This is a genomic window from Agarivorans albus, assembly GCF_019670105.1.
GTDB classification, from domain to species: domain Bacteria; phylum Pseudomonadota; class Gammaproteobacteria; order Enterobacterales; family Celerinatantimonadaceae; genus Agarivorans; species Agarivorans albus.
This window is the reverse complement of the sequence record NZ_AP023032.1, coordinates 4,722,426-4,780,096: the sequence shown is the minus strand read 5'-3', so window position 1 is coordinate 4,780,096 and position 57,671 is coordinate 4,722,426. Positions and strand designations below refer to the sequence as shown.

The 57,671-nt window shown below is 43.8% G+C and carries 53 protein-coding genes (1 of these 53 only partly in view); 39 read left to right on the top strand and 14 right to left on the bottom strand.

Annotated elements, in window-relative coordinates; genetic code table 11:
* Positions 1-244 precede the first annotated feature (244 nt).
* The 17 genes from mnmG (at position 245) to trpB (ending at position 17,742) form a co-directional block, all read left to right on the top strand.
* The gene (gene mnmG, locus K5620_RS21615; RefSeq protein WP_016400265.1) at positions 245-2,134 is read left to right on the top strand and encodes a tRNA uridine-5-carboxymethylaminomethyl(34) synthesis enzyme MnmG; all 1,890 of its coding nucleotides are present in this window, start codon (positions 245-247) and stop codon (positions 2,132-2,134) included.
* 9 nt (positions 2,135-2,143) lie between these two features.
* The gene (gene rsmG / locus K5620_RS21610) at positions 2,144-2,770 is read left to right on the top strand and encodes a 16S rRNA (guanine(527)-N(7))-methyltransferase RsmG (protein ID WP_016400264.1); all 627 of its coding nucleotides are present in this window, start codon (positions 2,144-2,146) and stop codon (positions 2,768-2,770) included.
* Positions 2,771-2,781: 11 nt separating this feature from the next.
* Positions 2,782-3,573, top strand: a complete 792-nt coding sequence (locus K5620_RS21605; protein WP_016400263.1) for a ParA family protein — start codon at positions 2,782-2,784, stop codon at positions 3,571-3,573.
* 17 nt (positions 3,574-3,590) lie between these two features.
* Positions 3,591-4,511 carry a ParB/RepB/Spo0J family partition protein gene (locus K5620_RS21600; RefSeq protein ID WP_016400262.1) on the top strand — a complete coding sequence of 307 codons (921 nt, stop codon included), beginning with the start codon at positions 3,591-3,593 and terminating at the stop codon, positions 4,509-4,511.
* 262 nt (positions 4,512-4,773) lie between these two features.
* Positions 4,774-5,178, top strand: a complete 405-nt coding sequence (locus tag K5620_RS21595) for an ATP synthase subunit I (RefSeq protein ID WP_051147554.1) — start codon at positions 4,774-4,776, stop codon at positions 5,176-5,178.
* Positions 5,168-5,980, top strand: coding sequence for a F0F1 ATP synthase subunit A (gene atpB, locus K5620_RS21590; RefSeq protein ID WP_152785095.1), 813 nt, complete (start codon positions 5,168-5,170; stop codon positions 5,978-5,980). The genes K5620_RS21595 and atpB overlap by 11 nt, the downstream gene beginning before the upstream one ends.
* Before the next feature lie 52 nt (positions 5,981-6,032).
* The gene (gene atpE / locus K5620_RS21585) at positions 6,033-6,287 is read left to right on the top strand and encodes a F0F1 ATP synthase subunit C (RefSeq protein WP_016400258.1); all 255 of its coding nucleotides are present in this window, start codon (positions 6,033-6,035) and stop codon (positions 6,285-6,287) included.
* Between the two features lie 33 nt (positions 6,288-6,320).
* Positions 6,321-6,794, top strand: coding sequence for a F0F1 ATP synthase subunit B (gene atpF / locus K5620_RS21580; RefSeq protein WP_016400257.1), 474 nt, complete (start codon positions 6,321-6,323; stop codon positions 6,792-6,794).
* Positions 6,795-6,813: 19 nt separating this feature from the next.
* Positions 6,814-7,344 carry a F0F1 ATP synthase subunit delta gene (atpH, locus tag K5620_RS21575; RefSeq protein ID WP_016400256.1) on the top strand — a complete coding sequence of 177 codons (531 nt, stop codon included), beginning with the start codon at positions 6,814-6,816 and terminating at the stop codon, positions 7,342-7,344.
* A 14-nt stretch (positions 7,345-7,358) separates the two neighbouring features.
* Positions 7,359-8,900 (top strand): F0F1 ATP synthase subunit alpha, encoded by a 1,542-nt coding sequence (gene atpA, locus K5620_RS21570; protein WP_016400255.1) that lies wholly within the window; start codon positions 7,359-7,361, stop codon positions 8,898-8,900.
* 28 nt (positions 8,901-8,928) lie between these two features.
* A complete protein-coding gene (gene atpG, locus K5620_RS21565) occupies positions 8,929-9,792 on the top strand; it encodes a F0F1 ATP synthase subunit gamma (protein WP_016400254.1) in 864 nt (287 codons plus the stop codon).
* A 36-nt stretch (positions 9,793-9,828) separates the two neighbouring features.
* Positions 9,829-11,205 carry a F0F1 ATP synthase subunit beta gene (gene atpD, locus K5620_RS21560; protein WP_016400253.1) on the top strand — a complete coding sequence of 459 codons (1,377 nt, stop codon included), beginning with the start codon at positions 9,829-9,831 and terminating at the stop codon, positions 11,203-11,205.
* A 31-nt stretch (positions 11,206-11,236) separates the two neighbouring features.
* Positions 11,237-11,662, top strand: coding sequence for a F0F1 ATP synthase subunit epsilon (locus K5620_RS21555; protein ID WP_016400252.1), 426 nt, complete (start codon positions 11,237-11,239; stop codon positions 11,660-11,662).
* A 187-nt stretch (positions 11,663-11,849) separates the two neighbouring features.
* Positions 11,850-13,499 carry an ATPase RavA domain-containing protein gene (locus K5620_RS21550; protein WP_221077431.1) on the top strand — a complete coding sequence of 550 codons (1,650 nt, stop codon included), beginning with the start codon at positions 11,850-11,852 and terminating at the stop codon, positions 13,497-13,499.
* Between the two features lie 8 nt (positions 13,500-13,507).
* Positions 13,508-14,947 carry an ATPase RavA stimulator ViaA gene (viaA, locus tag K5620_RS21545; protein WP_016400250.1) on the top strand — a complete coding sequence of 480 codons (1,440 nt, stop codon included), beginning with the start codon at positions 13,508-13,510 and terminating at the stop codon, positions 14,945-14,947.
* A gap of 92 nt (positions 14,948-15,039) precedes the next feature.
* On the top strand, positions 15,040-16,401 hold the full coding sequence (gene glmU, locus K5620_RS21540; protein WP_016400249.1) for a bifunctional UDP-N-acetylglucosamine diphosphorylase/glucosamine-1-phosphate N-acetyltransferase GlmU: 1,362 nt from the start codon (positions 15,040-15,042) through the stop codon (positions 16,399-16,401).
* Between the two features lie 117 nt (positions 16,402-16,518).
* A complete protein-coding gene (trpB, locus tag K5620_RS21535) occupies positions 16,519-17,742 on the top strand; it encodes a tryptophan synthase subunit beta (protein ID WP_016400248.1) in 1,224 nt (407 codons plus the stop codon).
* A gap of 73 nt (positions 17,743-17,815) precedes the next feature.
* Here trpB and K5620_RS21530 read toward each other — a convergent pair whose 3' ends face one another.
* Positions 17,816-18,643: a TonB-dependent receptor gene (locus K5620_RS21530; protein WP_016400247.1), complete on the bottom strand. Its 828-nt coding sequence runs from the start codon at positions 18,641-18,643 to the stop codon at positions 17,816-17,818.
* A gap of 215 nt (positions 18,644-18,858) precedes the next feature.
* Between K5620_RS21530 and K5620_RS21525 the strand changes: the two genes are divergently transcribed.
* Positions 18,859-20,550 (top strand): mechanosensitive ion channel family protein, encoded by a 1,692-nt coding sequence (locus K5620_RS21525; protein WP_016400245.1) that lies wholly within the window; start codon positions 18,859-18,861, stop codon positions 20,548-20,550.
* 411 nt (positions 20,551-20,961) lie between these two features.
* The gene (locus tag K5620_RS21520; RefSeq protein WP_016400243.1) at positions 20,962-21,642 is read left to right on the top strand and encodes a DUF2786 domain-containing protein; all 681 of its coding nucleotides are present in this window, start codon (positions 20,962-20,964) and stop codon (positions 21,640-21,642) included.
* 11 nt (positions 21,643-21,653) lie between these two features.
* On the opposite strand, the gene pyk is transcribed toward K5620_RS21520, so the two are convergent.
* Positions 21,654-23,090 carry a pyruvate kinase gene (gene pyk / locus K5620_RS21515; RefSeq protein ID WP_016400242.1) on the bottom strand — a complete coding sequence of 479 codons (1,437 nt, stop codon included), beginning with the start codon at positions 23,088-23,090 and terminating at the stop codon, positions 21,654-21,656.
* Positions 23,091-23,236: 146 nt separating this feature from the next.
* Between pyk and nadE the strand changes: the two genes are divergently transcribed.
* The gene (nadE, locus tag K5620_RS21510) at positions 23,237-24,067 is read left to right on the top strand and encodes an ammonia-dependent NAD(+) synthetase (RefSeq protein ID WP_016400241.1); all 831 of its coding nucleotides are present in this window, start codon (positions 23,237-23,239) and stop codon (positions 24,065-24,067) included.
* Between the two features lie 119 nt (positions 24,068-24,186).
* Positions 24,187-24,807, top strand: coding sequence for a trimeric intracellular cation channel family protein (locus K5620_RS21505; protein WP_016400240.1), 621 nt, complete (start codon positions 24,187-24,189; stop codon positions 24,805-24,807).
* Positions 24,808-26,690: 1,883 nt separating this feature from the next.
* Here the strand turns inward: K5620_RS21505 and K5620_RS21500 are convergent.
* Positions 26,691-28,052, bottom strand: coding sequence for an MATE family efflux transporter (locus K5620_RS21500; RefSeq protein ID WP_016400239.1), 1,362 nt, complete (start codon positions 28,050-28,052; stop codon positions 26,691-26,693).
* Between the two features lie 170 nt (positions 28,053-28,222).
* Between K5620_RS21500 and K5620_RS21495 the strand changes: the two genes are divergently transcribed.
* From K5620_RS21495 to K5620_RS21850, 5 genes are all read left to right on the top strand, one after another.
* Positions 28,223-29,344 (top strand): 1-acyl-sn-glycerol-3-phosphate acyltransferase, encoded by a 1,122-nt coding sequence (locus K5620_RS21495; protein ID WP_016400238.1) that lies wholly within the window; start codon positions 28,223-28,225, stop codon positions 29,342-29,344.
* 80 nt (positions 29,345-29,424) lie between these two features.
* A complete protein-coding gene (locus K5620_RS21490) occupies positions 29,425-29,607 on the top strand; it encodes a hypothetical protein (RefSeq protein WP_016400237.1) in 183 nt (60 codons plus the stop codon).
* A gap of 116 nt (positions 29,608-29,723) precedes the next feature.
* Complete coding sequence (glgX, locus tag K5620_RS21485; protein WP_016400236.1) at positions 29,724-31,808, top strand: glycogen debranching protein GlgX; 2,085 nt, start codon at positions 29,724-29,726, stop codon at positions 31,806-31,808.
* 396 nt (positions 31,809-32,204) lie between these two features.
* Entirely contained in the window at positions 32,205-32,684 is a 480-nt protein-coding gene (locus tag K5620_RS21855) for a prepilin-type N-terminal cleavage/methylation domain-containing protein (protein ID WP_016400235.1), read from the top strand.
* A gap of 16 nt (positions 32,685-32,700) precedes the next feature.
* A complete protein-coding gene (locus K5620_RS21850) occupies positions 32,701-32,829 on the top strand; it encodes a hypothetical protein (RefSeq protein WP_281423302.1) in 129 nt (42 codons plus the stop codon).
* Here the strand turns inward: K5620_RS21850 and K5620_RS21475 are convergent, their stop codons facing one another.
* Positions 32,830-35,199 carry a DNA polymerase II gene (locus K5620_RS21475; RefSeq protein WP_051147552.1) on the bottom strand — a complete coding sequence of 790 codons (2,370 nt, stop codon included), beginning with the start codon at positions 35,197-35,199 and terminating at the stop codon, positions 32,830-32,832. It abuts the gene before it with no gap.
* A gap of 167 nt (positions 35,200-35,366) precedes the next feature.
* Here K5620_RS21475 and K5620_RS21470 point away from each other — a divergent pair, with 167 nt between their 5' ends.
* Positions 35,367-35,981, top strand: a complete 615-nt coding sequence (locus tag K5620_RS21470) for a sugar O-acetyltransferase (RefSeq protein WP_040306759.1) — start codon at positions 35,367-35,369, stop codon at positions 35,979-35,981.
* A 105-nt stretch (positions 35,982-36,086) separates the two neighbouring features.
* Here K5620_RS21470 and pgi read toward each other — a convergent pair whose 3' ends face one another.
* Positions 36,087-37,739, bottom strand: a complete 1,653-nt coding sequence (gene pgi / locus K5620_RS21465) for a glucose-6-phosphate isomerase (protein WP_016400231.1) — start codon at positions 37,737-37,739, stop codon at positions 36,087-36,089.
* A 297-nt stretch (positions 37,740-38,036) separates the two neighbouring features.
* Here pgi and K5620_RS21460 point away from each other — a divergent pair, with 297 nt between their 5' ends.
* The 8 genes from K5620_RS21460 to K5620_RS21425 all read left to right on the top strand — a co-directional run bounded on the left by K5620_RS21460 (position 38,037) and on the right by K5620_RS21425 (position 45,363).
* The gene (locus tag K5620_RS21460; protein WP_246612341.1) at positions 38,037-39,173 is read left to right on the top strand and encodes a GGDEF domain-containing protein; all 1,137 of its coding nucleotides are present in this window, start codon (positions 38,037-38,039) and stop codon (positions 39,171-39,173) included.
* Between the two features lie 5 nt (positions 39,174-39,178).
* Positions 39,179-39,445 (top strand): YihD family protein, encoded by a 267-nt coding sequence (locus K5620_RS21455; protein WP_040306803.1) that lies wholly within the window; start codon positions 39,179-39,181, stop codon positions 39,443-39,445.
* Between the two features lie 91 nt (positions 39,446-39,536).
* Positions 39,537-40,946 (top strand): cytochrome c oxidase accessory protein CcoG, encoded by a 1,410-nt coding sequence (ccoG, locus tag K5620_RS21450; protein WP_016400228.1) that lies wholly within the window; start codon positions 39,537-39,539, stop codon positions 40,944-40,946.
* A gap of 24 nt (positions 40,947-40,970) precedes the next feature.
* A complete protein-coding gene (locus K5620_RS21445) occupies positions 40,971-41,372 on the top strand; it encodes an MAPEG family protein (protein ID WP_016400227.1) in 402 nt (133 codons plus the stop codon).
* Positions 41,373-41,437: 65 nt separating this feature from the next.
* Positions 41,438-42,409, top strand: a complete 972-nt coding sequence (locus K5620_RS21440; protein ID WP_016400226.1) for a serine/threonine protein kinase — start codon at positions 41,438-41,440, stop codon at positions 42,407-42,409.
* Positions 42,410-42,417: 8 nt separating this feature from the next.
* Complete coding sequence (locus K5620_RS21435) at positions 42,418-42,888, top strand: CYTH domain-containing protein (protein WP_016400225.1); 471 nt, start codon at positions 42,418-42,420, stop codon at positions 42,886-42,888.
* Between the two features lie 113 nt (positions 42,889-43,001).
* Positions 43,002-44,657, top strand: coding sequence for an AMP-binding protein (locus tag K5620_RS21430; RefSeq protein ID WP_016400224.1), 1,656 nt, complete (start codon positions 43,002-43,004; stop codon positions 44,655-44,657).
* Positions 44,658-44,757: 100 nt separating this feature from the next.
* Entirely contained in the window at positions 44,758-45,363 is a 606-nt protein-coding gene (locus tag K5620_RS21425; RefSeq protein ID WP_221075382.1) for a thiol:disulfide interchange protein DsbA/DsbL, read from the top strand.
* Positions 45,364-45,410: 47 nt separating this feature from the next.
* On the opposite strand, the gene K5620_RS21420 is transcribed toward K5620_RS21425, so the two are convergent.
* The 3 genes from K5620_RS21420 to K5620_RS21410 all read right to left on the bottom strand — a co-directional run bounded on the left by K5620_RS21420 (position 45,411) and on the right by K5620_RS21410 (position 48,799).
* Entirely contained in the window at positions 45,411-46,151 is a 741-nt protein-coding gene (locus tag K5620_RS21420) for a substrate-binding periplasmic protein (RefSeq protein ID WP_016400221.1), read from the bottom strand.
* Entirely contained in the window at positions 46,139-47,818 is a 1,680-nt protein-coding gene (locus K5620_RS21415; protein ID WP_215426327.1) for an ABC transporter substrate-binding protein, read from the bottom strand. Before K5620_RS21415 ends, K5620_RS21420 begins: the two co-directional genes overlap by 13 nt.
* Before the next feature lie 84 nt (positions 47,819-47,902).
* Positions 47,903-48,799: an acyltransferase gene (locus K5620_RS21410; RefSeq protein ID WP_016400219.1), complete on the bottom strand. Its 897-nt coding sequence runs from the start codon at positions 48,797-48,799 to the stop codon at positions 47,903-47,905.
* Positions 48,800-48,967: 168 nt separating this feature from the next.
* Between K5620_RS21410 and K5620_RS21405 the strand changes: the two genes are divergently transcribed.
* Both K5620_RS21405 and K5620_RS21400 read left to right on the top strand, forming a co-directional pair.
* Positions 48,968-49,402 carry an HIT domain-containing protein gene (locus tag K5620_RS21405; protein ID WP_016400218.1) on the top strand — a complete coding sequence of 145 codons (435 nt, stop codon included), beginning with the start codon at positions 48,968-48,970 and terminating at the stop codon, positions 49,400-49,402.
* A 38-nt stretch (positions 49,403-49,440) separates the two neighbouring features.
* The gene (locus K5620_RS21400) at positions 49,441-49,698 is read left to right on the top strand and encodes a hypothetical protein (RefSeq protein WP_016400217.1); all 258 of its coding nucleotides are present in this window, start codon (positions 49,441-49,443) and stop codon (positions 49,696-49,698) included.
* Between the two features lie 16 nt (positions 49,699-49,714).
* Here the strand turns inward: K5620_RS21400 and K5620_RS21395 are convergent, their stop codons facing one another.
* From K5620_RS21395 to gmk, 5 genes are all read right to left on the bottom strand, one after another.
* Complete coding sequence (locus K5620_RS21395; RefSeq protein WP_040306757.1) at positions 49,715-51,334, bottom strand: methyl-accepting chemotaxis protein; 1,620 nt, start codon at positions 51,332-51,334, stop codon at positions 49,715-49,717.
* 122 nt (positions 51,335-51,456) lie between these two features.
* Entirely contained in the window at positions 51,457-52,170 is a 714-nt protein-coding gene (trmH, locus tag K5620_RS21390; protein WP_016400215.1) for a tRNA (guanosine(18)-2'-O)-methyltransferase TrmH, read from the bottom strand.
* Between the two features lie 10 nt (positions 52,171-52,180).
* Positions 52,181-54,295 (bottom strand): bifunctional GTP diphosphokinase/guanosine-3',5'-bis pyrophosphate 3'-pyrophosphohydrolase, encoded by a 2,115-nt coding sequence (gene spoT / locus K5620_RS21385; protein ID WP_016400214.1) that lies wholly within the window; start codon positions 54,293-54,295, stop codon positions 52,181-52,183.
* Between the two features lie 105 nt (positions 54,296-54,400).
* Positions 54,401-54,676, bottom strand: coding sequence for a DNA-directed RNA polymerase subunit omega (gene rpoZ, locus K5620_RS21380; protein ID WP_016400213.1), 276 nt, complete (start codon positions 54,674-54,676; stop codon positions 54,401-54,403).
* 73 nt (positions 54,677-54,749) lie between these two features.
* A complete protein-coding gene (gmk, locus tag K5620_RS21375; protein ID WP_016400212.1) occupies positions 54,750-55,376 on the bottom strand; it encodes a guanylate kinase in 627 nt (208 codons plus the stop codon).
* Between the two features lie 254 nt (positions 55,377-55,630).
* On the opposite strand from gmk, the gene ppk2 reads away from it, so the two are divergent.
* The gene (ppk2, locus tag K5620_RS21370) at positions 55,631-56,410 is read left to right on the top strand and encodes a polyphosphate kinase 2 (protein ID WP_016400211.1); all 780 of its coding nucleotides are present in this window, start codon (positions 55,631-55,633) and stop codon (positions 56,408-56,410) included.
* A 59-nt stretch (positions 56,411-56,469) separates the two neighbouring features.
* Positions 56,470-57,126: a uracil-DNA glycosylase gene (gene ung / locus K5620_RS21365; RefSeq protein ID WP_016400210.1), complete on the top strand. Its 657-nt coding sequence runs from the start codon at positions 56,470-56,472 to the stop codon at positions 57,124-57,126.
* On the opposite strand, the gene K5620_RS21360 is transcribed toward ung, so the two are convergent.
* On the bottom strand, positions 57,123-57,671 hold the final stretch of the coding sequence (locus K5620_RS21360) for a GGDEF domain-containing protein (RefSeq protein WP_016400209.1). It continues 753 nt past the right edge of the window; the window shows 549 of its 1,302 coding nt (coding positions 754-1,302); its start codon lies beyond the right edge, outside the window — the gene reads right to left on this strand; its stop codon occupies positions 57,123-57,125. The genes ung and K5620_RS21360 overlap by 4 nt on opposite strands.

Here is a 57,671-nt window from a genome sequence, read left to right as displayed (position 1 = left end):
TCGCCCTTCATTAACAAGATCTGATCTTAATTAAGTTAATGATCATAAAGCTAAAAAATCACTTATCTACAGATCAGCAAGTTACTAATAGTAGATCTAATAAAAGATCTTTAAAAAAAGATCTTATATATATTTATAAGAGATCGAGTACAGATCTAATTCTGATCTAAGCATTCCCTTATCGCCACTTAACCAGTAAAATGTCGCACCCTTTTGGGATTAGGCTGGTTCGAGGTAATAACAAATGTTCTATAAACAACAATATGACGTGATAGTGATCGGTGGTGGTCATGCCGGTACTGAAGCAGCAGCAGCAGCTGCACGCATGGGTCAAAATACCTTGTTGCTTACTCATAACATTGAGACTTTAGGTCAAATGTCTTGTAACCCAGCCATTGGTGGTATTGGTAAAGGTCACTTAGTAAAAGAAATTGACGCCTTAGGTGGCTTAATGGCACAAGCTGCCGACCTTTCAGGGATCCAATTTAGAACCCTAAACTCATCTAAAGGCCCAGCAGTTCGTGCAACTCGCGCGCAAGCAGACCGAGTACTTTATCGAGCATCGATCCGTGAGCGTTTAGAAAACCAAGCCAACCTAACTATCTTTCAACAAGCCTGTGACGACTTGATCGTAGAAAATGATCAAGTGGTAGGGGTGGTTACTCAAATGGGCCTACAGTTACGTGCACGCAGCGTAGTGCTCACTGTGGGAACATTCCTTGGTGGCATGATCCACATTGGTTTAAATAACCATGCTGGTGGCCGAGCAGGTGATCCACCGTCAATTGCTTTAGCTCAACGACTTCGAGAACTACCGTTACGAGTTGATCGCTTAAAAACCGGTACTCCACCTCGCATTGATGCGCGCAGTATCGATTTTAGCCAAATGCAGCCACAGCCAGGTGATACACCTACACCGGTATTTTCGTTTATTGGTAAACAAAGCGATCATCCACAGCAAATCCCTTGTTATATCACTCATACCAACGAGTCTACTCACGACATTATTCGTAATGGTTTAGACAGAAGCCCAATGTTTACCGGTGTGATTGAAGGTATTGGGCCGCGTTATTGCCCATCTATCGAAGACAAAGTAACTCGCTTCGCCGATAAAAACTCACATCAGATCTTTATTGAGCCTGAAGGCATAACCACTCACGAAGTGTACCCAAATGGTATTTCTACCAGCTTACCTTTTGATGTTCAGGTTGAATTAGTTCACTCGATGAAAGGTTTAGAGAATGCCCATATAACCCGTCCGGGTTATGCCATTGAATATGATTTCTTTGATCCTCGTGATTTAAAACAAAGTCTTGAAAACAAATACTTAAAAGGTTTGTTCTTTGCTGGACAAATCAACGGAACAACTGGCTACGAAGAAGCCGGTGCCCAAGGTTTAATTGCTGGCTCTAATGCTGCCCTTTACGCTCAAGGCAAAGATGCATGGGCACCTCGACGCGACCAAGCTTACATGGGCGTGTTGATCGACGATTTAGCGACTTTAGGCACTAAAGAACCTTACCGTATGTTCACTAGCCGTGCCGAATATCGCTTATTGTTACGTGAAGACAACGCCGATATGCGTTTAACTGAGCAAGGTCGTAAGCTTGGTTTAGTAGACGATCATCGTTGGCAGTTGTTTAATCAAAAAGTAGAAGCGGTTGAGTTAGAACGCCAGCGCCTAAAAGACACTTGGGTTCATACCAGTTCTAAGCAATTAGATCAGCTAAACCCATTGTTGAAAAATCCCATTACTCGCGAGCATTCTTTAGAAGAATTAATTCGCCGACCAGAGCTCAACTACCAACAATTGATGGAAATTGATGGTTTTGGACCTGGATTAGAACTACCAGCCGCCGCTGAACAAGTTGAAATCCAGATCAAATATGATGGCTATATTAAACGCCAATTAGAAGAAATTAAGAAAACCCAAAAGCATGAAAATACTTTGCTACCTTTAGATTTGGATTACTCTAAAATTAGCGGTCTATCGAATGAGGTAGTTGCAAAACTAACCAATGCCAGACCAGAAACCATAGGTAAAGCAGCACGTATTTCGGGAGTAACTCCAGCTGCGGTGTCATTGCTATTGGTATATTTGAAAAAACACGACTTGGCACGCAAGTCAGCTTAGGATGATCGGGTGTTAAAATCTCGCTTACAGGGCTTATTGGCTCAAACGTCTTTGCAGCTTACCGAGCTGCAAATTTCTCAACTGGTTAGTTTGGTTGAGCAGCTCGATAAATGGAATAAAGCTTACAACCTTACCTCGGTAAGAGATCCTATGGAGATGATGGTAAAACACATTCTCGATAGTTTAGTGGTAAGTCCTTACTTACAAGGTGAGCGTTTTATTGATGTAGGTACAGGGCCTGGGCTACCTGGTCTTCCCTTGGCCATTATCAATCCTGATAAACAGTTTGTATTGCTTGATAGTTTGGGGAAACGAATTACTTTTATTCGCCAAGTTTGTCATTTACTCAAACTCGATAATGTTACCGCGGTGCAGAGCCGAGTAGAAAACTACCAACAAAACCTCGATTTTGATGGCGTAATAAGCAGAGCGTTCGCTTCTTTAGAGGATATGCTTAACTGGTGTTCTCACCTACCCGCAAATAATGGTAAATTCTATGCTTTAAAAGGCTTAGTGCCTGAACAAGAACTAGAAAACCTGCCTGAAGGCTTAAAACTGCACAGTATCGAGAGTTTAACGGTTCCCGAACTTGAAGGTCAGCGACATCTAGTTATTATTGATAAAAATAACCCTTAGGCGAAAATATTGTGGGTAAAGTAATTGCGGTTGCCAACCAGAAAGGTGGCGTAGGAAAAACTACAACCAGCGTAAATTTAGCGGCGTCTATGGCGGCCACTAAACGCAAAGTATTGTTGATTGACCTAGACCCACAAGGTAATGCCACCATGGGCAGTGGTGTTGATAAATACGACGTTCCAAAAACAGCTTATGAGTTACTGATTGATGAAGAACCTATCGATCAAGTAACGGTAAAAGACACCAGCGGATTTTTTGATTTAATTGCAGCTAACTCTGATGTTACCGCTGCCGAAATTAAATTAATGGAATTTTTCGCGCGCGAAGTACGCTTACGTAATGCATTAGCGCCAGTGCGTGACTACTACGATTACATTTTCATAGATTGCCCGCCTTCGCTCAACATGCTTACCGTTAACGCAATGGCTGCTGCCGATAGTGTATTGGTGCCAATGCAATGTGAGTATTACGCCTTAGAAGGCTTAACCGCTTTAGTTGATACCATTAGTAAATTGGCTTCTGTGGTTAATCCTGATCTGCAAGTTGAAGGCATTCTGCGCACTATGTTCGATCCGCGAAATAGATTATCGTCGGATGTAAGCGATCAGCTTAAGCAGCATTTTGGTAAAAAAGTCTACCGAACTGTGATCCCAAGAAATGTGCGTTTAGCCGAAGCCCCTAGCTTTGGTAAACCAGCCATGTATTATGATAAAACGTCAAATGGTTCTAAGGCTTACCTTGCTTTAGCGGGTGAAATTATTCGCCGCCATGAAGAAGAAGCACAAGCGGTGGTCGTAGATTAATGAATACGGATAAAGACATGTCAGCGAGAAAACGTGGATTAGGTAAAGGATTAGATTTATTACTCAGTACCAGTAATAACGCTCGTCAACGTCAAGTTGAAGAGGACACTAAAGCCGATACTAATCAGCAAACCGTTGATGAAAACCGTGGTGAACTGCGTAAGCTACCTATCGAATGGTTACGCCCTGGTAAGTACCAACCTCGTAAAGACATGTCGGCTGAAGCACTTGAGGAACTGGCTCACTCGATTGAAGCACAAGGGGTTATTCAACCCATTGTGGTTCGAGAAGTGGGTGATAATCAATTTGAGATTATTGCCGGTGAGCGCCGTTGGCGCGCCTCGCAACAAATTCATCTGCACGATGTTCCTTGTTTAATCAAAAACGTGAGTGATGAAAACGCAGTTGCTATTGCGCTTATTGAGAATATTCAGCGTGAAGATCTTAATGCAATGGAAGAAGCGGTTGCCCTTGACCGTTTAATGAACGAATTTGAACTTACTCATCAGCAGGTCGCTGAAGCGGTAGGTAAATCTCGTACAACTGTAACCAACCTACTGCGTTTAAATAGCCTTGATAACGATGTGAAAATCTTATTAGAGCATGGCGATATCGAAATGGGCCATGCGCGTGCTTTGTTAGCTTTAAGTGGTGAAACTCAAGCCGAAACTGCACGTAATGTTGCTGCCAAAGGATTAACGGTTCGCGATACTGAAAAGCTGGTTAAGGCAGTTTTAAACCCTAAAGCCCCTAAACAAGCAGCTAAAGTTGATCCAGATATTAACAGATTAGAGCAAAGAATAAGCGAACGCTTAGGTGCTGGTGTGAAAATTCAGCAAAACAAAAAAGGCCAAGGTAAGTTGGTTATAGACTATGCAAACTTGGATGAATTAGATGCTATTTTGGCGCTCTTCATCGATTCCGATGAAACACTTTAGTTTTTATAAACTATTCTTACCTACATTTCTTTGATCTTGATTACCTAACTTTCACCAAAAAATGACCAAAATCGCTGGTTTGTAACATAAAAATTAACAATAACCGCTATTTGTTTATGTAAGCTGTTACAAATTGGTGACTTCCGCTTTGCTTCTGATTGCAAAAGTGCGCGTTCAACGTATAATCATTAGGCTTTTTCGCAAGCCCTTTTTACCTACTTATAGGTAATGGGTTAAATGTAAAAACTAGTAGAGGTCGAGAATGTCTGGGTCTTTAACAACAGAAGTACGCCTTAAGGCGTTATATTTTGTTATCTTTCAGACAGGGTTTGTCGCACTGCTAACACTTAAAAGTGGTTTCTTTTTTGATAAAGAGACTGCCATTTCTGTGTTACTCGGAGGAATAATCTTTTTACTACCAAATGCGCTGTTTACTGCCATGGCATTCATGTTTGTGGGAGCTAGACATCGAAAATACGTAGTATTGAGCTTTTATCTCGGGGAAGTCGTAAAACTTTCTCTAACAGCCATTATGTTCATACTAGCCTTTGCCTTGCTAGATGTAGTGCCTTTAGCACTATTGCTAGGCTTTGTTTTTAGTACTTTGACGCAATGGACTGCCTCTATTTTTCTTAGTAACAAAAATAGGATGATAAATGGCTGCTGAAGGTAACGTTTCAGGCTATATCCAGCACCACCTTACAAACGCTCAAATGTGTATGGCCGATGGCGGTCTGGCATTTAATTACGCTTGTAAGGATGCAGGGTTCTGGACTTGGCACATTGATTCACTCCTGTTTTCAGTTGGCTTGGGCGCTTTGTTCTTATTTCTTTTTTATAAGGCAGGGCAAAAAGCAACAACTGGCGTACCTGGCAAGTTTCAATGTTTTGTTGAAATGATGGTTGAGTTTGTTGATGGAGCCGTTCGTGACGCATTCCATCGCACCGACCGCGTTATTGCGCCAATTGGTCTAACCATCTTCGTGTGGATTTTCCTCATGAACTTGATGGATCTAGTCCCTGTTGACTTTATACCCCACGTCGCCGGACTTATGGGCGCTGAGTACTTTAAAATTGTACCAACTACTGATTTAAACATTACATTGGGCATGTCTATTGCCGTGTTTGGTTTAATCATTTTTTACAGTATTAAAGTAAAAGGACTGAAAGGGTTTACAAAAGAGCTAACGCTTAATCCTTTCAACCATTGGTCAATGATTCCATTCAACTTCTTGTTAGAATCGGTCACCTTATTGGCTAAACCTTTCTCACTCGCTTTGCGTCTGTTCGGTAACCTGTATGCAGGTGAATTGATCTTTATTCTTATTGCCGCACTTGTTCCTTTATGGGCTCAATGGACCTTATCTGTGCCATGGGCTATTTTCCATATTCTGGTCATTGTGCTTCAGGCGTTTATTTTCATGATGCTAACGATAGTTTATCTAGCTTTAGCCCATGAAGATCACTAATTAAGTTTAATAAAAACTGTTTTAACCTAATAAATACTATTTGGAGAAAATCATGGAAACTGTTGTTGGTTTAACTATTATCGCTGTTGCAATCATGCTGAGCATGGCCGCTCTTGGTACTGCTATCGGTTTTGCACTTTTAGGTGGTAAATTGTTAGAAGCATCAGCCCGTCAGCCTGAGCTAGCCCCTGCACTACAAACTAAAATGTTTATTATTGCTGGTCTACTAGATGCGATCTCAATGATTGCCGTGGGTATCGCGTTATTCTTCGTATTCGCTAACCCGTTCGTTGCCTTGTTAGGTTAATCCTTCGATTCCTAACAAATAGGAGGTGTCGTTGTGAATATCAATGCAACCATGTTTGGACAAGCGATATCGTTCGCGATTTTTTGTTGGTTCTGCGTTAAATACGTATGGCCACCATTAATCGATGCGATTGAAGCTCGTCAAAAGAAAATTGCGGATGGTTTAGCTGACGCTGAACGTGCCGGAAAGGATCTTCAATTAGCTCAAGCGAAAGCTTCAGAGCAAATGAAAGACGCCAAGTCCGAAGCTGCTGGTATTATCGAGCAAGCTAACAAGCGCAAAATTCAAATCATCGACGAAGCAAAAGAGCTGGCTAACATTGAGCGAGAAAAAATTCTTGCTCAAGGTAACGCAGAAGTTGAAGCTGAACGTAATCGTGCTCGTGAAGAGTTACGTGCACAAGTAGCTGCTTTAGCCATCGCTGGCGCTGAGAAAATTCTTGAGCGTTCAATCGACAAAGAAGCCAACAAGCAGATTGTTGATAAGCTAGTCGCTGAGCTGAAATAAGGGATAAAAGGTAGAGCTTATGGCTGATTTAACCACCATTGCTCGTCCCTACGCTAAAGCTGCGTTTGATTTTGCTGTTGAGCAAAAAGCCTTAGAACAGTGGACTGAGATGCTAGCATTTGTTGCCGAAGTGGCAGCCAATGAGCACGTTGCAGTTCAACTGAAAAGGGAGTCAGCAAATACTTTGGTTAATTTGTTTACCACAGTATGCGCCGAACAGCTTAACGAGCATGGCCTTAACTTAATTAAGTTAATGGCTGAGAACGGACGTTTAAATGCGTTGCCTGCTGTGTTAGCTCTTTTCTTGGAGTATAAGGCCGAATTGGCTAAGGAAATAACCGCTGATGTTGTTTCCGCTACCGAGTTAGATGCCGCGCAGCAAGCGCAAATTAGTGCTTCCTTGGAACAGCGTTTAGCACGCAAAGTGAAGCTTAACTGTAGTGTTGACGCCTCACTAATGGCCGGTGTGATTATTCAAGCCGGTGATTTAGTGATTGATAGCTCTGTTAAAGGGCAATTGGCGAAACTTTCTGAAACACTGCAAGCGTAATTGGGGAATAGAGCATGCAACTGAATTCCACTGAAATAAGCGAACTGATCAAGCAACGTATTGAGCAGTTTGAAGTTGTCAGTGAAGCTCGTAACGAAGGTACTATCGTTTCTGTAAGTGACGGTATTCTTCGCATTAATGGCCTTGCTGATGTAATGCAAGGCGAGATGATTGAGCTTCCTGGTAACCGTTATGCTATCGCATTAAACCTAGAGCGTGATTCTGTAGGTGCGGTAGTAATGGGCCCTTATGCTGACTTAGCTGAGGGTGACAAAGTAAAAAGTTCTGGTCGTATTTTGGAAGTTCCAGTAGGTCGTGGCCTATTAGGACGTGTACTAAATACACTAGGTGAGCCAATTGATGGTAAAGGCGCAGTAGACAACGATGGCTTCTCGCCAATCGAAGTAATTGCACCTGGCGTAATGGAACGTAAATCGGTAGATAAACCTGTTCAAACAGGTATTAAAGCGATTGACTCAATGATTCCAATCGGCCGTGGTCAGCGTGAGTTGATTATTGGTGACCGTCAGATTGGTAAAACAGCTATCGCTGTTGACACCATCATTAACCAAAAAAGCTCTGGCATTAAATGTGTTTACGTAGCGATTGGCCAAAAAGCCTCTACTATCGCTAGCGTAGTACGTAAGCTAGAAGAATACGGCGCAATGGAGTACACCACCATTGTTGCAGCTTCTGCATCAGATTCAGCCGCACTACAATACCTAGCGCCTTACGCGGGTTGTACCATGGGTGAATACTTCCGTGACCGCGGTGAAGATGCACTAATCATCTATGATGATTTGTCTAAGCAAGCCGTAGCTTATCGTCAAATTTCTTTGCTACTACGTCGTCCGCCAGGCCGTGAAGCTTACCCAGGTGACGTATTCTACCTTCACTCTCGTCTACTAGAGCGTGCCTCTCAGGTAAACGAACAGTACGTAGAAGAGTTCACTAAAGGTGAAGTAAAAGGTAAATCAGGTTCATTAACTGCTTTGCCTATTATTGAAACCCAAGCCGGTGACGTATCAGCATTCGTACCAACCAACGTAATTTCGATTACCGATGGTCAGATCTTCCTAACAGGCCAGTTGTTTAACTCTGGTACTCGTCCGGCGGTTGACCCAGGTATTTCGGTATCGCGTGTAGGTGGTGCAGCACAAACTAAGATTATTAAGAAACTGTCTGGTGGTATTCGTACTGCATTGGCACAGTTCCGCGAACTAGCAGCATTTGCTCAGTTTGCTTCTGACTTAGATGATGCAACACGTAAGCAGTTAGACCACGGTCAAAAAGTAACCGAGTTAATGAAGCAGAAGCAATTCAGCCCATTATCTGTTGCTGAACAAGCTCTAGGTCTATACGCCGCTGAAAAAGGTTACTTAGCTGACGTAGAAATCGATAAGATTGTTGATTTTGAAGCAGCGTTGCTAGCTTACGCTAACAACGAGTACGCCGATCTATTAGCGACTATTAACGAAAAAGGCGATTACAACGACGAGATTGATGCATCGATTAAAGGCTTAATTGAAAGCTTTAAATCTACGCAATCTTGGTAATCAAACCTGACGAATAGGAGCAATAGATATGGCCGGCGCTAAAGAGATTAAAGGTAAGATTGGCAGTGTTAAAAACACCCAAAAGATTACCAAAGCGATGGAGATGGTTGCAGCAAGTAAGATGCGTCGTTCGCAAGACGCAATGGAAAGCAGCCGTCCCTACGCAGTAGCTATGCGCAAAGTAATTGGTCATATCGCGCTAGGTAAGCTCGAATACAAGCATCCATATGCTGTAGAACGAGAAGCCAAGCGTGTAGGTTATATCGTGGTATCTACTGACCGCGGTTTGTGTGGCGGCTTAAACATTAACTTGTTTAAGCAAGTTGTCACCGACATGCAGCAGTGGAAAGACAAAGGGGTTGAAACTGACCTTGCCGTTATTGGCGGTAAAGCAACAGCCTTCTTTAACAGCCACGGTGGTAATGTGGTAGCTCAAAACTCTGGCTTGGGCGATCACCCAACCGTTGAAGAGCTTATCGGTACCGTAAAAGTGATGTTAGAAGCCTACGATGAAGGCAAGCTAGATCGCATTTATGTGGTGTACAACAAGTTTGTAAACACCATGGTACAAGAACCAACGATTGACCAATTATTGCCGCTGCCTAAAGCAGATGATCCAGAAATTGCGTCTCGCAGCTGGGATTATTTATACGAGCCAAGTGCTGAAGAAATTCTCGACGGCCTACTAGTTCGTTATATCGAATCTCAAGTGTATCAAGGTGTGGTGGAAAACCTAGCCTGTGAACAAGCTGCACGAATGGTTGCAATGAAAGCGGCAACCGATAACGCGGGTAACCTGATTGATGAGCTTCAGTTGGTATACAACAAAGAGCGTCAAGCAGCAATTACTCAAGAATTGAGCGAAATTTCTGCGGGAGCTGCAGCCGTTTAAGGCAAGGCACTAAGCAATATATTTAGAGGAATCAACATGAGTAACGGTAACATCGTCCAAGTAATTGGCGCTGTTGTGGACGTTGAATTTCCACATGACAGTGTACCTAAGGTATACAATGCTCTAGAAGTTCAAGGCGAAGAGTTAGTTCTTGAAGTTCAACAGCAAATTGGTGGTGGCGTAGTTCGTTGTATCTGTATGGGTGCATCGGAAGGCGTACGTCGCGGCCTAGAAGTGGTTGATACTGGTGACGCGATTAAAGTGCCTGTGGGTGATGCCACCCTAGGTCGCATTATGAACGTACTAGGTCAAACTATTGACCACAAAGGTGAAATTGAAACGGAAGAGCGTTACAAAATTCACCGTTCTGCTCCAACTTATGAAGAGCAGGCTAACTCTAGCGAATTGCTAGAGACAGGCGTAAAAGTTATCGACTTGATTTGTCCATTCGCTAAGGGTGGTAAAATTGGTCTATTCGGTGGTGCCGGTGTAGGTAAAACCGTAAACATGATGGAGTTGATCAACAACATCGCTAAAGCTCACTCAGGTCTATCTGTGTTTGCTGGTGTTGGTGAGCGTACTCGTGAAGGTAATGACTTCTACTACGAGATGGAAGAAGCCGGGGTACTTGATAAAGTAGCCATGGTTTACGGTCAGATGAACGAGCCACCAGGAAACCGTCTACGCGTAGCGTTAACAGGTTTGACTATGGCTGAGAAGTTCCGTGACGAAGGTAAAGACGTATTGTTGTTCATCGACAACATTTACCGTTACACCTTGGCCGGTACCGAAGTATCTGCACTGTTAGGTCGTATGCCATCAGCGGTAGGTTACCAGCCTACGTTGGCTGAAGAAATGGGTGTTCTTCAAGAACGTATTACATCTACTAAGACTGGTTCGATTACTTCGATTCAGGCGGTATATGTACCTGCGGATGACTTGACTGACCCATCTCCTGCAACCACTTTCGCGCACTTAGATGCAACCGTTACGCTTAACCGTAGCATTGCAGCAATGGGTTTATACCCAGCGATTGACCCACTGGATTCAAACTCTCGTCAGTTAGATCCTCTTATCGTAGGTCAAGAGCACTATGAAGTTGCTCGCGGTGTGCAAGGCGTATTACAACGCTATAAAGAATTGAAAGATATTATTGCGATTCTAGGTATGGATGAATTGTCTGAAGAAGACAAGCAAACCGTAGCTCGTGCGCGTAAGATCGAGAAATTCTTAACTCAAGATTATCACGTAGCTGAAGTTTTCACTGGTAACCCAGGTAAACTTATCCCACTTAAAGATACTATCCGTAGCTTTAAAGGCCTATTGGCTGGCGATTACGATGATATTCCAGAGCAAGCGTTCTTGTATGCAGGCGATATTGATGACGTGCTTGAGCGCGCCAAAAATATGTAAGCTTCGCCAATTGGCGTAACAGGAGGCTGAAATGGCAGCGATGACAGTTCACTTGGATGTGGTGAGCGCAGAAGAGAAAATTTTCTCTGGCCGCGTTGAGCACTTACGAGTAACCGGTGAAGAGGGTGAGTTAGGAGTATTGCATGGTCATGCTCCACTACTAACCCCAATTAAGCCTGGTATGGTTCGCATGGTTAAACAGCATGGTCACGAAGAGGTGATTTACATCTCGGGTGGTTTCTTGGAAGTACAACCAGGAAACGTAACCGTGTTGGCAGATACCGCGATTCGAGGCAACGAGCTCGATAAAGCCAAGGCCCAACAAGCTAAACAAGCTGCAGAGGAAAGCATTAGCAATCCCAACAGCGATGTGGATTTTGCGAAAGCTCAAGTTGAACTTGCTAAAGCAATGGCTCAACTTCAAGTTATCGAAATCCTCGGAAAAAACGTCCGATAGATTTAGCTTGATAATAAAAAGGCGCTCCCAGAGCGCCTTTTTTGTCTGTGAAAAATGATGCTGACATCAACGAAACCTATTTTTATAGCCGTTACTATAGTTATAAATAGCTTGGCTTCGTGCTAACAACAACTACTTTTAGTGGGTTTGAACTTAACTTCAAACTAACACTCATCAAGGGATGGATATGGCAACAATTTCGCCATTAAATCAAGCAAGCAAAGCCTTGCTCTCAGAGCGTATTCAAGGTCTTATTAAAGCCTTATCTGCAGGCATCTACGAACGTGAAGAAAGCTTTAAGCTATGCCTTTTGGCTGCCCTAGCCGGCGAAAGTGTATTTTTGCTAGGCCCGCCAGGTATTGCCAAAAGCATGATTGCTAAACGTTTGGTAAAAGCCTTTAAAAGCCAAAGCTTTTTTGATTACCTAATGACTCGCTTCTCTACCCCAGAAGAAGTGTTTGGCCCTTTATCTATTCAAGAGCTTAAAGATAATGGTAAGTACGTTCGTTTAACCGAAGGTTATTTGCCCACTGCACATATTGTTTTTCTTGATGAGATCTGGAAAGCAGGTCCAGCTATTCTTAATACCCTACTCACGGTAGTGAATGAGCGCACTTTTCGAAATAGCTACGAAAACTTGCCTGTACCAATGCGCTTACTTATTTCTGCTTCAAATGAACTTCCCGAAGAAGATGGCGGCTTAGAAGCGCTTTATGACCGTATGTTACTGCGGGTATTTGTAAATAGGATTCAGCAAAAAGACAACTTCAAAGCCCTGCTGCTCGATAATCAAAGCTTACAAGAGATCCCCGAACACCTTGTGATTAGTGACGAAGAGTATCAAACATGGCAAGCGCAACTTGGCCAAGTCACCATGAGTGACGAAGTGTTTGAGAAAATGTACCTAATTAAAAACTTGGTTGAGCAAGGTTTGCCTTTGGCTGGTGAAGGCAGCATAGTTGGCGATCTTTATGTGTCGGACCGACGCTGGAAGAAGTCAGTGCACTTATTGCAAACTAGCGCATTTTTTAATGGCCGCTCAGAGATTAATCCGCTCGACTTGCTGCTATTGCAAGACTGCCTCTGGCATAACCTAGAAGACCGCCAGTTTATTCAAACCTGTATCAAAGACTATGCTGTCAATCATGCATTCGACCAGCTTAAGCTAAAAGAGCTTGCCGAAGGGGCCGAGCGTCATTATCAAGCAACCGTGGATGATATTTGCGAGCAGCTTACTCTGCAGTTTTCTCATGATTCAGGCTTAAGGAAAGACCAATATAAATTCGATTTTAGCGGTGCTAAACGTTACCCCAATAAACACGGTGGCGAGCTATTTAAACTGGTGGTATTGCAGAGCAATTTGTCGGTGAGTGAGAAAGATAAAGGCGAAACGCGTTGGGTCTATGTGGATGCAAACGAATTCTCAAAGAAAATAAAAAGCGGTAATTGTGAAATGCTTGGGCGGATCAACGAAGGTTCCGAGTTATGTCAGCTACGCTTTGATATTGATATCAACCACCAGCTAGTAATTAAAGACTTAGCTAATCGACCTTTACTATTAGGCATTGCTACGCAACAAGGCATCGATGACGATTTAGTGGCTAGCTGGCAACAGCAAATTGATGCGGTATTAACTAGTATTAAACAAGCAGAGTATGAGCTAAAACGCAGCCGGGCTCAGTTTCACGGTGCCTTGCCCCATAACTTTATATCTAATCAACTGCCAGAGTCGATAGAAGCAAGCTTAATGGAAGTGGATATGATGGTATCAGGGGTTACTAGCTTGCTAGATAAACAGGCTTACAGAATGCGCAATATAAACGACTTTTTTAACTAGGTTAAAACATGTTAGATAGCCTGCAATTTGGTGTGATGTTAGCCGAGTCGGGACTGCTTGATGAAGCAGTCCGCGAGGTGATGATGCGTCCGCAACTGATGATGATTGCAGAGTCTAGTCCTGGTATTCAAAGTGCCATGAAAAGCCAAGTTAGCAAATGGAAAAGCCAAATTCGTGCACAGCTTGGTCAAATAACCATTGAAGAAAAATTTGCTGAAGAAATAGCTTTGTATCAGCGTTCTATTGAATTAGATAGTGCCGCGTTCAGCCAACAGCTAGATGACTTATTGATACAGTTAAGTGTTTGTTCTTCTTTTTATGGCAAGGCAAGTGAGTTGGCTGCTCATCCTCACCATCGTTATAGCCCAATGTTTCAAAGCTACTTTTGTAATCAGTGGTTTGAAAACATCGCCAAGGCACTTAATCAAGCTCAGTTAGATGAAATGAAGCAGCATAAGCAAGCCTTGCTAGCCGATCTTTATCAACGGGTTGAAACACTGCAGGCTATGCCTGAAATGACCGAATCGGGTGACTCAAATAAGTTAGGCCGATTATGGGATATGGCGGCGGCAAAGCTGCGTAAAAGTGAAGTTAATTTACTTAAGCAGTTTGCAGTGTTCCTTAAATCGCAAAAAGGTCTACAAAAAATTGCTGAGCAATTAGGCAGAATGGCCGACCAAGTGAGTGACCCAAATGCTAGCAATGCACCGGTTGAAGAGCCGCAACTGGTTGAGGAGCAATTAGAGCAAGTTACCGACGACATAGTTGGAGTGCACGAAGGTGATGACTTAGCCAAACTCCTGCCTAATGAAACCATGTTCTTAGCCTACCCAGAGTTAGAGGTTATTTTTTATAAACATTTAGTTGACCACCAGCTAATGAACTATCAAATGCAGGGCAAGCAGCGCAAGTTGCGTAAGGTGAAAACCTACAAAAAAGCAGCTGACGAGACCATGCTGGATAAGGGCCCATTCATTTTAGCCATTGATAGCTCTGGCTCTATGCAAGGTTTCCCTGAGAAGTGTGCTAAAGCCCTAGCCTATGGCTTAATGCAAATAGCCTTAGCTGAGCAGCGTGACTGTTATGTAATTATGTTTTCAACAGAGCTCATCACTTACGAACTCACCAAAAAAGATGGCTTAAGAGAAGTTCTTAATTTTCTGTCTTACAGTTTTCATGGTGGCACCGATATGGCCGCAGCGCTCCAGCAAGCGGTTAAGCAAATGACAGAAGATAAATACCAAAATGCAGATTTAGTGGTATTGTCAGATTTTATTGCCCCTGCTCCACCTAATGATTTGTTAGATACAATCAAGCAGTTAAAAACGCAAAAAAATCGATTTCATGCGCTTAAATTATCTAGCTACGGAAATCCCGAATTAATGCAGGTGTTTGACCATCTATGGGATTACACTCCTTCACCAATGAAGCGCTTGTTTAAACGATAATTCCAAAGCTGATGCGTTTCGCTTACACTTGTTTAAGTTATCGATAATCATTTTGGTTGATTGGGAAAATCAACCTGTAATAAGGAAACAAAATGAACTTCAGTGTTGTTATTTTGGCTGCCGGTAAAGGAACAAGGATGCGTTCAACTTTGCCGAAGGTACTTCATAAGTTAGCGGATAAACCAATGGTGCAGCACGTCATCGATACCGCTAAAACATTAAAGCCAGAAGCTATTCACCTTATTTATGGTCATGGCGGTGAATTGATTAAACAGCAAATTCAAGATCCAAGTCTAAACTGGGTAGAGCAAGCTGAGCAACTAGGTACTGGCCATGCTATGCAACAAGCTGCACCGCATTTTGCGCCTAATCAGCCGGTAGTTATGTTATACGGCGATACCCCCTTAATTAGTGAACAAACTATTCAGCGCTTAATTGAAGCCTTGCCAGAAAATGGCATTGGTTTACTCACCGTAGATCAAGAAGACCCAACTGGCTATGGGCGAATTGTGCGTGAAAATGGCAGTGTCGCGGCGATTGTTGAGCACAAAGATGCAACCGCTGAGCAGCTAGCGATTAAAGAAGTGAACACTGGCGTATTAGTGGCAAACAGTAATGACTTTAACCGCTGGTTGGCTAACTTAAGTAACGACAACGCTCAAGGCGAATACTACGTTACCGACATTATTGAAATGGCCACTAAAGAAGGCAACGTGGTACAAGCGGTTCAACCCGACTCTATTGTTGAAGTGCAAGGGGTTAATGACCGAGTTCAACTAAACGGTTTAGAGCGCGCTTACCAAAAAGCCCAAGCTGAACAGCTATTACGTGATGGCGTAAGTCTAGCCGATGCTAACCGCTTTGATTTACGTGGTGAGTTAAGCATTGGTAGCGACTGTTTCATCGATATCAACGTGATTATCAAGGGCAAAGTTACCGTTGGTAACAATGTGACTATCGAAGCTAACGCTATTTTGATTGATTGTGAGATTGGCGATAACGTCACCATTAAAGCTAACAGCATTATTGAACAAGCTAGCTTAGCGGCAGATGCTTCCGCTGGTCCATTTGCTCGCCTTCGCCCTGGAGCCAAGCTGGAGCAAGATGCTCATGTAGGTAACTTTGTAGAAATGAAGAAGTCTACTTTAGGTAAAGGCTCTAAAGCTGGCCACTTAACTTATCTAGGTGATACTACGGTAGGTGAAAAAGTGAATATTGGTGCTGGCACTATTACCTGTAATTACGATGGTGTTAATAAATTCCAAACTGTGATTGAAGACGGTGCCTTTATTGGTAGCGATACCCAGTTAGTGGCGCCAGTTACCGTGGGTAAGAATGCAACCGTAGGTGCTGGTTCTACAATTACTAGTGATGTAGAAGCTGAAGTATTGGCAATATCTAGAACCAAGCAGCGCAGTATTAAAGGCTGGCAACGACCAGTTAAGAAATCTTAATTATCTGAATTGTTTATAAAAAGCGGCCTTTGGTCGCTTTTTTTGTTTTAGCGACTGTTTTCACATAAATCCCTACTTTTATTAGGTATAACTAGAGTTTTGCTTTAGGGACAGACCATGAACAAACAGTTTGAACACCCGCTGCCAAACAGCGAAGGTTATTTTGGCGAATATGGTGGAAGTTTTATTCCGCCAGAGCTTCAAACAGTAATGAATGATATTAATCAGGCTTATTTAGACATTCGTCAAGATCCAGAGTTTGTAAAAGAGCTTACTCGTTTGTATCAAGACTATGTGGGTCGCCCTAGCCCAATTTTCCACGCCGAGCATTTATCGCAAACCTATGGCTGCGACATATACTTAAAACGTGAAGACCTAAACCATACTGGCGCGCATAAAATTAATCACTGTTTAGGTGAAGTGCTACTGGCTAAAAAAATGGGTAAAACCAAAGTTATTGCCGAAACCGGCGCTGGTCAGCATGGGGTTGCTTTAGCAACCGCTGCTGCCTTGTTAGGGTTAGAGTGTGATATTCATATGGGTGAAGTAGATATTGCTAAAGAGCATCCTAACGTAGTGAGAATGCGTATTTTAGGTGCCAATGTTATCCCCGCTACTCACGGTAGAAAAACCTTAAAAGAAGCTGTAGATAGCGCTTTTCAAGCTTACATGGCTGATCCTCATAGCCAGCTTTATGCCATTGGCTCGGTGGTTGGTCCTCACCCCTTCCCGATGATGGTGCGAGATTTCCAATCAATTATTGGCATAGAAGCGCGTGAGCAGTTCCAAGCAATGACTGGAGCTCTACCAGACAATTTAGTGGCTTGTGTTGGTGGTGGCTCTAACGCTATGGGGCTGTTTAGTGCCTTTTTAGAAGATGAAGCGGTAGCTATGCATGGTTGTGAACCTGCCGGTCGCAGTTTGGAAGAAGTTGGCGAACATGCAGCTACGTTAACCAAGGGTGAACCTGGCACTATGCATGGTTTCCATTCCTACATGCTTAAAGATGAGCAAGGAGAGCCTGAGCAAGTTTATTCAGTAGCTAGTGGCTTAGACTACCCCTCAGTTGGGCCACAACATGCCTACTTAAAAGACTTAGGCCGGGTTCAATATGGTGTAGTGAGCGACAAAGAAGCCATTGACGCTTTTTTTGAGCTCTCGCGTTTAGAAGGCATTATTCCAGCAATCGAGTCTGCCCACGCTGTGGCTCATGCTATCAATTTGGCTAAGCAAGGTAGTAAGGGCTCAATTCTGATTAACTTGTCTGGCCGAGGCGATAAAGACATTGACTTTGTGGTAGAGAAGTACGGTAAAGAATACGGAATAGAATCGCTGCTATAAGCAGTAAAATTGGGTAAACAAAAAAGGCCACAAGTGAAAACCTGTGGCCTTTTTTAGTTTGGATAAAACCAGTTTAGAATTTATAAGCTACGTTGAGCATTGGCCCGCGGTAGTTATATTTTAAAGTGGTTTCATTCCATTCTGCTTCAACTAGGTAGTAGTTATAACCTAGCTCAACATCCCAATTTGGGTTGATATGGTAAGAAATAGAGGCGTTTAAATCGGCTAAGTAACCACTAGTATTGTCTATAGATATATAGAAGAACTGAGTATGTGCACCAATTGTCCAATCTTCCGATAAGTCATAATCTGCCCATAGCCCTATATCAGGCAATGGAGCAGTGGTTGATTCATCTACTACTTCGCCGTTGGTATTGGCGCTGTCACAAGTAATGGTTCCACTATTATCAACACAACCAGCTATCTCGCCGCTAAAGCCCATTTCAATGAACATAACGTGCAAGCCTAAAGAACCACCAATTTCAGCACGATCGGTTTTGTAAAAAGAGTAACCATAACCAGCACGCAAAATGTCAATGTCCATGCGGGTGTCAATGGCTGCACCTACCAGAATACCTTTATCAGGATTATTAGGAAGAGTGTAACCAAAGGTTGATTTGGTAGTGGCTTGTCGATGTAAGCGACGCCAATCGGCATATACAATATGACGTTCATTAAACTTATAGCCGACTTCGAAGAAAGGAAGAAACTGAGATTCTTCAAGGTTGAGTGTGTCTTCAAAGTCCAGTTTTAGGTCGCTACCATCAAATGCTTTAGTTGATATAGATGAATCGGTTTGCGCCCAAAAGCCACCTGCTTTAATCACCCATTCACCAGCAAAACTGGTAGAGCTAAAGCTTGCTACTAGGGCAGCAAGAGGGAGCCACTGCTTGGTTTTCATATACTATCCTTGTATCGCAGTACTAAAACAGAGCAACAGATGCGCTGTTCTACAATTTATCACTTCATTGTGAGCTATTAGTTAGTATAAGCACTTAAATCTGATAGTAAAATATAAACAAGCCACTATTCTTAAGGGGCGGTTTGATTTATTTTAAACCGTTCAGTTAGTCTGCATGTACAGCTTATTTACTACTTTGTTGGTTGGAGAAAGTGATGTTAAAGGAATTAACGCGTTATTGTGGTGCTCTGGGCTTAGCAGCATTGTTAGTCTGCGCTCCAATAACTTCGGCTATGGCAGTCGATTCTGGGAGTGACCAAGCTACTTTGTTGTTGGATAAATACCAGCGCCAGCAACAGCGAATCGAAAAAATAAAAGCCAATATCGACCAAGTCTCAAGCATTGAGCAGGCGGCTATCTCTCACCGTTTGTTAGAACGCCATTTACATGCTTTTGAAACCATTAATCAGTTGTCTCAGTATTTAATTGAGCAAAAGGCCTTAGGCTTAGCCGATGAGCAGGTGTTGGCTGAAGTTGAGCAAATTATTGCCCAAAATAACCAAGATTTAGTGAATGGTATCGAAAAGCAGCAGCTTGAGTTTAATAAGGCTTATGCCGAAGAAGAAGCTGATGGCATTAAAGCTTTCCAACTCTATATCGAACACCTTGCTAGCTCAGACCTTATCTATACTGCCATGGTGCAGCAAATATCAAATCAGCAGGCTTTAGGTTTTAGTGTTGATACTGAAAAAGAGTATTTGATTGACCGACTATATACCCGCGCCGAGTCTTTCTCTGGCATGGTAGGCTTAGTTGGTAAAAAACGTGAAGAACTAGGCAAGCTAATTAAAATTACGCCGGATGATCAAAGCCTTAAAGATCAACTAGCGGTAGTTACCGAGCAGCTTGCGGTTGCCGGAGAAAGCTTTAAGTTAACCGTAGATTTGCTTACTCAGTTGGGCTTTAACGCGTCGTTCTATCAGCAAACTTTGCTTAAGCTTGGTGGCCAAATTACTACCGATGTTTTGGATGTAAACATATTAGGTGGCATAGCAAAACGTTGGTTAGAACGTTTATCTGAATACTTTGTAGAACACGGTGGCGAATGGATCTTCAAGCTGTTTTTGCTGGTGGCTATTTACTACATTTTCCGTTCTCTATCGCGTTTGGTGCGTAAACTTATGACTAAGAGTTTGGATTCTTCCAAGCTAAACTTGTCGTCATTAATGAAAGACATGATTATCTCCTCGGTCGCACGGGTGGTCATCATTATAGGAATACTGTTTGCGCTCGCCCAAGTGGGAATTTCGCTGGCACCTATCCTGGCTGGTTTAGGTGTGGCCGGTTTCATTATCGGTTTTGCTTTACAAGATACTCTAGGTAACTTTGCTGCTGGTTTGATGATTCTGATCTATCGCCCTTACGATGTAGGCGATATGGTAGAAGTGGGCGGTGGGGTATTTGGTAAGGTGAAAAGCATGAACCTTGTATCTACCACTATTCTTACCATCGATAACCAAACTTTGGTTATACCCAATAGTAAAATTTGGGGTGACGTTATTAAAAACGTTACTGCACAAAAGCTGCGTCGGGTGGATTTAGTATTTGGTATTGGTTACTCAGATGATATTGAAAAAGCTGAAGCGGTATTAAATGAACTGCTAGAAAAGCACCCAATGGTATTGCCTGAACCAGAGCCTACGGTGAAGTTGCATGTACTTAACGAATCTTCAGTTGATTTCATTGTTCGTCCTTGGGTTAAAACCGATGATTATTGGGACGTATATTGGGATATTACCCGTGAAGTGAAAATGCGCTTCGACCGCGACGGTATCTCAATTCCGTTCCCGCAGCGCGATGTGCATTTTTATCCTGCCACTAGCGAAGCAGCGCAAATCGAGAAATAGCTAGGGTCCGTTGATCTTTGCTGATGGTTTTTGCAGCAATTTATTAGCCATTTAGGCAAGGCGTGAGTGTGCAGTTAAGTGGGCTTAATAATCACTCGCTAACGCTGAATAAATAGCTAAGAAATGCTGCCAGAAGGGGTCGGATAAGCGGACTTTACTCTTTGTTAAGCACTTCTTGCTTAGCCCGCTAGGCTTCTAAGTGCTCGCCGCGATTAAAGCCCGCTTATCTCAAACAAAATTTCAACACCAAAGATCAACAGACCCTAAAACATTAGCTAAAAATCAAAGGCTTGGTTTTTATTTCCAAGCCTTTGTTGTTTTTGATTCTGGCTACCGCCGCTGAATAACTGGAAAATTTGGCTAAAATAAGTAAAATAGCGCTTCATTTTTGAGCAGAGGTTGTTGCAGTTCGTGAGTCGTCAACGCGCCCTAGAAAAAATAGCTAAGTGTTTAGAGTTGGGTAACTCCTCAAATGTTCATGAGGCCGCTCAAGCTATTCGTATGGCTCATCGGCTCATGCTTAAACATGGTCTAGAACAAGCTGATATTGAGCTTATTCAAATGGGTAAAACCTCAACCCAAACCTTGTTACCTGCCAATGTTAGTGAAAATATTCTGCGGATTATCCGCGGCATTAATAGCCGTTTTGGGGTTGAAGCCGTGTTGGTTAATCATAAAGGTTTAAAACGCGCAGAGTTTGTTGGACATGCTGACCGTGCGGTATTTGCGGCTTTTGCTTTTGACATTGTTTATCGTGAAATGAACCAGCAAGTAGGCTCTTTTAGAAATAGCTTTGCCGGCTCTGGCACCGACAATGTAACTGTGGCGCGCCGAGTTACCTCGTTCACCGCTGGTTGGTTAGAAGGGGCGCTAGAAAAGCTGCCCGATCTCACCACTAATGGTCGTAATGAACATATGGACGACTACCTTGATGAGATGTTTGAAAAGTTAGACCGTGAAACCTTTAAAGCTAAAATTAAGGCGTCGATGGGGCAACTTACCCCAGACTTTCAAACCGGCATGAAAAAAGGCCGAAAACTATCAGTTAATCGGCCTGTCGAAGGTGCTAGAGCAGCTTCTCTACTTCGCTAGAATATTAATACTTAGCTTACCTTTAGGATCTTACTGGTATTGGTATGACCGGTTTGGTCGAATACGTCACCGTGGGTCAAAATAACCAAGTCGCCTTTGCTCAAGTAACCTTGTTCTTTCAGCTGTTCTATCGCTATTTTTGACACCTTAATAATATCTTCGCTGCTTTCATCAAAGTGAATTGGGTATACGCCGCGATACAAAGCACAGCGGCTTAAGGTATTGGCATGACGAGACAAAGAGAATATTGGTAAGCCACTACTTAAGCGAGACATTAACAGTGGTGTGCTGCCGGACTCGGTTAACGCAATAATAGCTTTCATGCCCTTCATGTGGTTGGCAGCAAACATGGTGCTCATGGCCACTGTTTCAGAAATACTCTCGAAGGTATCGTTAATACGGTATTTCGACACGTTAATGCTGCGTTGTTTTTCTGCCCCTAAACATACGCTGGCCATCGCTTGTACTGTTTCGATAGGGTATTGGCCTGCGGCGGTTTCGCCAGAAAGCATCACAGCATCGGTACCATCTAGCACGGCGTTGGCTACATCCATAACCTCAGCACGGGTTGGCATTGGTGCGCTAATCATCGATTCCATCATTTGAGTGGCGGTAATTACTGCTCGATTGTATTTTCGAGTGAGGCGAATAAGGGTTTTTTGTACACCCACTAATTCGGCATCGCCAATTTCTACCCCTAAATCACCACGTGCAACCATTACCGCATCAGACGCTTTAATAATATCGATCATCGCTTCTTCGGTGGCTACTGTTTCGGCGCGTTCTACCTTAGCAACCAATTTTGTGGCTAAACCTGCTTGTTGGGTAAGGCGACGAGCATAATGCATGTCTTCGCCACTATTAGGGAATGATACAGCTAGGTAGTCCACTTCAATTTTGGCCGCGGTTAAAATGTCGGCTTTATCTTTATCGGTAAGTGCAGCTGCAGATAAGCCACCGCCGAGTTTGTTTATGCCTTTATTGTTAGATAAAACGCCGCCAATGGTGACTTCGGTAGTCACTTGGCTGTCTTTTACCGCCGTTACTTTAAGTTGAATACGGCCATCATCGAGCAATAAGATATCACCTGGTTCAACATCCTTAGGCAGGTGTTTGTAATCTAGGCCTACTTGTTTTTCATCGCCTAAACCTTTGTCTAGCTCACTATCTAAAATAAAGCTGTCGCCTACATTTAGGTTTACTTTGCCATCTTTAAAGGTGGAAACACGAATTTTAGGGCCTTGTAAGTCGCCCAGTATCGCAATGTGTAGTTTATGTTTGCTGGCTAACTCTCTCACTTTGGCTGCGCGCGCCAAATGATCTTCTGCGGTTCCATGAGAGAAGTTAAGGCGCACCATATTTGCACCACTCAATATCAGTTGTTCCAGTACATCGTCTCGGTCGGTGGCGGGGCCTAAAGTTGTGACTATTTTAGTACGTCTTAACATGTTGCTAATCCTTAAAAATTGATGAGATGTTTGCTTGAATTCGCTGATGCTGATTTAAGTATATGTAAACCAGCTTGTCCCTTGGTTTTTTTTTGTCTCTCAAGTACATTGCGCATTAGGGATATTATTTGCTGTGGGGTGACAGAATGAAACAGGCAATCTTGGCAGAAATGAAGGTTTTGCCAGAAATTGATCCAGAGTTTGAAGTTAAACGTCGAATCGACTTTATAAAAGCGCGTTTAAAACAAGCTGGTTTAAAAACACTAGTACTTGGTATTAGTGGCGGTGTTGATTCAACAACCACTGGTCGCTTAGCGCAGTTGGCAGTTGAACAGCTTAATAATGAGAGTAATAGTCAAGACTACCGCTTTATTGCCATGCGCTTACCTTTTGGTGAGCAAAAAGATGAAGCCGATGCGCAGCTAGCTTTAGGGTTTATTAAACCCTCACATATTGTTACCACTAATATCAAAGCAGGTACCGAAGGCTTGCATACTAGTGCTAGTGAAAGTTTAGTGGCTGCTGGTTTAGATTTACCTGCCCAAGCTGCAGTAGATTTTGCCAAGGGCAATGTTAAAGCCCGTATGCGCATGATTGCCCAGTATGAAATAGCTGGCTTAAGTGGTGGCCTGGTTATTGGAACAGATCACTCAGCTGAAAACTTAACGGGTTTTTACACTAAGCATGGTGATGGTGCGTGTGATTTAGTGCCTATCTTTGGTTTAAACAAACGCCAAGTTCGTCAGGTTGCAGATTATTTAGGCGCACCAGAAAAGCTGATTGGTAAAGCGCCAACGGCCGATCTTGAAGAAGACCGTCCGCAATTACCCGATGAAGTGGCATTAGGTGTTACTTATGACCAAATTGATGACTTCTTAGAAGGCAAGAAAGTGGCCGATGAAGTCGAGCAAAAACTTATTGGTATTTACCAACGTACCCAACATAAACGTCAGGCCATTCCTACCATTTACGACTAAGCCTGTAACAGCAACAAATTAAGCCGAAGTGATTAGGCTTCGGCTTTGTTTGATCTGCATCTTGTATTGCTGAGTCTACATGTTGTCTAATTGCAGCCGAATTTTTAGAGGAACTCGCTTTGGGCAACGCCATCATATTTAGTCTTGATCTATTTGGTACCGCAATATTTGCCATTTCTGGGGTATTGATAGCTAGTCGTCGCCGAATGGATTTGTTTGGTGCCTTGGTGCTTGCCTGTGTTACCGCCATTGGCGGCGGTACTATCCGCGATATGGCTTTAGGTGCTAGCCCAGTATTCTGGGTAGAAAACGGTTTGTATTTGTGGGTAATTCTTGGAGCTAGTTTAGGCTCGGTATTGTTGCTTAATAACTTTCCTACGCCTCCTCGCTGGTTACTGCCGGTAGCTGATGCTATAGGTATGGCGGTATTTATGGCGATTGGTGCTAACAAAGCTTATCAATATGGGTCGCCAATGATTGTAGCCGTTACCATGGGAGTGATTACCGCCTGTGGTGGAGGTATGATCCGTGATGTATTGGCCAATCAAGTCCCTTTAGTACTGCAACGTGAGGTGTATGCCACTGCTTGTATTGTTGGTGGACTGGTTTGGGTGGCTGCTTTATACCTACAGTTTTCGGATACTATTGCTACAAGTGCTTGTATTTTGACCGCTTTGCTCATTCGTTTAGTGGCCATTCGCTATCATTTATCACTACCTAAGCTTGCCAAAAATCGTTAGTTAGCGATAAATGACGATAGATGGTGTGAGATATCTCTTACAAGCTTGTGCGTTAAAAGCAGCTTTGCTTACAGTTGTTAAAATTAAATTTTCTTTTAAATTAATGGTTTAGTGTTTTTGTAAGAATTTGTAAGTAAAAAAATGAAAGTTTTTTGCTTACGCGGCTTTTTCTCAAACTTAGATTCCGTATAGTTGTTTGTGCACGGAGGCACTGACGTTTATCAGGATGAGAAACGTAGCAGGAGCTAAAAAGGAACAGCTACAGGAAGTAGCAAGGGACACCTCCTAGGAAGGAGACGTGCAACTGGTATGGATGACCGGTTATGCCATAGAAGGCTAAAGGACAGCTCAAAGGATTTGAGAAAAGGATAACTACAGGACGTAGTAACACAGTCAAAAAGGATTGCAGGGAGCAACTACCCGTTCACGGATTTGAGCGATATGACTACTAGGGGCGACACGAAAGTGTCGCCCCGACCTTTTTCTAAACCCAGCCAAGTGCTGGGTTTTTTATTGTCTGCACTTTTTCATCGATTTTAGATGAATAGTTAAGATTAAAAGTGTTTTATTAGGTTTTTATTCTTTTAAGGCGTCTTTGTTTAGACTTATTGAGAATTTTAGCGTGCTGAATTTAGATGCTTGTTTGGCGATCGACCAAAGGCCGTGTGAGAGATCGACCATTCAAACAAGCCGATAAGTCTCTTTGTTTATGAGCCTTAAAATAATTTTTTATTTATTATTCAATGGTTTATTGTTTTTTACCTCTTAAGTAATAGATTTATTTAGATGTTTTTGTTTCTGGCCTACTGGGCTTTAATTGGGATGAGCGTAAAGTATCAACCATCAGGACGAACCAAGATTCAGGAAGAATTAGGCAGGACGCCGAGGTATTTAGGACGCAGCGCTCAGGATGAGCAGGCTTATCAAGGTAGATGAGTTTGGATGTCAGCATAGGATTGCTAGAAAGCAAAATACCAAATAGCTTCAGGACGAAGTATAGGGATACCTCCAGGACGGAGAGAGCAAGTGTTTAGGATGAACGCTTATGCCATAGAAGGCTAAAGGACAGCCCAAAGGAACTGGGAAGAGGAAACGCTAAGGAATAGTGTGAAACAGTCAAAAAGGATTGCAGGGAGCAATTAACGTTCATGGAATAGAGCGATATGACTACTAAGAGGGCGACACGTATGTGTCGCCCTTTTTCTTTGCCTGCTATTTATTGTTAGGGTTTATTACCTATCTGCAGAGCTTTTAATGGATAACCTGTAATTGGTTGGATTTTTATATTGTTAATCTCGATCTGGTAGTTTCTTTATCTGCTATTGCCTGTGTGAGAGATCCGCCCGAGCTGTAGCGGGTAATTTCACTTGTTTAATAAGCCTTAACTAAACTAAGTTTATATATTTCAATGTCTTATGTTTTTTATCATGGTTTTTTGTAGCTAAAACCAAAATTATTTTATCTTGGCTACTGGGATTAAGGGCTCATCGGCGTAAAGTATCAACCATCAGGACGAGCCAAGGCTTAGGAAGAGTCAGGGCAAGATGCCAAGGTATTAGGAAGCATTGCTTAGGAAGAGCAGGTTTATCAAGGTAGATAAACTTTAGGATGTCAGCACAGGAGTGCTAGAAAGCAAAATACCTCAAACTTTCAGGATGAAGTTAAAGGATACCTCCAGGACGGAGAGAGCAAGTGTTTAGGATGAACATTTATGCCATAGAAGGCTAAAGGATAGCTCAAAGGAACTGGGAAGAGGAAACGCTAAGGATTAGTGTGCAACAGTCAAAAAGGATTGCAAGGAGCAATTACTGTTCACGGAAAAGAGCAATATGACTACTTAAAAAGGCGACACATTTGTGTCGCCTTTTTTCATTTTTGTGAAACTAAGATTGAGAATGTTGCCACCAACTGTTTTTGCTCATCAAGCAAATCAATATGATTAAGCTCGCTAAGCCCGCTAAGGTATGAGCAATAATAATCGCCAAAAATATTACTTTGCTGCTTCCCCACATTGCTCCAATGTAAATAGCTGGCAACATAAAACCAAATAATCTTATTAAGTTTATTGCCATTGCTAACAGGGGCTTAGCTAAGGCATTTAAGGTTTGAGCTAGCAATAAGGGCACAGCCATCATGCCGTAGCAAAAAGGTACTAACTGTAAGTAATATTGGCTAAGTTCAGCCACTTCAGCATCGTGATTAAAGCTATAACTCACTAAAGGGGCCAAGGCGTACATTGCGATAGCCAGCAATAGTTGCCAAACCACCGCTAGCCTAATGGCATGATGAACAATTTGCTGGGCGCGTTGTGCTTTGCCCGCTCCTACATTTTGTCCAACTAACATCGGAATCACCGAGTTAATCGCCATCACTCCAATAAATAATAAGGCTTCTACCCGTGTAGCAAAGCCATAGGCTGCTACGGTTGCCGTGCCAGCACTGGCCAATATTACCAAAGTAATGGTGGTAGCTATGGGAGTAAGCAGCTGAGAAAATACCGCCGGAATGGCTATGCTAAGCAGCTTTTTCCAAGAGGCGAAAAGCTGTTGAATGGTGCAAACTTCAAAACGTAGTAGTTTTAATTTAAAACTAAGCAAATAAACAGCAACACTAAAAGTGAGTGCCCAAGCTACTGCAGTGGCTAAAGCGGCTCCTTGCACCCCCATGGCAGGCACAGGCCCCCAACCAAAAATAAAAATAGGGTCCAGTATGCCATTTACGATACCAGCAACCAGCATCACTATACTGGGGGTTTTACTGTCGCCACTCGCTCTTATGGCGCTATTGCCCACCATAGGTATCACTAATAGCGGAACCGAGAGATACCAAATTTGCATATATTGCTCAATATAGGGCATTACTGGTAATTCGGCGCCTAAGTGGCTGAAAAGAGGATAAATGCTGATATAACCCAAGCCGGCAATAGCAACAATTAGCAGTAGGCTAAACAATAAACTATGGCTAGTGAGCTGGGCGGCTTGCTGATGTTGACGAGCCCCCAGTAGCCGTCCTACATGGGACGACAAGCCAATGCCTAAGCCCATAGCAACACTGGTGATGGCAAAGGTAATGGGAAAAGTAAAAGATACGCCAGCCAACGCATCGGTGCCGAGCATGGCAACAAAAAAGGTATCAACAAGGTTAAAAAAGATGATCGCAAAAATGCCAACTAAGGTTGGACTGGCCTTATTGATAATAAGCGGCGTGATGGGGGCATCAAGCAAATACTGGCGTTGTTGTTCCATTAACTTGCAGCTGGGAAATCGAGGCTCCAGTATACGTGGCTCGAAGGCTAAGCGAAAGAATCTGCATTAAGCCTTAAAAACTGCCAATGGTTGTTTAAATTTTAATCATTATTGTTGTTTTTAAGAGCAGAAAACGGTAAATTGCGGCTTCCTTAATAGCGAGAGAAGTTATGTCTCAGTTTGACAGTATTCGCCCTTATCAAGATTCTGAAGTAAAAAGTACACTGCAACGCCTCATTAATGATCCCGAATTTATCACTACTTTAATTAAGTTTCGTTACCCTAAAGCCAGTGGTGCCTTTCTCTCGCTAACGTCTTTTGCCTTGCGCCAAGTACTTAAATTTAAAGTAAGAAACGTAAAAAGTGTTTACGACTTTCAAATAATGGTAGAGCGCTATATGGCGCACATGATCAAAACTACGACTTCGCAACTAAGCTCTAGCGGATTAGACAGCCTAGATTTATCTAAGCCGCATCTGTTTATCTCAAATCATCGCGATATCGCGCTAGACCCTGCTTTTGTGAACTACTTGCTGCATATAAATGGCCAAGACACGGTACAAATTGCCATTGGTGACAATTTATTAAGTAAGCCTTGGGTATCTGACTTAATGCGCCTTAACCGCAGTTTTATTGTTAAGCGCTCAGCTTCTGCTAAACGTGAAAAGCTGGCTAACTTAAAAGAGTTATCTGCGTATATTCAACATACCCTAGCGAGCACTGGCGACCATATTTGGATTGCTCAGCGTGAGGGGCGCGCCAAAGATGGGTTAGACCTGACTAATTCGGCACTTATTTCTATGCTGGCTTTAAACAAACCTAAGCAGCAAGAATTTGCCGATTACATTAAAGAGCTAAACATTGTTCCTGTGTCTATTTCTTACGAATTTGACCCTTGTGATGTGGCTAAAGCTAATGAGTTGGTGTCGCAAAACCAACATGGCGAATACCAAAAAGCAGAGCATGAAGACATTTACAGCATCTCTCGCGGTATTGTTGGCCAAAAAGGTCGAGTGCATGTGCATTTTGCAGAACCATTGGCCGGTGAATATGAAAATGCCAAAGACGTGGCAGAAGCTTTAGATAAAGCGATTATTGGCAATTACCAGCTTATGCCTACCAACTGGATTGCCCTTGGTGACGCTATCCCAGAAGAAATTCCTGCTAACGAATTAGCTGAAGCAAAGCGCTATTTTGAAGCGAAGACTCGCGATATTAGTGCAGAGGTCCGATCTCAGCTGTTCGAAATGTACGCAAACCCTATTCGTGCTAGACAGCAACTATCTGAATAATAAGGTTAATAAATTGTTCATATAGCTTTGGCACTATAGGTGCATACCCCTAATTAGGTATCAAAATTTAGGGGTATGATATGTTCCGTACAAAAACTAGCCAAACTATTGCCAATGTATTGTCTGACCAAGAAAAATTAGAACAGCTATTGTCGTTGATGTTGCCTGACGAAGTATCTGAACTTGACCAACTTGGCGCACAGCATTGCCGCAGAAAACGCCAAGCTAGTGGGCGCTCGCACTCAATTTCGGCTAAATTTTAGTCATTATCTGTTAATAAACTTACTGTGTAATAAGCTGTTACTGATAAACTATAGCGAAAGAGCCAACTAATAGGCTTTTCATCTCAGTTAATAGCAAAAATAAGACAGCACAGTATATGGCCACAAAAACTCAAGCGGGTGTTTCATTTCCACTCGGCGCGACTTACCAAGGTAAGGGCGTTAATTTTAGTATTTTCTCTAAAAATGCTACGGGAGTTACCCTTCTATTATTTAAAGAAGTTAACTCTCGCAAGCCTTTTGCCGAGTTCCCTTTAGACCCAAATACCAACAAAACAGACCATTACTGGCATATTTTTGTTGAAGACTTAGAAGTAGGAACGCTCTACGGCTTTCAAGTAGACGGTCCCTGGCAACCAGAGCGTGGTTTGCGCTTTGACTCAAGCAAAGTTCTGCTCGACCCTTACGCCAGAATCACCCATTTCCCAGATAACTATTTACGTCAGGTGGCGTCACGCCATGGTCATGTAAATACTAACCAATGTATTAAAGGTGCAGTGGTGGATTTGCGTGGCTTTGATTGGCAGGGCACTCAGCCTATTAAACGCTCATTGCAAGATACCGTTATTTACGAAATGCATGTAGCGGGTTTTACCAAGCACCCGTCTTCGGGTGTAGCGGAGCATAAACGCGGTACTTACGCTGGCGTTATCGAAAAAATTCCTTATCTAAAAGAGCTGGGCATTACCGCCATTGAATTAATGCCGGTGCAGCAGTTTGACTTACAAGACGCGCCTCTGGGTAAGCAGAACTATTGGGGTTATAGCCCAATTAACTTCTTCTCCCCACATACAGCTTACAGCTCCGATAAAAGTGTCTGTGGTGCCTTTAACGAATTTAGAACCATGGTGCGTGAGCTGCATAAAGCCGGCATTGAGGTGATATTGGATGTGGTGTTTAATCACACCGCAGAAGGCGGACACGACGGCCCAACGCTTAGTATGAAGGGTTTGCAAAACGATACTTACTACATGCTAGAAAACGAAAAGCGTTGGTACAGTAACTACTCGGGTTGTGGCAATACTTGTAATGCTAACCACTCGGTAATGCGCCGCATGATCCGTGATGCACTGCGTTTTTGGGTAAACGAAATGCATGTAGATGGTTTCCGCTTTGATTTAGCCTCAGTACTGGCGCGTGACTCTAAGGGTCATGTAATGAAAGAGCCACCCCTGCTATGGTCGATTGATTCAGATCCTTCTTTAGCTGGCACTAAAATCATTGCCGAAGCTTGGGATGCCGCTGGCCTTTACCAAGTAGGTGAGTTTGTTGGTGACCGCTGGAATGAATGGAACGGTAAGTTCCGTGATGATGTGCGCTCGTTCTTTAGAGGGGATTCTGGTGTAACGGGTAAGTTTGCTTCACGCTTATTGGGTAGCCCAGACATTTACTATAAAGAAAACCACTCGCCGCAACGCTCGGTTAACTTAGTCACTGCGCATGATGGATTCACCTTAAACGATCTAGTGAGCTACAACGACAAGCACAACCTAGAAAATGGTGAAAACAACCGTGATGGTGATAACCACAACATTAGTTATAACCACGGTGTAGAGGGGCCAACCCTAAACCCAAAAATCAACGATCTGCGTGAACAGCAAATGAAGAACTTCTTTGCTACTTTGTTGCTCTCGTTAGGTACGCCAATGATTACCATGGGCGATGAAGTAAAACGCACTCAAAACGGTAATAACAATGCTTACTGCCAAGATAACGAGTTATCCTGGTTTGACTGGAGCTTGGTGGACAAAAACCAAAACTTGCTGCGCTTTGTTCAAGAGATGATTAAGTTACGTCGTTATGACGATGTGCTTGAAGAGAAGATCCACTTGAGCCTGTCGGATGTGATTCATGATGCCAATATCGAATGGCATGGTGTGCATCAAGGTCAGCCCGATTGGTCTGAACATAGTCACTCTATTGCGGTTACATTGTTAGATCCATACTCAAAAGACCGCTTATACATGGTGTTTAACTCCTACTGGGAAGAGTTAGAGTTTGAAGTGCCATGCATCGAAGGACATTGGTTTAAGCTTGTTAATACCGCAGCCAAACCGCCAGAAGATGTTTATGACTTTAAAACCGCGCCTATGTTAGAAACTGGCTCAGTTAAAGTGGCTGCACGTTCGGTAATGGTATTTGTGGCGAACCCACAAATTGAAAAACGTAGCGAGAGAGTTTAACTCGCTGCCTTACTAGTTTGTGCAGGGCAATAAAACTTTGCCCATGAAGAATGGGTAGTGTGTGAATAGCTAAACACGCTACCCAACATTAATACCAATAATAGTACTCTTACACCCATCGAAAAAAACGCCATTGTATTGCCCTCTTTGCCTCCATCCGTGTGACTTGTTTGCCATTATGATTTGCTAGTTTGAGGCTAGTATCTAACGAAAGTTTCATTATTTTAATAAGTTATGGACTTTTGTTTGATAAAAGTGAGCTGGGTTGGATTTTTATTCTAATGTTACAAAAAATGCTTTGTTCGTAAAAAGTCAATTTAAATTGCCGTTATAGGGATAATACAAGTTCTTAATTCACCCTGTTTCACCAATCTAGAAAGTAACTTTAGGCGCTATATGAACAAGCAATCTGGTTTTACTCTCATCGAATTAGTAATAGTAATTATCATTTTGGGAATACTCTCTGTGGTGGCTGCACCAAAGTTCCTAAATCTTCAAAGCGATGCAAAAAAAGCGACCTTAGAGGGGGCTGCCGCTGCAGTAAAAACCTCTGCTGATTTGGTATTTAACCAAGCAGCTATTGATGGCCTAGAGCAAGAATCACGTGCAGAGGTAGAAACGAGCTTGGGTATTGTAGAGGTAAAAGATGGTTACCCAGAGGCGCACGGTGAAGACTACCTTGGTATGGAGTCATTGATTGAAACTGACTTAGAAATGCAGTTTGTGGATGGCAGTTCGCGCTTGTATATCGGTTATGTCTCTGGCGATAAAGATGTTAATGATAGCGGATGTTTTGTTACTTACACTGAAGCGGGAGGAACCCTTAACCCTAGTGAGTCAAACTACCTGGTTAGTATTGACGACAGCGAGTGTTAAGCGCCGAATGAAGAACATGCATATTGAAAAATTAACAAAAACTATCAAAATGCGAACCATGGTTGTTCGTGCCATGTTTGCTTCTATCAGTTTGTTGTTGCTGGTTTCAGCCTCTTTAGAAGCAAAACCTTTTCTACTGGGTTAACTAGAACAAACCTAATTGCGCAGAGGTTATTTGCTCAAAATCCAAATCAATGAAGGGCAAAATAGCATCGGCAATCGGCTGTAGTTGTTTGTCTAAGTAATGTTGATAGTCAATTTGGCTAACTCGGTTAGTTAGCGGCTCGGGCCCATTTATGGTCATCCAATAGGCAATACTGCCTTTATTTTGATATTGCAGTGGTTTACCTAGAGCTTGGTTATGTTCGTCGGCGAGCCGCGCTGCTCGCACCTGTGGTGGCACATTCTTCACGTACTCGGCTAACTTGCGGCGTAATCGCTTACGGTAAATAAGTTGCTGGTCGTACTCGCCAGCCATTAGTTTATCCACGGTATCGAGAACAAACTGGCGTGGATCTTGGTCAGAAAAAACTCGCTCGAGCAATCCGGTTTGAAATATCTTCGCCATCTCTGTCCAATCTGAACGTACGGTTTCTAAGCCTTTAATGACTAACTGCTTATCGTTGGTTAAACCTGCATAACGCTTTTTACTGCCGGTTTCAGAGCCGCGAATGGTTGGCATTAAAAAGCGAGAAAAATGAGTCTCAAACTCAATTTCTAGGTGACTATCTAACTGCATTTCTGAGGCTAGCTTGTGCTGCCAATATTGGTTTATACCTTGCGCCAGTTGTTGGCCTATTTGTTTGGCTTGCTCTGCGTTCAAATCTTGATTTAGCCAAACAAAGGTAGAGTCGGTATCACCATAAATCACTTCATGGCCCTGCTCGCTGATCCAGTCTGCTGTTTCTTGCATTAGCTGGTGGCCGCGCATAGTGATTGAACTGGCTAAGCGGGGATCGTGAAAGCGACAACCAGTAGAGCCTAGCACTCCATAAAAACTATTCATTAAAATTTTGATCGCCTGCGAGCGAGCACTGTCATGATCGGCCTTGGCTTGATCGCGCTGCAGCCAAAGCTGATTAATGATCTCTGGTAAAAAATGTTTATCGCGGCTAAATACTCCGCCTCTAAAGCCTTCAATGGCATTGTCGGGGCTCGCTAGCCCTTCAATTAAGCCCAGCGGATCAATTTTAAAGGTACGAATGATAGAGGGGTACAGGCTCTTAAAATCGAGTACCAGCACATTGTTATACAAGCCTGGTTTAGAGCTCATCACATAACCGCCGGGGCTATCGGCGATAAAGTCTCGGGTAAGATTTGGCGCTACATAGCCAGCTCGGTGCAATTTAGGCAAATAAACATTGGTAAAGGCTGCCACCGAGCCACCACTTCTATCTAGCATTAGGCCAGTAAGTTGGCTGCGCAAACAAAGGTATTCAAGGATTTGCGTATGCTGGAAGATGTCTAACACTAACTTACAGTCTTCGAGGTTGTAGGCGGCAAGCTGGGGTTTGTTGTGGGCAAAGTTATGGTTAATTTCAGCCATACGGTCATGCACTTCGTCTACCAATTTGCCGCGCTTAAGCAGTTGTTGGGCAACGTTTTCCAAGCTAAAACTATCGAAGTGGTAAGTGGCTGATTTTAGTGCGTCTATGCCGTCTACTACTACGCGCCCAGGAATGCTAATAAAACCTGTTTGCTCGTTATCGCTACGCTCGCGCCAACGCGCCACGCCTTGTTGGCGGCCTAGCGCCAGTTTTATTCCATGCAAAGCGGCGCGTTTAACCAGCAACCTAAAATCAAAATTGATGACATTCCAACCAATTATGATGTCCGGGTCGAGTTTTTCTATTACTAGCTCAAGCTGTTTTAGTAAGGCGTACTCATTGGCCAACCAGGTAATTGGCGTATCAGCGGCTTGTTCACTGCCAATCATAAGCACTTGCTGAAAGTGCTCACCGTATAATCCAATCGAGTAAAGTTGGCCTTTTTCACTGCATTCTATGTCTAGCGATAGCACCGACAGCTTAGGTGTATATTGGGCCGTTTTTATTTTGGCTTGCTGCCAAGCGGGGTAACGTGGATTACTCCCTTGGCTGCCAGCAAAAGCCATGCTGCCATAACAAAAGCGTTCGGTAAGAAAGCGTTCATGTAATTTTATGTCATGTTCAAAGCAGCTTAATCCGGCTTGCTGTAAGTTTTGTGCGGCGCGGTAATGCGCATCGATACTGGCAAAGTACAAGGCAGTAATCGGCTGATGCTGGAAGGTGTTTAACGCTACGCTTTGGTGCTTAAGCAAGTGCTCGCCAACGGTTTCTAGCACGGTATCTAGTTCACTACTTAACACAAAAAATACCGGCTGCTGGTCACTTACCTCTAAACACACCGGGCCTTGGTTACTGGCTAACCAAAGCTGAATATAAGCCCGACCTTGACGATCGTAACTATTGGCTGTGAGTAAAAAACCTTGTCCTTGCCGCTGCTGGCTTGGCACTGTATGACCTCGGTACTGCATTATGCTTGGCAACTTAGCACAAAGCCGAGTGCCTTAGCTAATATCCACCAGCATCTTTATTTTGTTTAACTACGCATTTGTGAATAGTGGTTTCTGCCAAGGTGCTAATAGACTGCGCAGGCATTTAGCTGCACAGTTAAGCTAAAGCCTTTTAGTGAGTGGTAAGCATGACAAGTCAATTTGAGCGAATGATGGCGGGTTTAAGTTTTAACCGTTGGGATAAAGACCTAGGCGAGCGCCGTTTAGCTACTCGGCAAATTACTCATAAGTTTAATCAAACCGCCCCCGAAGACGCCGAACTGCGCGAAGCGCTAGTGCGTGAGCTGTTTGTGAAGGTAGGTAAAAACATCGAGATATGCCCGCCACTCACCGTGGATTATGGTGACACGGTGTTTATCGGCGAAGATGTATTTATTAATACCAACTTAACCTTGGTGAATTCGGGCAAAATTACTATTGGTGATCGGGTGATGATTGCACCGAATGTAAGTTTGTTTTCGATTAACCATGCCTTAGACCCTGACTTACGCAAAACCTACGTTAATCAGCAAGGTGAGCGAGAAGTGATTGATTACCCAGCGCCCATCACTATTGGTGACGATGTATGGATCGGCGGTCACGCAGTAATTCTAGCGGGTGTAACGGTGGGCAATGGCTCGGTGATAGCAGCTGGAGCGGTAGTGACTAAAGATGTGCCAGCAGGCGTATTAGTGGGAGGCAATCCGGCTAAGGTGATTCGTGAGATACAAGCGGGGGAAACGGTGCGCCAAGCAAGAGTTTAGTGCTTGCAGAGCTTTATTTTGTAGCTTACTTATTTATCGCAAAGATTAAAAAAGCTGGCCTAGGCCAGCTTTTTACATTTAACGCACAAAGCTAAGCAGTAAGGCTTAGCTCCAAGCTTTAAAGGTATTAATTAAACCATTGGTTGAGCTGTCGTGGCTGCTTACTTCGCTGCCATCTTTTAGCTCTGGTAAAATTTGGTTAGCTAGCTGCTTACCTAGTTCTACGCCCCATTGGTCGAAGCTGAAGATGTTCCAGATAATGCCTTGTACGAAGATTTTGTGCTCGTACATAGCAACCATGGCACCTAAAGAGCTAGGGGTGATTTTCTTAACCAAGATTGAGTTAGTTGGCTTGTTACCGGTGAATACTTTAAACGGAGCTAACTCAGCGACTTCTTCCGCTGATTTACCGGCGGAAACTAATTCTGCTTCTACGGTTTCGCGAGACTTACCAAAAGCCAAGGCTTCGGTTTGGGCGAAGAAGTTAGACATTAGCTTAGCGTGGTGATCCGATAATGGATTGTGGCTAGTGGCTGGTGCAATAAAGTCACATGGGATTAGCTTAGTGCCTTGGTGAATCAGCTGGTAGAAGGCGTGTTGGCCGTTGGTACCTGGTTCACCCCAAATAATTGGGCCAGTTTGGTAATCAACAGGGTTGCCGTTGCGGTCTACGTTTTTACCGTTAGACTCCATATCGCCTTGCTGGAAGTAAGCAGCAAAGCGGTGCATGTATTGGTCGTAAGGTAGAATAGATACGCTTTCTGCACCAAAGAAGTTGTTGTACCAAATGCCTAACAAACCAAGAATAACCGGTAGGTTTTGCTCTAGCTCGGCTTCTGCGAAGTGCTTGTCCATAGCGTGGGCGCCATCTAACAACTCAATAAAGTTGTCGTAGCCAACAGTAAGGGCAATCGATAAACCAATCGCTGACCAAGAAGAGTATCGACCGCCTACCCAATCCCAAAACTCAAACATGTTGTCGGTATCAATACCAAACTCAGCAACAGATTTAGCGTTAGTAGACAGTGCAGCAAAGTGCTTAGCTACGTGAGCTTGGTCGCCAGCTGCAGCTAGGAACCAATCGCGTGCGCTGTGGGCGTTAGTCATGGTTTCTTGGGTAGTGAAAGTTTTAGACGCTACTAAGAACAAAGTAGTTTCTGGGTCTACTTGTTTTAGGGTTTCGGCGATATGAGTGCCGTCTACGTTTGATACGAAGTAGGTAGTAATGTTTTCTACTTTGTATGCGCCTAGTGCTTCAGTAATCATTACTGGGCCTAGGTCTGAACCGCCAATACCAATGTTTACAATGCTTTCAATTGCTTTGCCGGTGTAACCTTTCCATTCGCCAGAATGTACTTTTTCACAGAAGCCTTTCATTTTTTCTAGCACAGCGTTTACTGCTGGCATTACGTCTTCGCCGTCTACCATTACTGGGGTATTGCTGCGATTACGTAGTGCGGTATGTAGTACCGAGCGGCCTTCTGTTTGGTTGATTTTCTCACCAGAGAACATAGCTTTAATTGCGCTATCTAGCTTGGTTTCTTTAGCTAGTGCAACTAACTGCTGCATGGTTTCTTCAGTGATTAAGTTTTTAGAGTAATCTAATAAGATTTGCTCGTTAAACTCTACCGAGAAGCGATTGAAACGGTCTGCGTCAGCGGCGAATAGCTCGCTAAGTTTAACCTCTTTTTGTGCTTCAAAATGCGCTTGTAACGCTTTCCAAGCCTGTGTAGTTGTTGGATTGATATTGTCCAGCATTGACCTTGTTCCTTAGATGCTTTACCTAGTTGACCGAGTTGCAAGTTTATTGACCAGTACTTGCGGGTAGCACTTTACCCTTTCTGGGAAAAAGGACGCAAGCAATCAGATCAATATTGTGCAAAAGCTTGCGACCTATTTTAGCTAAGTTTGACTATTTTGTATTAAAACTGCGCGTCATGTTGGTGTTTATCCATTTTTTATCAAAGGGTTTTTCTGTTCTCGCTATTCAAGTTGTTGCTACAATGCCCACAAATTATTCGCCTCTCACCTGCAAGGGATCTGTTTTTGCGCAATGTGCAGTTACAAGTAAACACTGAAAACGCCCGTTATTTACTTAACAATGGGCGTTTAGTGGCGTTAATGACCGTTGCGTATAGCCTTATTTGGTGGTGTTTGTTTGCGCCTAGCCTTTCTTCAAGCCTGCATTTGCTGTGGCTATTTTGCATGTTGGCTTTATCGGCCGTGTTTTACTTTTTTGCGCGTATTCAAAGCGAAGTAATTGACGATTTTGTCCCGGCGCCGCAACTAACGCGTTACTTTAGTTTGGCCACTAGTTCTGGGGTGCTTTGGGCGGTAGGTATTTTGCTGTTTATGCCGGTGTTACCTGCTTCCGAGCGTTTATTATTGGTGGTGCTGGTGGGCGCGTTGTTGTCGCTGGTGGTGGTGCCAAACTTACTAAGTATTCGTAGCTTTAACGGTTTTAGCATTCCATTGTTATTAGCGTTGTTGGTTTCTATGGTGGAGGCTAGCCGAACCGAGTGGGTGGCTTGTTTGGTATTACTGCTAAGCTGGGGAGTACTAAATATTGTGTTACGCCGCGCCGAAACCTTAGTTAAGGCTAATTTTTCCGAAGGAGCGCTAAATAGGGCCAAGGCTTTAGAGTTGGCCGACAGCCATGCTTTAATGCGCCATCAAAGTGAGCGAGATGCACTCACCGGCCTGTATAATCGGGCTATATTTGAGCAAACACTGGCTTTACATTGGCGTTTAAGCAGCCGGGCAAATACTTCCTTAAGTTTATTGCTGATCGATGTTGATTTCTTCAAGCCTTATAACGATCATTACGGTCATGTTGCAGGCGATCAATGTTTAAGCAAAGTTGCTAATTTGTTTACTCAAGCCTTGCAGCGTGAAGATGATATTGTTGCCCGCTATGGCGGCGAAGAGTTTGTAATGGTATTGCCCAACACCGATACCAAAGGCGCATTGCAAGTTGCTGGAAGAGTTAGAACACTAATGGCCGAGGCTAAATTGCGCCACGAGTATTCGACCGCAGCCAGTTATGTGACCGTGAGCATTGGTATTTCTTGTTTAATTCCAGTGGCTCAGCAAAGCACCAAAGAGATCGTAGATAAAGCCGATAAGGCACTATATAGAGCCAAGCAGTTAGGTAGAAACCAAGCTGTAGTGGCCGCCCGTGGAGAAGTATAATGAGTATGCAGTTGCATCGTATTGAAGAATTAATCGATTTACTCACACCGGTTTGGAAACAACAACCGGAGCTTAACTTAGTAGAAATTATCACTCAAATAGCCGACCAAGCAGGGAACAATAAACCCTTGAGTGAACTGACCGATGACGTGCTTATTTACCAACTTAAAATGCTTACAATTGGTAAAGACGAGATGATTCCTGGCATCGCAAAAGATTGCGAGGATGATTTTAAAACCGCCTTATTAAAAGCGCGTGGCGTAAAAGTTTAATTTCTTAAGTGGCAATTGCGTCTGCAATTGCCGTTTTTGCTTAAGCAAAGGCATTAGTCACATCAGTGCCTCCTCTCATAAGGATTGAGTGATGAGTGAACGTATTCCTGTTAAAGACGTCAGCCCCAAACCTCGCGCGGCTAAAAAACGTGCTCCGGTAGATCGTTACAACCCCCAAGAACAAATTTATGTGCGTGAGCAAAAAGGTGTATTTCAACGCTTGCGTAAGTACATGGGCTGGTTTTTTATAGCGGCTTTTGTGATTGTGCCGTTTATTCCTTACGGCGATCGCCAAGCAATTTTGCTAGATATGGGGGCTCGTCAGTATCACTTTTTTAGCTTAACCCTGTGGCCGCAAGATTTATTGCTATTGGCTTGGTTCTTCATTATTGCTGCCTTTGCTTTGTTTTTTATTACCACCTTTTTAGGCCGAGTATGGTGTGGTTACTTGTGTCCGCAAACGGTGTGGACCTTTATCTTTATCTGGTTTGAAGAAAAGATTGAAGGCAGCGCCAATAAGCGTAAAAAGCTAGATAAATCGCCCTGGAGCTTTAACAAAATTTGGCGAAAAACAGCCAAACATACCGCATGGATTGCGGTGTCGGTATTTACCGCTTTGTCGTTTGCCGCTTACTTTGTGCCAGTTAAACAGCTGTGGTGGGACTTTTTCACGCTAAATGCCAGCGGTGCGGTTAACTTCTCGGTGATTTTCTTTACCGTAGCAACTTACGCTAACGCCGGTTGGATGCGCACCATTGTATGTACTCACATGTGCCCCTATGCGCGTTTTCAGTCAGCGATGTTTGATAAAGACACTTTTATTGTGGGTTACGATGTTGAGCGAGGCGAAAGCCGCGGCCCACGTAAGCGCAATGCCGACCACAAAGCCTTAGGTTTAGGTGACTGTGTAGATTGTGATTTGTGTGTGCAGGTGTGCCCTGCAGGCATTGATATTCGCGAAGGCTTGCAGTACGAATGTATTAACTGTGGTGCTTGTATTGATGCCTGTGACCAAACCATGGAGCGCATGAACTACCCGAAAGGCTTAATTCGCTACACAACCGAGCATAACTTGGCGGGGCAAAAAACCGATGTACTGCGGCCTAAGCTGATCGGTTATGGGGTGGTGTTAAGTGCCATGCTGGTCGCTTTTGTATTCACCTTGCTTAACGTGAAGCCGATGCAGTTAGATGTGTTGCGTGATCGTTCTTCTTTGTACAACGAAACCTCTGAAGGTTTGGTAGAAAATACCTACACCTTAAAGGTGATTAACAAATCCTCTGAAGCGCGCGAGTTCCACTTAAGTGTGCGTGGTTTGGAGGAAGTAGAGTGGATAGGCCAGCAAATTGTCACAGTAAAAGGTGGCGAAGTGTTTAGTTTGCCTATTTCACTGGCGAGCGACCCTTACTTGTTGCCACGTTCGATCACCGATATTGAGTTTGTATTAGAAAGTGGCGATGACCAGTTTATCCAAGCTAGTCGCTTTATTAGTGGTGGTTAATAACAGGGTGCTGGAGAATAAAGTTTGAAACTGGTTCTGGCGTGTTTTGCGTTGTTGTTAGTGCTGCCTTATTTGCTGGCAGCACTTGGTTCGGCAGCGCGTAAGCGCCAGTTAGGCACTATAGATAATCAAGATCCCCGCCAACAATCCCAATTGTTAAATAGCGTTGGTCAACGTATCTATGCTTCTCAACAAAATGCTTGGGAAGCTTTAGCTTTGTTTACGGGCAGTTTGCTAATAGCCCATCTTGCAGGGCTTGATTTTAGCCGTATTCAATATGCCGCTGTGTTATTTACCGCTACCCGCTTGTTGCACCCTTGGGTATACGTGTTTGGCTTTGCTACCTTGCGTTCGTTGCTAATGCTGGTGGCTTGGTTGAGCTGTATTTATATTGTGGTTCAAGCCTTTTATCAGCTACCTGCTTAGCGCTGGCTAGGGAACTTGTTTTACTGCTACACTGCGCCGATAACCTCTTGTAAAACTGCCGAGCCATGAGCGCCTTTCTATTTGCCGATTTACATCCCGACACTATTCTTGATGCTATTGAATCTCAAGGCATTTTCCCTAGTAGTGGTTTGTTGGCTTTAAACTCTTACGAGAACCGTGTTTATCAATTTCAAGCCGAAGATGGGCTGCGTTATGTGGTGAAGTTTTATCGGCCAGAGCGTTGGAGCCAAGCCCAGATTCTCGAAGAACATCAATTTAGTTTATCGATGGCAGAAGTAGATGTGCCGATTGTGGCACCGCTAGTGCGAGATGGTCGCAGCTTGTTTGATTATCAAGGTTGGTTATTTACCATTTTCCCTAGTGTTGGAGGACGCGGTTTTGAGGTAGATAACCTCGACCAAATCGAGCGTGTTGGCCAATACCTAGGGCGCATGCACCAGAAAGTGGGCAGCAAACTGTTTGAGCACCGCTTATCGATTAATACCGAAGAGATGCTCGACCAGCCGTTGGAGTTATTACGTGATTGGCTACCCGAGGGTTTGGCACTGCCATTTTTTACCGTAGCTGAGCAAGTAGCCGAAGCGGCAAAGACGGCCTATAAACCTAAAACCATTATTCGTTTACATGGTGATTGCCACCCTAGCAACATATTGTGGCGTGATGGTCCGATGCTGGTGGATTTAGATGACGCGCGTAATGGCCCTGCCGTGCAAGATCTATGGATGATGCTGGCTGGAGATGACAATGAGCGCCGCCTGCAATTAGAAGTTCTATTAGAAGGCTATGAGGCCTTTTGTGAATTTGATAGCAGTGAGCTGGCCTTAATTGAGCCGCTGCGTGCTATGCGAATGATTCACTACATGGGCTGGTTAGCACGGCGCTGGCAAGATGCAGCCTTTCAACGCGCCTTTCCTTGGTTTAACTCGCAACGTTATTGGGAAGACCAAATACTCGCGCTTAAAGAACAGCTTTCGGCTCTGCAGCAAGCGCCATTGTCTTTAACTCCCGGTTATTGAGGACTGTTATGAGTGTAGAAATAGAACGCAAGTTTTTGGTTAACAGCGATGCATTTGTTAAGCAAGCGAGTGAGCAAACCCGAATTGTACAGGCTTACTTAAACAGTGATAAACAACGTACAGTACGAGTGCGTGTTCGCGGTGAGCAGGGTTTTCTTACCATTAAAGGTAAAAGTAATCAGTCGGGTTTAAGCCGCTATGAATGGGAGAAAGAAATTCCCCTGAGCGAAGCCGAGCAGCTATTAGCACTGTGTGAGCCTGGCGCCATTGATAAAGTTCGCTACTTAGTGCCTGTTGCACAACATGTATTTGAAGTGGATGTATTTGCTGGAGATAACCTCGGCTTAATTGTTGCCGAAGTAGAGCTGAGCAGCGAGCAAGAAAGCTTTGCAAAGCCCGACTGGCTGGGGCAAGAGGTCACAGGGCAAGCTAAATACTATAACTCTCAACTTAGCTTAAATCCTTTCAAAAACTGGTGATAAACAGAGTGTTTGTTCACATTACTTCGGCTTATTTTCGATTTGTACTGGCATCCTGCGCCTAGCCGTATAGGATTGATATAAAAGGTGAATAACTTGTAACGAGGTTGTGAATGACAAACTTTGTCACCCCCGTTGATGCACTAATGCATTGGCAAAAGCAGGATCCGCAGCGCGTTTACCTACGTCAGCCTATTGATGGCGTATATCATGAGAAAACTTGGGCAGTAGTAGCGCGCGAAGCCGGTCAAATTGCTCAAGGCTTATTGTCTCAAGGCCTAGAGCCCGGCGACAAAGTGGCCATTTTAGCTAAAAATAGTGCCGAATGGTTTATTGCCGATCTGGCAATCATGATGGCTGGCTGTGTAAGCATTCCTATTTATTCCACCGCTAGTGTGGATACCATCTCTTTTGTACTTCAACACAGCGAAGCTAAGCTGTTGTTTGTGGGTAAGTTAGACGAATGGGGCAAGCAAGCCTCGGCCGTGCCTATCGGCTTAAAAACTGTTGCGATGCCCTATCCCACCATGCCTTGCCACATTCAATGGAGTGATTGGTTGAAGGAAATGCCGGTGATTGAGAAAAATCATCTGTGGGATGCAAAAGACATTATGACGATTATCTATACCTCGGGCAGTACTGGTGACCCTAAAGGCGCCGAGATTAGCTTTGAGGCATATCGTTATGCCTGTGAACAGCTAATTGATGTGTTGCAAGCTGGCAGTGAAGACCGGGTGATGTCGTACTTACCCTTGGCGCATATTACTGAGCGAGTTTACATTCAAGGCACCAGCATTTTTAGCGGTCAATTTAGTGTGTCGTTTGTTGAATCCTTAGATACTTTCCCTGATAACTTGCGCAGCGTACAGCCTACTTTGTTTATTTCGGTACCTCGTTTGTGGGCGCGTTTCCAGCAAGGTGTATTTGAAAAACTGCCACCGAAAAAACTCAAGTTGTTGTTATCTATTCCCTTGGTGTCTAGTTTAATAAAGCTCAAAATTAAAAAGGCCTTGGGTTTAAATAAGGCGCGAATTTTAGGTTGTGGTAGTGCTCCGGTAGCGCCTTCATTATTGCATTGGTATCAAAGCATTGGCTTAAATATCTCTGAAGCCTGGGGCATGACCGAGAACCTAGCTTACGGCACCTTAAATGTACCTTTTCGAAGCGACAAAATTGGCACCATCGGAAAAGCGGGTCCTGGCGTAGAAATAAAAATCTCTGAGCAAGGAGAGATTCTTGCTAAGGGCGAAGGCATGATGCAGGGCTACTACAAACATGCTGATCTCACTGAGGAGTCAATTGTTGATGGCTGGCTGCATACAGGAGATAAAGGTGAAATAGATAATGATGGTTACGTTAAAATTATTGGCCGTTTAAAAGAAAGTTTTAAAACGGCGAAAGGAAAATATGTAGCCCCCGTTCCTATTGAACAGAGCTTGGCTGAAAATTCGATGGTTGAGCAGGTATGTGTGGTGGGCAGCGCCCTCACGCAGCCTTGTGCTTTGGTGGTGTTAGCGGCTGAAATGAAACAGCATTCGCAAGCCCAAATTGAAGCCAGCTTAAATCGCACCCTTAAAAAGGTGAATGAGCAATTAGAAAGTCATGCCAAGTTGTCGCATGTGGTGGTGGTAAATGAGGATTGGAACGTAGATAACGCCCTGCTTACCCCTACTTTAAAAATTAGACGTAACCAAATTGAACAACATTATTCGGTATTAATACATCAAGATGTAGATACCACTGTAATGTTTGAAATGGGATCTTGGTAAACGTAAATTTATGTCAACAACATAGTCAACGATTGACCGAGCTGGTGCTAATCATTATGCTCGGTTTTTTATAAAGTTCACTGGAAGGAAATACCGAGTGATGAAAAAACTACTGATTGGTTTAATGGCAATGCTTACTTTGCCGATGGCAATAGCGGCTGACTTTAAAGAAGGCACGCATTACGATGTGATTAAGCAAACAGCTACTGCTAAACCAGAAGTTATCGAGTTTTTCTCGTACTACTGCCCGCACTGTTTTAAGTTTGAACCAGTAGCAGAGAGTATTAAAAAATCCCTACCAGAAGGCGTAGCGTTCAAAAAGAACCACGTAAGCTTTATTGGCGGCCAAATGGGTGAAGAAATGGTTCGCGCTTTCGCTGCAGCAGAAATGCTAGAAGTAGAGCCTGCAATTAGCAACGCTATCTTTGATTCTATCCATAACAAACGTCAAAACTTCACCAGCCGTGATGATCTTCGCAGCATCTTTGTTGCCAACGGTGTTGATGGTAAGAAATTTGATAGCGCAGCCAGCAGCTTTGTTGTGAATGGCATGGTTTCGCAAATGGAAAAGAACACCATGAACTATAAGATTCGCGGTGTGCCGGCCTTAGTGGTTAATGGTAAGTACCAAGTTAACACGGGCTCAGTAAAATCAATTGAAGAGCTAAATGAGTTAGTTAGCTACTTGGTTAATTTAAAGGGCTAGTCTCTTGTACTGATAATAAAGCAGCCAATAGGCTGCTTTTTTTGTTTTTATAAACCCAAATCCACTTGGTATTGTTGTTCGTAAGACGCCAATATCTTGCTTATTTTCCCGCTTTTTTGTAGTTGATTAAGGCTGGTTTGCAGTTTTTGTAAAGCGCCAGCATCGCTGTCTTTGTTACACGCGATGGCGCGTAGTGAACTGTAAAAATCAAACCCCTGTTTTTGAATCCCTAAAGAATAATGGTAATGCACATAGGCAGAGGACAAGATATCGCTAGCCCAAGCTTGAGTACGTTGGCGTTGTAGTTTTTTTGCACTGTTAAGGTTGGTTTTAGCCAAATCAACTTCAACCCCCAGGCTTTCCAAATACTCGCCAATCCCACTACCTAAATAACTGCCTATTTTTAGCTGTTGTAGATCTGCAACGCTGCTTAAAGGTGTAAAGCTTTGTTGCGGCTGATAAATCGCATAGCGGCTAATATACATGGGGCTTATCCAAGTAAATGAGCTCTCTCTTGCTTGGCTGCGCTCTATAGCAAAAACGCAGTTATTGGGCGATTCGAGCGCCATCAAATAAGCGCGTTTTAATGGTAACAAGCGGATACTTATATCTAAATTGCTGTGTTTTTTTAGCAATTCATAAACTTCTATATTAACTCCTGCTAGCTCTCTTTGGTCTTGGATGACATAAGGCGGGTCTAAATAGGTATTAAACACCAGCTCAACACCTTGCGCTGGCAAGCTTAAGGCTAGGCTGGCACTTAAGCAGCTGGCTTTTAAGGTTGCCATTGTTTAATTAACTCTGTGTAGTTTAAGGTTTTACCCGGCGGTTTTTCGTTTTCCAGCTTGGGTTTGGGAGAACCGGGATGAGCCAGCCATAATGAGGCTTGTTGCGCCGAGATGAGCTTAGGGCTGCAGGGACCAGGGTTGTCTTTACCAATTTTAGCTAGTGCTAAGTCCATGCTTTGTGCCAATTCTTTCATTATCTGGGGAACTGCTTCTCCATGGTCGCTAGCGCGGCCAATGTATTGCCACCATAGCGACGATAAAGCTGGATAATTGGGCACATTTAGTCCGGTGGGCGTCCATTCGTTACGCGCATTGCTTTGATAAAATTCTACTAAGCCGCCTAGCTCGGCTGAGCGCTCACTAAATGGTTTAGACATCACATCGCTTTGGCGAATAGGGGTTAAACCCACCATGGTTTTACGCAGAGAAACCGTTTTGGCGACATTAAATTGAGCGTATAACCATGCCGCTTGTTGACGCTTTAAAGGGGTAGATTTTACCAGTGTCCAAGCTCCTACATCTTGGTAGCCTGACTTCATGCCGGGTTGCCAGTAAGCACCCCGCGGTGAAGGTGCTACTCGCCATAGGGGTAATCCATCTTTATCGGTAACGGCTAAGTCTGGTTGGCTTAAATCTGCAGTAAAGGCGGTATACCAAAAAATTTGTTGCGCTATGTGGCCTTTGGCTATTTCGGCCCCAGCTTGGCTAAAGGTCATCTTTTGTGCTTCTGGAGGGGCATAACGTTTTAACCAATCTACATACTTTTGAATAGCGTAGATGGCAGCGGGAGAGTCGAGAGCGCCGCCACGCCTCATGCTTGCGCCCACAGGGCGACAACCGTGGCGACGTATGCCCCATTCATCCACAGGTACACCGTTGGGTAAACCTACATCACCCATGCCTGCCATAGAAAGCCAAGCATCGGATATTCGCCAACCTAGCGAAGGGTCACGTTTACCATAATCCATATGGCCATATACTTTTTGCCCATCTATTTCTTTTACGTGCTCGGTAAAAAATTCGGCGATGTCTTCATAGGCCGACCAGTTCACTGGAACGGCTAAGGGGTAGCCATAAATGGTTTGAAATTGCTGCTGTAGCTCGGGGCGCTTAAACCAGTCTTGGCGATACCAATAAAGATTGGCGAATTGCTGGTCGGGGAGTTGCAACAAATCGCCGTAAGGGCCGGTGGTAAAGGCTAAGCCAATAAAATCATCGATATCTAGGCTGGGTAAGGTGACGTCTTTTCCTTGGTGTTGCATAAACTGGCTTAAGTTAACGATGTTGCGAGAACGAAAGTGACCACCAATTAAATCACTGTCACTGACATAGATATCGTAATAGTTGATGTCCAAGTCCATTTGGCTTTGTAGCTTTTTTACTACGTCGTCTTCACCGCTGATCTCGTGGATAACTTTGATACCAGTGAGTTGGTAAAACAAGGGGGCAATAACGGTGGCTTCGTACCAGTGAGTATTAATGCGCTCTGAAATAGCGCGAATAGTAATGCCTTGATAGGGTTGAGCGGCTTGTTTAAACCAACGTAGCTCTTCGATTTGTTGCTGTTGGCTTAGGCTAGACGGCTGAAATTCTTCTAGCCAAGGGCTAAAATCCTCTGCCCAGCAGCTGCCTACTAGCCAATAAAGCATCCAAAGCGATCGCCGCAACACGTTTCTCCGTTGTTTTTACTCCTATAAAAATAGCAGTAAAATCAGGCTGTCAGGATCTTGCCTTGGATATTGTGAACAGGGTTAGTCTTTTAGTACGCTTTGTAGATATTGATCTTTAGTTTGCCAAGTATCATCGAGCCAAAGCTTAAAGTGGCGCTTAAATTGTTTATCTTGCAGGTAGTCGCCGCGTAACTCTCGGTTGATTGCTATGGTATCGATTTTCACCACTACCTTATCGAGCTTACCTGATAATAAGGCCTTAAAAGGCGGAAGTGTTTCGGTGGTGCCGGGATAGGCCAAGGTTACATCAATAATCTGGTCAAATTGTTCGCCCAAAGCCGATAAGGTGTAAGCAATACCCAGCGCTTTTGGTGGCAATAAGTGTTGATAGTTAGAGTGGGATTGTTGTTGCTTTTGTTGGGTAAAGCGGGTCCCTTCTACAAAGTTAATGACTGTTGTGGGGTTGGTTTTAAACTTCTCACAAGAGCGTTTGGTTGATTCTAAATCTTTACCGCGCTTTTCTGGATGTTTGAGCAAGTACTGGCGCGAGTATCTGCGCATAAAGGGCATGTCTAAAGCCCAGCAGGCTAGACCAACAAAAGGCACATACAAAAGCTGTTGTTTGAGAAAAAACTTAGGCATGGGAATACGTGAGCCAAACAACATGCACAGTAATACGATATCGGCCCAGCTTTGATGATTACAAATCATCAAGTACCAACTTTTTTTGCTGAGCTGGCTATTATCTTCAATCACAAACTCGGTGTTGTTTACTAAGCGAAATATGGCGCGATTCATTTCGCTCCAACACCACATTAAAAAGTTAGTTAGTTTACCCACCCAAGGATAAAGCCCTTTAGGTAACAACAGTTTAATGATGCCACAAACAATGATTAAAGAGCCCACCATGGCGGTATTCATAATGGCTAAACTGGCAGAAAGAATCATTAACAAGGATGCTGGGAAAAAACGTAACATAGTGGTCGATATAGCTCTTTAAACAGCCAAGGGCTGGTAGTTATTGAGATTTAAATCAGCTTAAATTATGGTTGGCGCCATTCTAGCACTTTTTTTGATAAGCGAAACGCCGACCACTGTATAGTATCTGTCAGTTGGCTGCAGTTTAAGGCCGCAAGGGAGAATAAAATGAGCGAATTTAAGTTACATCCTCAACTAGAAAAGGATGGCATTTGGCTGGGTGATTTTGAGTTATCGCGGGTTCTGTTGATTAACGACAGCCAGTTTCCTTGGTTAGTACTGGTGCCAATGCAAAATGATATTGGTGATATATATCAATTAGATAGTTGCCAACAAGCGCAGTTTTGGCGAGAATCTAAGCGCTTAAGTGAAGCGGTAATGGCCCTTTATAAAGGTGATAAACTAAACTTGGCGGCCATTGGTAATATGGTGCCGCAGCTGCATGTGCATCATATTGTGCGTTTTCACAACGATGCTTTGTGGCCACAGCCTATATGGGGCAAGCTTCCTGCCAAACCTTATAGTGAGCAACAAAAACAACAACAAATAGCTCAGTTACAACAGGCTTTACAGCCACACTTTCAAGTTGTTGCTGAGTATTAAAACGGTAATTTAGTCGCAAATTTACAGTAGGAAAAACTATGGACGGTTTTTGGAAGTGGTTATTTATCATCGTGATGGTGATGCTAACCGTAAGGTGTGAAACTAACAGCTCACTCTACGAGGCCGAAGAAAACGGTATTCGATTTGAAGCGCCGCGCTTTTTAGTTACGCCAATTATTTGGTTTGATAAGCAGGTGGGTGAGTCGCCTGAATGGGGCTACAACTCACCGTTTGCCGATGATTATGAGTTTAAGTTTGCTAAAGCCAGAGAAGAAGAGGCCATTCCCGAGGAATAGCCTGCTTAAGCTGGTTCTAGTTGAAGCGGAGGTTTTTGAGGTGAATACTCAAGGCCTCTGCTACGCCAGATAGGTGGCTATGTACTTGTTTACCTTGCTCTGCTGCACCTGCGTTAGCTTCGCTACCATCACGTAGAGTGAGTACATTTTGGTTAATTTCGTCACTCGCTAAACGTTGCTGCTCGGTGGCCACTGCGGTTTGTTGATTACGCTGTTCTAAATTGCCCACCATATTTTCAATTTTTTCAATTTGTAGAATATTTTGTTGAGCTTGCTCAGCCTGCTGCGCCAAACCTTCGGTAGTAGTAACAATTTCGGTTTCTACAGTGAGCGATACTTGCTGTAGTTGCGCAATGGTTTGCATGATCTCTTCAGTAGATTGTTGAGTTCGTGAAGCTAAGTTACGCACTTCATCTGCGACCACAGCAAACCCTCGACCTTGCTCGCCGGCTCGGGCGGCCTCAATGGCTGCGTTTAAGGCCAATAAGTTGGTCTGTTCAGAAATTGCGTTAATCACATCAATCACCGAGCCAATGTTTTGGCTACAATCTCGTAGTTCTGCAACCGCAGGTTTCGCCGAGGCCATTTGCTCCGACAGTGCGCTTAAGCTTTTAACGGTGTTTAGCTGTTGCTTTAAGCTCGTACCTGCTAGCTCTAGGGCTTGCTTAGAGGCTTCGGCCGTCTCTGCACTGTTGTTGGCTACTTCTTCTACCGTGCAGTTCATTTCAGTCATCGCTGAGGCTATTTGGTCTATTTCCGAGAACTGTCTTTGGGTGTTGCTGTGAGTAGTATAGGTGGCCGATGCCAGGTCTTTGTTAGCATCTAATAGGCTATCACTCGAGTGTTTTACATCTTGCAGTAAACCTTGTGTTTGCAGCCGTAGGCTTTCAAGCTGCTGGCCAATATTAGAGAATTCATTGCGCCCACTCACCTTAATAGCTTGTTGGTAGTTACCTTTGGCTAGGCCTTTAATGGCACTATCTAACTCTTGCATTTGACCGGCCAAGCTGCGGCTAACTAGCCATGCCACTAAACCAAATAAGCCAAAGGCTAATGCTAAACGCAGCAAGGTGTAGAAATAGATACTATTAAGCTGGGTGTCTATTTGGTCAATATAAACGCCAGTTCCAATTATCCAATTCCAGCCCTTAACTTGTTTAACGTAAGACAGCTTGGCGTGCATGACTTGGGTTTGCGGGTGTAAAAAGTGGTATTGCACCGCGCCTTCGCCCTGTTGTTTTACGGTATCGCGCATGGCTTGCCAATGGGCTAAGCCTTTAGCATCGCGCACTTGAGTCATGTCTTTACCGATGCTGGTGGGGCGAATTGGGTGCATAAGTAATTTAAGATCTAAATCGTTTACCCAAAAGTACTCGTTACCTTGATAGCGTAGCTCGGCTAAGGCGGCTAAAGCCAGTTGTTGGGCTTGTTCGCGACCAAGATGTTGCTCTTGTTGTTGGTAGTGATTGACCAAGCTGGTAGCTAGGTCTAAGTTGCTAGCTAATTGGGTTTGGTAACCTTGGTAAAGCGTTTCTTTAATTTGCTGGGTATTGTTCCATGCTTGGATGGAAACCACTATTAATACCAATAGTGAGCTTAATAAGAAGAGCTGTGGAATTCGGATTTTGTTGAACATAGTTTTACTTCTGTAATGGAATAAAACTATGTTCAGTTAATATTGAGGTTTTGGGTTTAATTAAGATCAATAATCATTCCGGAAAAAACTCAAAATTAAAGCAATTACTCTAATTTTATCATTTATTCCTGATCTAGCTTATCCCAGGCTTCTTTGTTCATTTGCATTTTAGCCCACCATTCATCGTCGGCTATGATTTGGCCTTCTTCATCAATGTGGGGAATAGGCAAACCTTTGCGTTTACAAGCTTTAGCAAAAATAGGGTGGCCGCCTTCAAACATGATGCGATTTTGCTCGGTTTTATCAACCATGCTGGGCGCTTGATACATGCCGGCTATTTCTCGTTGGCGTTGTGCTTCATATAAGATTAATGCGCTAGCCACTGAAACGTTGAGTGATTGCACCATGCCCACCATGGGAATAATAATGTCTTGGTCGGCGAGAGAAAGCGCTTTATCAGAAATGCCATACTTCTCTTGCCCCATTAAGATGGCGGTAGGTTTGGTGTAGTCTATTTCACGAAAATCCACCGCGCTATCAGACAAGTTGGTGGCTAGAATTTGCATTCCGCTGGTGCGTAATGCTGCTACTGCATCTTCAATATTTTCGTGATTATGTACTTTTACCCAGTTTTGGCTGCCAGTAGCAGTACCACGACGGATCTCATCTTGATAGTTTTCCCACACTGCATGCACGTGGTCTACACCCACGGCATCGCAGGTACGCACAATGGCCGACAAGTTATGTGGTTTGTGCACGTTTTCCATGCACACGGTGAGGTCGGTTTGGCGAGCATCTAACATTGCACGAATGCGTTGATAGCGTTCTGGAGTCATGGTTTTCTCGTTATTTATTTCTTAATCGAACAACACGTAATACTTCTGGCATTACGCGAATTTTTCGCATGATATCGGCAAGATGAATACGGCTATGGGTGGTTACCAATAAGTCTACGGTGTAAACCCGGCCTTCTTTTTCTTCGGTAACAATATTCACGATGTTAGCGCCAGTTGAGGCAACCACACTGGTTAGGCTAGCAAGTATGCCTTGGTGGTTAACCATATCAATGCGCATTTCGGTTTTGTATTCAGCTTCTTCGGCGGCATCTTTAGACCAATCAACATTAATGTAGCGATCGGGTTCTTTTTGGTAGCCGCTAATATTTTTACAGGCTTCCATGTGCACCACTAAGCCTTTACCTTGGCTAATGTGGGCAACCACAGGGTCACCCGGTATTGGGCGACAACAGTTAGCGTAAGTAAGTAATAAGCCTTCGGCGCCTTGAATGGCAATCTTACCTTTGCCTTCAACATTGCTTAGTTCATCGGTATTACCTAATAGGCGGCGTGCCACCACAATGCTCATGGCATTGCCTAAGCCAATTTCGGCTAACAAGTCGTTGAGTGACTCGGCTTTTAAGTCTTTAAGAACTTGCTCTAAAGATTCGGGATTAATCTCGTCTAACTTAACGCTGCCCAAAGCATGATTAAGCAAGCGGCGGCCAAGGTTAACTGATTCTTCACGGCGCTGGTTTTTAAGTAGCTGGCGAATCTTTCCGCGTGCTTTACCGGTCACCACAAAGTTTAACCAAGCGGCATTAGGGCGAGCCCCCGGCGCAGTAATAATCTCTACGGTTTTACCATTGCTAAGTGCTTTACTCAGCGGGAAGGGGTGGCGGTTTACGCGCGCGCCTACACAGGCGTGGCCTACATCGGTATGCACCGCGTAGGCGAAATCAACTGGAGTAGCACCAGCTGGGAGTTCAATGATTTTACCCTCTGGGGTAAACACATAAATTTCGTCGGGGAATAGATCGGTTTTTACGTTTTCGATAAATTCGAAAGAAGAGCCAGCGCTTTGCTGTAGCTCTAACAAACTTTGCATCCAGCGCTGAGCGCGAATTTGCGCGGTGGTGCCTGGGCTTTCACCGGCTTGTTTGTAAGACCAATGTGCTGCTACACCCTTGTCGGCCATTTGGTCCATATGCTCGGTACGAATTTGCACTTCCACAGGAACGCCATGAGGACCAACTAAGGAAGTATGTAAGCTCTGGTATCCATTTGCTTTAGGAATGGCTACATAGTCTTTAAATCGGCCAGGACGAGGCTTGTATAGGCTATGGCTTAAACCTAATACTCGATAACAGGTATCGAGGCTGTCTACGATGATGCGAAAGGCGTAAATATCCATTACTTCATGGAATTGCAGCTCTTTATTCACCATTTTTTTGTAGATGCTATAGAGATTCTTTTCACGACCCGTTACCGAAGCTTGAATGCCCGCTTCTTCTATGCGGCCTTGCAACTCTTGATGAATACCGTTGATTAACTCTTTGCGGTTACCACGGGCATTTTTTACCGACTCTTTAAGTACTCGATAACGCATTGGGTATAGGGCTTCAAAGCCAAGCTCTTCCAATTCGTTTTTAATGCTGTGAATACCCAAGCGGTTGGCAATTGGTGCGTAAATCTCCAAGGTTTCGCGGGCAATGCGGCGGCGCTTATCTGGGCGCAACGAACCTAGCGTGCGCATATTGTGGGTGCGGTCGGCCAGTTTAATAAGGATAACGCGGATGTCTTGCACCATCGCCATCATCATTTTGCGAAAATTTTCTACCTGGGCTTCTTTTTTGTCGCGAAACTTAATTTTATCTAGCTTGCTCACGCCTTCAACTAAGTCGGCGATTTCGGTGCCAAACTGTTCTTGAAGTTGTTCGTAAGTAACCGGAGTGTCTTCAATGGTATCGTGTAATACAGCGGCTACTAGAGTTTGATTATCTAGCTTGAGCTCGGCAAGAATGCGAGCAACAGCCAGTGGGTGAGTAATATATGGCTCACCGCTAGAGCGGAATTGTCCTTCATGGGCATCTTTACCCAAAATATAAGCATCACGTAATAGGTTTACGTGTTCTTCACTTAGGTAGCTAGAGGCGACTTCACGCAGGCTTTCGAATAAATACAAACATTACCTCATCAGCGGAGGAGCGCAGAAATAGATATGATTGAATTATGGGAGTTTTACCGTGCAGAGTAAACCCAGCACGGTAATTTTATAGACGGGGACGAATTAGATGCGCTTATCGGCGATAGCGGCAACGGCTGCCAATTCGGCTGCCTCACGTTCCTGACGTTCTTGACGGTCTTGAGCATCCATTGTTTCGGTGGTGATCAAGCCTTCTTCAATTTCACGCAAAGCGATAACGGTTGGTTTATCGTTATCTTCTTCAACTAGAGGGTCTTTGCCTTCTACTGCGATCTGACGCGCGCGACGTGCGGCGATAAGGACAAGATCAAAGCGGTTGCCGACTTGTTCTACTGCATCTTCTACTGTTACTCGTGCCATGCACAGCTCCGTTGACTAAAAATGACGCAAGATCCTAGCCGATCTTATGAAGATTTACTAGGACTTAGCGAGATTATTTCGATAAAAGTTCATCTAACAAGTCGCGATGTTTTGCAGCTTGCTGACGGGTTTGTAATCTTTGCCCAGTAATAATGGCAGTAAGCTCACTTAAGGCTTCGTCAAAATTACTGTTAATGATTAGGTAATCGTACTCATTATAATGAGACATTTCACTTTCTGCTTCGTCCATGCGTTTCTTAATAACGTCCGGGCTATCTTGGCCACGCATGTGCAAACGGTTTTCTAATTCTTCGCGACTTGGCGGCAAAATAAATACCGATACCGCTTCTGGCATCATCTGTTTTACTTGGCGAGCACCTTGCCAATCAATATCCAAAAATACATCAATGCCTTCGGCAAGGGTTTTTTCGATGGTGTAGCGAGAGGTGCCGTAAAAGTTGCCAAATACTTCGGCGTATTCAAAAAAGGCTTGTTCGCTAATGAGTTTTTTAAAGTCATCATGGCTAACAAAGTGATAGTGATTACCATCAATTTCACCGGGGCGCGCTGCACGAGTGGTATGGGAAACCGATACTTGAGCTGGATATGCACGATGGCGTGAAAGGTACGCATTGATCATGCTTGATTTGCCAGCGCCGCTGGGCGCAGAGACGATGTATAAAGTGCCGGTGATTGCCATGTTGAATTCTAAGCGAATGTATAAAGGCGCCTAAGGTTACCATTTTGTGGCTTTTTTTAAAGAGTCAGCGCTTGGAATTTATCTCTGTAGTTTAGTTAATCTTGTTGTTTTTGCTCAACTTTGCAATTCAAGCCTGCAGTTTCATGGCAACAATCGTTTTTATTGCTACATTTAACTTATTGTATTGATTCATTTTTGTTTTTATTCAACCGGTTGCTTAGTCGTGGTTATCAACATTAAAGGTGAGTTCGTTTATGGCGGGTAAAATTGATAAAAAGACCTATGAAAAACGCTTAGAAGAATTGCAAACAGAGCTAGTTAAACTGCAGCAATGGGTGGTAGCAAAAGGTCTTAAAGTGGTGGTGATATTTGAGGGGCGTGACGCTGCAGGTAAAGGCGGCGTGATTAAACGGATTGCCGAAAAGCTAAACCCTCGGGTTTGCCGCATTGCCGCGCTGCCAGCACCCAATGAGCGAGAGAAAACTCAGTGGTACTTTCAGCGGTATGTGGCGCATTTGCCCGCTGCTGGAGAAATAGTTCTGTTTGACCGCTCTTGGTATAACCGGGCGGGTGTGGAAAAGGTGATGGGTTTTTGTAGTGATGAGCAGCATCAGGATTTTTTACGCGCTTGTCCTGAGTTTGAAAAAATGTTGATCCGCTCTGGCACTATTCTGATTAAATATTGGTTTTCGGTGTCTGACGAAGAGCAGGAAAAGCGCTTTTTAGAACGCATTAATAACCCTCTCAAGCGCTGGAAGTTTAGCCCAATGGATTTAGAGTCACGCTCACGTTGGGTGGCTTATTCACAAGCCAAAGACGAAATGTTTGCTTACACCGATACCAAGCATTCGCCATGGTGGGTGGTTAATTCCGACAATAAAAAAGCGGCGCGGCTTAACTGCATTAGCCACTTTTTATCGCAGATCGATTATCAAGATCTTGAGCATGAAAAAATCATTTTGCCGGACATTGATAAGAAAGATTATGTGCGCGTGCCGATTAACGAACAAAGTTTTGTGCCCGAGCAATATTAGCCCCTAGAACTTTATCGCTATAATAGCGGGCTACTAAGTCCGCTATTAGGTTTGATATTGTGACAAATTGGCAAAGTCTGTTTGCTGAGCAACAGCAGCTTGAATATTACCCTCGTTTAATCGGCAAGGTGGCTGAGCAGCGCGCTGCTAAGGTGATTTACCCACCAGACGCTGAGGTATTTAGCGCCTTCGACAGTTGCCCGATGGATCAGCTTAAAGTGGTGATTCTTGGTCAAGACCCATACCACGGTGAGGGCCAAGCCCACGGTTTAAGTTTTAGTGTGCCAGAAGGCGTTAAAATTCCACCATCGCTGCGCAATATCTACAAAGAACTTGCCACCGACATCGACGGCTTTGTGATTCCAGAGCATGGCAATTTAAGTGCCTGGGCCAAGCAAGGTGTGTTGTTACTAAATACGGTGCTTACCGTTGAGCAAGCAAAAGCTCATTCACATGCAAAATATGGCTGGGAAACCTTTACCGAGGCTGTCATTAGTCACATTAGCCAGCATTGTGATGGAGTGGTGTTCTTGTTGTGGGGTGCCCATGCGCAAAAGAAAGGCCAAGTGATTGATGTTAACAAACACCATTTGTTAAGTTCGGTACACCCCTCGCCTTTATCTGCCCATCGCGGCTTTTTTGGCTGCCGCCATTTTTCTAAAACTAACCAGCTGCTAGAACAGCAAGGAAAAGCCGCTATTGATTGGCAGCTTTAACTGGCGAGTTGGGTGCGATTGCGGCCTTTATCTTTGGCTAAATAAAGGGCGCTGTCGGCACGATTAAAGGCAACGTTAAAGGCTTCATCTTTATCGACTAGGGTTAAGCCTATGCTCATGCTCAACTTAATATGTTGTTGCTTGCCCTCAAACGACAGCAAGAAATCTTGTTGGTGGATCAGTTTGCGCAAGCGCTCGGCAAAGTTATAAGCATCTATTTCATGCTGCTGTTCAGAAAGTAAAACAAACTCTTCACCGCCCCAGCGAGCAAATAAATCTTGGCTGCGAATCACCGAGCTTAATTGGCGAGCAAAAAAGCGCAGCACGGCATCACCGTTGTTGTGGCCATAACTATCGTTAATATGTTTAAAGTGGTCGATATCAAAAACGAATAAGTAGTAGTTATTGTTGCTTATTGGTTTCTCTTCTAGAGCGTCTAATAGACCTCGGCGGTTAAGTACGCCGGTAAGTTGGTCGTTACTGGCGGTGTGTTTGAGTTCGTCTACATCTTTCTCAAGTGTATGAATAGACTGGGTTAAGTTCTT

Bases quoted from the DNA above. Each gene is read 5' to 3' on its own strand.
- mnmG (WP_016400265.1), top strand. From the start codon at position 245: ATGTTCTATAAACAACAATATGACGTGATAGTGATCGGTGGTGGTCAT.
- K5620_RS21600 (WP_016400262.1), top strand. From the start codon at position 3,591: ATGTCAGCGAGAAAACGTGGATTAGGTAAAGGATTAGATTTATTACTC.
- K5620_RS21595 (WP_051147554.1), top strand. From the start codon at position 4,774: ATGTCTGGGTCTTTAACAACAGAAGTACGCCTTAAGGCGTTATATTTT.
- atpB (WP_152785095.1), top strand. From the start codon at position 5,168: ATGGCTGCTGAAGGTAACGTTTCAGGCTATATCCAGCACCACCTTACA.
- atpE (WP_016400258.1), top strand. From the start codon at position 6,033: ATGGAAACTGTTGTTGGTTTAACTATTATCGCTGTTGCAATCATGCTG.
- atpH (WP_016400256.1), top strand. From the start codon at position 6,814: ATGGCTGATTTAACCACCATTGCTCGTCCCTACGCTAAAGCTGCGTTT.
- atpA (WP_016400255.1), top strand. From the start codon at position 7,359: ATGCAACTGAATTCCACTGAAATAAGCGAACTGATCAAGCAACGTATT.
- atpG (WP_016400254.1), top strand. From the start codon at position 8,929: ATGGCCGGCGCTAAAGAGATTAAAGGTAAGATTGGCAGTGTTAAAAAC.
- atpD (WP_016400253.1), top strand. From the start codon at position 9,829: ATGAGTAACGGTAACATCGTCCAAGTAATTGGCGCTGTTGTGGACGTT.
- K5620_RS21555 (WP_016400252.1), top strand. From the start codon at position 11,237: ATGGCAGCGATGACAGTTCACTTGGATGTGGTGAGCGCAGAAGAGAAA.
- K5620_RS21550 (WP_221077431.1), top strand. From the start codon at position 11,850: ATGGCAACAATTTCGCCATTAAATCAAGCAAGCAAAGCCTTGCTCTCA.
- viaA (WP_016400250.1), top strand. From the start codon at position 13,508: ATGTTAGATAGCCTGCAATTTGGTGTGATGTTAGCCGAGTCGGGACTG.
- glmU (WP_016400249.1), top strand. From the start codon at position 15,040: ATGAACTTCAGTGTTGTTATTTTGGCTGCCGGTAAAGGAACAAGGATG.
- trpB (WP_016400248.1), top strand. From the start codon at position 16,519: ATGAACAAACAGTTTGAACACCCGCTGCCAAACAGCGAAGGTTATTTT.
- K5620_RS21530 (WP_016400247.1), bottom strand. From the start codon at position 18,643: ATGAAAACCAAGCAGTGGCTCCCTCTTGCTGCCCTAGTAGCAAGCTTT.
- K5620_RS21525 (WP_016400245.1), top strand. From the start codon at position 18,859: ATGTTAAAGGAATTAACGCGTTATTGTGGTGCTCTGGGCTTAGCAGCA.
- pyk (WP_016400242.1), bottom strand. From the start codon at position 23,090: ATGTTAAGACGTACTAAAATAGTCACAACTTTAGGCCCCGCCACCGAC.
- nadE (WP_016400241.1), top strand. From the start codon at position 23,237: ATGAAACAGGCAATCTTGGCAGAAATGAAGGTTTTGCCAGAAATTGAT.
- K5620_RS21500 (WP_016400239.1), bottom strand. From the start codon at position 28,052: ATGGAACAACAACGCCAGTATTTGCTTGATGCCCCCATCACGCCGCTT.
- K5620_RS21495 (WP_016400238.1), top strand. From the start codon at position 28,223: ATGTCTCAGTTTGACAGTATTCGCCCTTATCAAGATTCTGAAGTAAAA.
- K5620_RS21490 (WP_016400237.1), top strand. From the start codon at position 29,425: ATGTTCCGTACAAAAACTAGCCAAACTATTGCCAATGTATTGTCTGAC.
- glgX (WP_016400236.1), top strand. From the start codon at position 29,724: ATGGCCACAAAAACTCAAGCGGGTGTTTCATTTCCACTCGGCGCGACT.
- K5620_RS21855 (WP_016400235.1), top strand. From the start codon at position 32,205: ATGAACAAGCAATCTGGTTTTACTCTCATCGAATTAGTAATAGTAATT.
- K5620_RS21850 (WP_281423302.1), top strand. From the start codon at position 32,701: ATGCATATTGAAAAATTAACAAAAACTATCAAAATGCGAACCATGGTT.
- K5620_RS21475 (WP_051147552.1), bottom strand. From the start codon at position 35,199: ATGCAGTACCGAGGTCATACAGTGCCAAGCCAGCAGCGGCAAGGACAA.
- K5620_RS21470 (WP_040306759.1), top strand. From the start codon at position 35,367: ATGACAAGTCAATTTGAGCGAATGATGGCGGGTTTAAGTTTTAACCGT.
- pgi (WP_016400231.1), bottom strand. From the start codon at position 37,739: ATGCTGGACAATATCAATCCAACAACTACACAGGCTTGGAAAGCGTTA.
- K5620_RS21455 (WP_040306803.1), top strand. From the start codon at position 39,179: ATGCAGTTGCATCGTATTGAAGAATTAATCGATTTACTCACACCGGTT.
- ccoG (WP_016400228.1), top strand. From the start codon at position 39,537: ATGAGTGAACGTATTCCTGTTAAAGACGTCAGCCCCAAACCTCGCGCG.
- K5620_RS21440 (WP_016400226.1), top strand. From the start codon at position 41,438: ATGAGCGCCTTTCTATTTGCCGATTTACATCCCGACACTATTCTTGAT.
- K5620_RS21435 (WP_016400225.1), top strand. From the start codon at position 42,418: ATGAGTGTAGAAATAGAACGCAAGTTTTTGGTTAACAGCGATGCATTT.
- K5620_RS21430 (WP_016400224.1), top strand. From the start codon at position 43,002: ATGACAAACTTTGTCACCCCCGTTGATGCACTAATGCATTGGCAAAAG.
- K5620_RS21425 (WP_221075382.1), top strand. From the start codon at position 44,758: ATGAAAAAACTACTGATTGGTTTAATGGCAATGCTTACTTTGCCGATG.
- K5620_RS21420 (WP_016400221.1), bottom strand. From the start codon at position 46,151: ATGGCAACCTTAAAAGCCAGCTGCTTAAGTGCCAGCCTAGCCTTAAGC.
- K5620_RS21410 (WP_016400219.1), bottom strand. From the start codon at position 48,799: ATGTTACGTTTTTTCCCAGCATCCTTGTTAATGATTCTTTCTGCCAGT.
- K5620_RS21405 (WP_016400218.1), top strand. From the start codon at position 48,968: ATGAGCGAATTTAAGTTACATCCTCAACTAGAAAAGGATGGCATTTGG.
- K5620_RS21400 (WP_016400217.1), top strand. From the start codon at position 49,441: ATGGACGGTTTTTGGAAGTGGTTATTTATCATCGTGATGGTGATGCTA.
- K5620_RS21395 (WP_040306757.1), bottom strand. From the start codon at position 51,334: ATGTTCAACAAAATCCGAATTCCACAGCTCTTCTTATTAAGCTCACTA.
- trmH (WP_016400215.1), bottom strand. From the start codon at position 52,170: ATGACTCCAGAACGCTATCAACGCATTCGTGCAATGTTAGATGCTCGC.
- rpoZ (WP_016400213.1), bottom strand. From the start codon at position 54,676: ATGGCACGAGTAACAGTAGAAGATGCAGTAGAACAAGTCGGCAACCGC.
- gmk (WP_016400212.1), bottom strand. From the start codon at position 55,376: ATGGCAATCACCGGCACTTTATACATCGTCTCTGCGCCCAGCGGCGCT.
- ppk2 (WP_016400211.1), top strand. From the start codon at position 55,631: ATGGCGGGTAAAATTGATAAAAAGACCTATGAAAAACGCTTAGAAGAA.